This window comes from Microcoleus sp. B13-B6 (assembly GCF_036705405.1).
GTDB lineage: Bacteria > Cyanobacteriota > Cyanobacteriia > Cyanobacteriales > Microcoleaceae > Microcoleus.
Genome location: NZ_JAUBUJ010000008.1, coordinates 57,398 through 115,068, shown reverse-complemented (window position 1 = coordinate 115,068; position 57,671 = coordinate 57,398). Strand labels below are relative to the sequence as shown.

Genomic DNA, 57,671 nt, shown 5'->3' with positions numbered 1-57,671 from the left:
GGTGTAAACTTTCAAAGAATCAGGATTGCCGCCCTTAAGTTCCAAACCGTTAACCAAAGACACGATCGCGTCAGCCTTAGTCAAATTCAGATTCGGGCCGAACTTCAAGCCGGGAAACCCCGCCAAAAACCCCCCCCGATTTGCCCGTTCGATCGCACTTCTCGCCCAAAAAGTAGCAGAAACATCAATAAAATTTGTAGCCGGCACCCTGGGAATCGGACTAAACGCACTCACCAACAGCGCCGCATATTGAGCACGGTTTAAACTCTCATCAGGCCTAAAAGAACCGTCAGGAAAACCGGTAACTATATTCGCCGCAGCCAAAGCTTCAATAAACTTCTGTGCCCAATGTCCAGAAATATCACTGAACACCGCACCCCCGATATTCGGATTGCCGCCGCCCTTTCTCACCGCAGCTTGCACAGCTTTAAAAGCATTCACTTTCCCGTAACCAAACCAATCGCTGCGGCCGTTGTTAGGATCGTAATTTCCCATGCGATTGCCCAACTGGGGATCGGGATCGGGATCGACAATTTTCTCAGCAGTTTGTTCGAGAATTCCCCGCACTTCCCGCGCCGTCAAACGGGGGTTAGCCGAAAGTATCAACCCTGCAACGCCAGCGACTACTGGAGTGGCGCTGGAAGTACCGCCAAAAGTATCCGTATAGTCCCCCCAGTCGTAGCCCCGATCGCCCACTCGATCGGCAGTAAACACCCCCAAACCGGGCAAATACTGCGTCACCTCCGGCGGCGTGCTGATATATCCGGTTTCTGGCAACCAAGTTCCCGGCGGCGCGTTGTTGCTGGGGGCGCAAACCGAGATGCTGGTGCCCCAGTTGCTGTAAGCTGCTTTTTTGTTGAGGGAAGTGGAAGCGCTGACGGCAATTACGTCGGGGTGGACGGCAAATCCTGCCAGCCATCTAGTTTGACCCTCCACGACGTTGTTGGGCCAGCCTTTCTCGTTAACAGTACCGTTGACTGGGCGGTTGGCATTCCCCGCTGCGAACAGAATAACGCAGCCTCTGCCGCCCCGCCCTTGGGTTGCTGCTTTGGTGATAACGGCACTCTGCCGCAGGGAAAGGGGATAGTAAACTGCCGCAGGCCCCCAACTGCAAGAAATGACGGCGGCACCTTTTTCGATCGCCCAATTAAATATTTTTTCGACAGAATTGTCATCGAGAAAACCACTGGTACGGATGGGCATCAGGGCGCATCCGGGGGCGACGCCGACAATGCCTTTGCCGTTTTCTTCAGCAACGGCGACGCCGGCACAACTTGTGCCGTGGTTGTCTGAGTCGGCGACTGGCATCGGCGAAGTGTCGCCCTCTTTTAAATCGATGGCTGAGACGATTTTGCCTTGGCCTTGAAAATCTGGGTGGGTGATGTCAACTGCATCGTCGGCGATGGCAATTACGATCGATCGAACTCCGCGAGTCATGTTCCAAGCTGGTTCTGCATAAATTTGAGCACCGCCGACAAGTTCCTTGCCGCCTTTGTTGTTGAGATACCACTGTTTGGGATAAAGCGGATCGCGGGGCGTATAATGCTGCTGCGTCTCTACTAAAATGTTGGGTTCTGCTACGAGAACTTCTGGATATCTTGTCAGGCGGTTGGCAATTTTGATCGGGTTTTCTGTTGCTTGTTTTGTGACTTCGCAGACGAAAGTGTTGGGAATTCCTTCTACTGGCCGGACTATTTTTAAAGCTGCTGCATTGGCGATCGCAGTTCGCGATTGTTCGTCTACTTGTTCGCCAAATTGAATTGTAATTTGGTCTGTCAGGTAAAAGAATGTACTCGGATTGTTCGCGGGGCAATAGACGTGGCTGGCAAAAGCTACGGCATCGCTGGCGCGGGCTGCTTGCATTGCTGCTTCTAGGCTAGAGGGCGCAACGAGATATTCTTCGAGATTGCTTTGGCCGATGCGACGGGTGAATTTTGCCCCAGTTGTTGCAGTCCAATCGTTTGAGGTTGATGCTGTTGATGAGGGGCGGACTGTAAAGCGATCGTCCGCTTTTGACAGCAGCAATTCATCGCCGCCGCGCTGCAAAATCAGTGGGAGACTTTCATCGGGAACTCCGATACCTTGATAATTTTGTAAGGTATTTGCGGAAAGTTCGATCGGTTGTGTCATCAGAAATGCCTTTGTTTAATTTTAACCCAGTCTTACTATATTCTCGCTTAACAGGCAGGATGCCTGTTCCACAAAGACTGAATTTTCTTGTGGGGAGTAGGGTTGGGCTTCTAGCCCGCCCGTAAAAGGCTTATTAACAATGATTCAGCCAATCCCTCAAACTCACATCTTGCACCATTGTCAATAAGCCTTTTCTGAACAGGCAAGATGCCTGTTCCACAAGAAAATTTATCTTTTGTGGAACAGGCATCTTGCCTGTTAAGCGAGAATGGTGCAACATCTCAGTCAGATAAACACACCAGGATTAACATTAAAAAATTCTCCCAGCGCCTTAGCTTGGGCTTTGCTAATCGCCCGTTTACCATTAACCACCTCAGAGACTACTCCTTTGGAACCAATCACACCCACCAAATCGGCTTGTTTGAGTTCGCGAACTTCGATGAAATGCAATAGAACATCCCGGGGAGTCACTTCTGGATCTGGGTAATATTTTGATTCGTATTCTTCGATCAACAGCCCCCAGAGACTCAGTAAAGTTTCTTCTTCTACTGTTAATTCTTCTTTAGACATCAGAAAATCGACTTCTGCGAGGGCAAGATCATTATCTTCTTCGTTCAGGATTGGCTTAGGCTGAGATTTAGCCAGCAGTTGACCGTAAGCTGTTCTTTCAATTGCCATATTCATGGTGCGTTCGATTGTTGAATTAGATCGGGACTTACCCATCAAAACCATTGAAACCGGGTTTTCCACCATTTTTAAAGTCTCAAAGGCAGTATTTAGGTAAAAAAAACCCGGTTTCTGCGTCCCGGACTAGATTGCCGGGATCTGTCCAATCCCCCGCGATTTCCTTGTTCAATCCAAAATCTAAAATCCAAAATCTAAAATCCAAAATCGATCGCACCCTTTGACATTTCAACAAATTTGGTTTACACTTAGCCGGTTGCGATCGCCAATGGTAAGATCGGCTCAAGCTAAATATTTTTTTAAAGCGCACAGGCGCAAAGTAATTTCATGGTATACTCTGGAACTGTTTGTTGGCTTCGCTCCACTGCCCGGATTACGATCGGGGCGATCGCAGCTTTTACCCTATTGCAACCGATCCAAGTCCAAGCACAACAACCTTCTGGGCCAGAGAACCAACCCCAAGTCGAGCCCGCCGACGACCCCACAGACCCCAACAATCTTCGCCCTCTGACGCAAGACAGCAGTCTGCTGAGCGTCCCAGGAGGTCAGCGTTTGATGACAGAAGCCAGCAGTGCTATTTCCTCTCAGAATTACGCACTGGCTACTCAAAAACTCCAAGAATCCCGCCAAATTTTCAATCAACTGTCCAACTTCTACCAACAACTGGGTAGCAGTTTTGCCGGAATTGACATCCGATTGGCCGAAAGCCACCGCACCAAAGCTGTAGAAACAGCCCAAATGCGCGACGAAGCTACCTACCGGCTGGCGTTGGTACACCGGGCGCAAAATAAACCGGAACTGGCTGTGCCCCTGCTGATTCAGATTATTCGCTCGCAGCAGCCAACTCGCGACTTGGGCAAGAAAGCTTACCAGCAGTTACTGGAATTGGGTTTTGTGGATTCGCCCTTTCCCCGACCTGCCAGCAGTCAACCGAGCTCATCGACAAAATAGTTCCACTAAAATCTAAATTACAGCCGTTTATCACAGAAACCAATGGTTACACCGTCTCAAGTAGCAGAAATGATTAAGGCAGGGTTGCCCGACGCTAAAATACAAGTTGACGATTTGACCGGTGGCGGTGACCACTACCAGGCGAGAGTCGTCTCTGCAGCCTTTGAAGGAAAAAGCCGAGTACAGCAGCACCAAATGGTCTACGGCGCTCTCAAACAGGCAATGGCTAGTGAAGCTATCCACGCTTTGGGCTTGGAAACCTTAACTCCCGCAGAATGGGAAGCGAAAAGTCAAGTTGCTTAATTGTTGCTCGGCAATTGGGTATCACAAGTTTGTGCTTCTGTCAATAGTTGCTTGAAATACAACTGCTGCACTTACGCACAAAAACCAAAGAAACCGGGTTTTTTAACCGGAATCTATGGCTGTAACGAAAGATTTTCGTAAAAAACCCGATTTCTGCGTCAGTCAACGTTTAAAAATTTTCAAACAATATTAGGAGCTACCATGACTACAGCAGCACATGAAAGAATTGACGAGTTGGTTAAGCAAAACAAAATCATGGTGTTTATGAAGGGCAATAAGTTAATGCCCCAGTGTGGTTTTTCTAATACTGTGGTGCAAATTCTCAATACTTTGGGAGTGCCTTACGAAACTGTTGATGTTTTGGCAGACCAGGAAATTCGTCAAGGCGTTAAAGAGTATTCCAACTGGCCGACAATTCCCCAAGTTTATATCAACGGCGAGTTTATTGGTGGCTCGGATATTATGATCGAGATGTATCAAAAGGGCCAATTGCAAGAAGTTGTAGAAGTGGCTTTGGCTTCTTAAATTAGACAGAAAAAACATTTCCCCGACTTCTTAAAGAAGTCGGGGAAATAACAGCAATCGCGTTTTACGTTGAATTAAGTTAATTTACTTAATTATTCGTTACCAGGCAAAGCCTAGGAACGCAATGCAGTCGGCTAGGCATCGAATTTTTAGGCTCCCAAAGCGAGGCCGAGCCTGTGGACATCGGTTCCGAGGCTGAGCCGGGAACCAGTTAAAATTGCCAATTCCCAATTCCCAATTCCCAATTCCCAATTCCCACTTCCCAAATCATCAAGGGTTTATCAAACCGAATTTGCTATTTAATAGTAGTCTGATTCAGCCTGTGTCTGTGTCTGTGGCATTGCAAAATTGGAGGGGTCGTGAATGTAACGGGCTGCTTCTTCCTCTAGTCTGTGAATCAGATAGGGTTCCAAACTGTTGGAGTGCCGCAGGGCTGCTAAATAGCCGTCTAAGTAAAGCCGCAGGTCATCGAAGCGATAACCTCTATTCCACATTTCGACGAGGGCGTCGGTGAGTTTTTGGTAGTGCCGGATTGTTTGGGTGTCTTGTAGCATGGTATGAGCTTGAAATCCTTTGTGGTTTGTATAATGACGGCGGGATTTAGGAACGGCCTCGATTGATGCTGAGTGGCTCAGCTTGAGGCTATTTCTAAATAAAACTTTTTACCCTGCTCAACAGGCTACCCTCCATAAAAAATTTCACTCGTTGCAATGCAGTTGCTCGACTTTTTGCGCGCACCTAGATAATTCGCTGTGCGTTTAATGGAGTCGGGATGTGGCTGAATTTGACGGTCAAAGTGGCTGAGTGTTCCGGCTACCGAGCGAACGGTTGGAGGAATTCTAGTTTCACTTGCGCGATTTGTCAACCTCCTGGGAATGGGGGCTGGGTCGGGGGGATCGCTTTTGGCAGGCGGTTGGGGCATGGGATCGATCGGCTTTACACTGTCTTATTTTCATTGTAAGCTTACCGCCAGAATGATTTCACCTTTCTGCAGGCTGACCCTGCCAAATTAACCTAATCTTTAAAATTCGTACCCTAGATATGTCCGCTGCTTTAAACGCAGCTAATGCTTGAGTAGCGATGGTTACAAAAGCTTGACAAAAGCTCTGTTAACCTTGTAGCAATTAGTGATATGGGAAGCTCGCCTCTGTGGAATCTGCAAGTATTTCAATTGTTGAAGGGAATCCGCACCTGCGATCGCTCTTGGGCTGGCATCTACAGCAAGTCGGTCACTGGGTGCACCAGTCAGCGGATATCAGTCACGCTAGGGAAATATTTTTCAGCCGCCAGCCAACCCTAGTCATTCTGGATGCCCAATTGCCGGATGGGGACGGTTTGGAATTTTGCCATTGGCTGCAACAGCAGCAGCAGTCGCTGATTTTGATGCTGTCGGCGCGGAATTCGGAATCGGATATTGTTGAAGGTTTGAAGGCGGGGGCAGACGATTACCTGACTAAACCCTTTGGGATGCAAGAGTTTATGGCCAGGGTGGAAGCTCTGATGCGCCGCAACCGCACGATGCTACCGCCGGCGACGCTGGAGTGCGGGCTGCTGAAAATTGATTTGGTGCAGCGCCGAGTCAGGTTGTACGACGAACATATTGAGCTGACTCCCCAGGAATTTAGCCTGCTGTACGTGCTAGCTCAAGCTGGAGGAGTGCCGCTGTCGCGATCGGATTTGCTGCGTCGGGCCTGGCCTGATGCTATTGATAACCCCCGGACGATCGACACTCACGTACTCTCTCTGCGTAAAAAAATCGAAATCGACCCGCGACAGCCGAGCCTGATTCAAACTGTACGGAATGTCGGCTACCGACTGAATCTGGAGTTGTTGAATAATGCCAATCAACATTCACCCGTGCCCAGAGCGGTGCTTTCTTAGACTACGATCGGTCTATAAGTCTGATTTTATTTTGGGAATTGATTGGCGATCGCATCGGTTTTCGCCGCCATAATAAAGTCATTGCGATGCAGTCCAGAAATCTCGTGAGTCCACCAAGTAACGGTAACTTTTCCCCACTCGGTTAACAGTGCGGGGTGATGTCCTTCAGTTTCTGCTGCTTCGCCGACGCTGTTTGTAAAGGCGATCGCACTTTTGAAATCCGGGAATTCGTAGGTGCGTTCTATTTTGGGAATGCCATTTTTTTCGATCAAATTCCAGTCGGGAATTTGAGGTTTTAGCTGGACAATTTCGTAAGCTGTGAGGCGGGCAGAGTTTGGGCTGCCGGCGGCACAGCGTTCTTTTGCTAAAGGTTCCATAAATTGCTGTTTAGCGATCGGATTATCAAAGATATTATAGACATTTCTAATCTGAATTATTTTGAACGGCAACTGTCCTTTAGGATGGACATCTTGCACCATTTTCAATAAGCTTTTTATGGGCGGGTAGGAGGCCCAACCCCTACTCCCCACAAGAAATTCACTGGGAGCATCTCAATGAAAGCAGTCAAGCTAGAAATTGGAGTTAGGAGTCAGGAGTCAGGAGAAAAGAGTCAGAAGGAAGAAGTCAGGAGCAAGAAGAAGTGTTTTTACAAATATGAAATGCTCCCAATTCACTCTTTGTGGAACAGGCCGGAAAGCCTGTTCTTGAGAATGGTGCAAGGCAGACATTGCGATCGAAATCGTTCATAAAACAGATGAGCAATCATTTAAAATTTCTGGAAATTATCGTTCACCGTGGAATCGCTTAACCGATAATATCAGGAAGGGGCGGGTTGATTTGGCTATCTCGCTGATATTGTAAACGTTAGTGAACCCGCCCCTGCAAGTGCGATCGATCAACCGATAATTTTCTTAATCAAATCCAACTTACCTAAATAGGGAGCGTACCGCCATTTTAAGTCAAGTAAAAATGACTTTTGCAGCACGCTTTTTTGATGCGAAAAGGTGTCAAAACTTGCTTTTCCGTGATAGGTGCCGATGCCGCTGTCGCCAACTCCGCCAAAAGGTAAACTTGTTACTCCGACTTGCATAACCGTGTCGTTTATGCAAACTCCGCCGGAAGAAGTTTCCCGCAAAACTCGCTCTTGTTTCTCTTTATCCTTCGAGAACAAATACAAAGCTAGGGGTTTGGGACGGGCGTTGATTTGGGCGATCGCCTCCCCGAAATCATCATACTCCAAAACTGGCAAAATCGGCCCGAAAATCTCATCCTTCATCACAGGCGCATCCCAGGAAACCTTGTCGAGAACCGTCGGTGCAATATATTTATCTTCGGGGTTTGTTTGACCGCCGACGACAACTTCTCCGTCTTTGATAAATTCTGCCAAACGTCCTAAATGATGCTGATTGATAATTCGGGAATAGTCGGGACTTTTCTGCGGATCGTCGCCGTAAAATCCGTGAATTGCTGTTTTAATTGCCTGCATCAAATCGGGTTTAACTTTTTTATCAACTAACAGGTAATCTGGAGCGATACAAGTTTGACCGGCATTGATAAATTTGCCCCACGCAATGCGTTTAGCAGTGTATTCAACTTGAATATCTGAGTCTACAATGCAAGGAGTTTTGCCGCCTAATTCTAATGTGACAGGTGTCAGGTGTTTGGCGGCGGCTTCCATGACTATTTTACCGATTTTTGTGCCACCGGTAAAGAAGATGTGGTCGAATTTTTCGGCTAATAATTGTTGGCTGATTTCGACTCCTCCTTCGACGGCGGCTACGTAGGCGGGATCGAAGGTTTTGGTAATCATGTCGGCGACAACTGCCGACGTGTGCGAGGCGATTTCAGAAGGTTTGAGGATGGCACAGTTGCCGGCGGCGATCGCCCCGACCAAGGGTGATATCATTAGCTGAAATGGGTAATTCCAAGGCCCGATGATTAAAACTACGCCCAAAGGTTCTGGGTAAATGCGGGCAGATGCTGGGAATTGATCGATCGAAGTAGGCACTTTTTTCGGCTTTGCCCACGATTTAACATTTTTGATGGCATAATTAACTTCTGCGATCGCAGCAATTTCAAAGTAAGCCTCGTACTCCGGCCTGTTCAAATCAGCCTTGACAGCATCCACAATCCGTGATTGATTGGAAACGATCGCACTTTTAAGTTTTTTCAGTTGTTCGATCCGAAAATCCACATCTTTCGTTTTCCCAGTCGCAAAAAATTGCCGCTGCTGCTGGATAATATCGCTGACGCTGATTACCATTTTTTGTCCTCCATGTCTATAAATAAATGTTACAACAGGAAAACGGAAGTTGGGTAAAGTGCGATCGGTGTTAGATCCTCGACTTATTGAACAAGTCGGGGGTCTGGCCTTTACAAATCATTGAGAAATGCTATAAATTAGAAGCTAATAATTGTGGAAATGACAATGGAGTTCGCTTATGAAAATATCTAAGAACGATTTTTTTTTCTATTCCTGCTGGCTGCTTTGCTTGCTTGCAGTAGCAGGATGTACCTCTAAGCCCGAAAAGCAAGTTGTTATCTGCTCGAAAGACTTTACCGAACAAGCCATTCTCGCAGAAATTTTAGCACAGCACATCGAAGCTAAAACAGATATCAAAGTAGAACGAGAACTGAATCTCGGAGGTTCGCTTTGCCATGAATCCCTAACAGCAGGTAAAATCGACTTGTACGTCGAATACACAGGGACTGCTTACGCCAACCTGCTCAAACAGAAACCGATTTCTGACCCCAAAAAAGTCCTCGATTACCTCAAACAAGAATATCCCAAACAGTTTAAAGCAGAATGGACGGAACCGCTGGGATTTAATAACAGTTTTGCGATTATTGTGCGGGGAGACGATGCCAAAAAACTCAATTTACAAACTCTCTCGCAACTTGGGAAAGCTGCACCTAACCTCCGGGCTGGTTTCGGCCCCGAATTTAACGAGAGAGAAGATGGATTTCCCGGATTAGCTAAAACTTACGGGATTAAATTTCGAGAACAACCGAAGGAATTGCTGTTAGGATTGCTTTATCAAGCGTTGCAACAAAAAGAAGTAGATGTGATTGCTGGTAATACGACGGATGGTTTGATTCAAAGTTTAGGTTTAGTAGTTCTCAAAGATGACAAGAACTATTTCCCGCCCTACGAAGCAGTTCCGGTTGTGCGATCGCAAATTTTGGAAAAATACCCGGAATTGCGTCCAGTGTTCGCAGAATTGGGCGGGAAAATTTCCGAAGAAGATATGCGTAAACTAAACTATCAAGTTGACGGGAAACAGCAGGAAGCCGGACAAGTGGCGCGGGAGTTTTTGCAGCAAAAGTTGGGCGGTTCCCAGCCCGCACCTAGCGCAAAGTAATCGGCAGTTTCTCTCCTAAAAGTTCACTTTATATCCGTAGCAGCTTACTTAAAAGTTGGAATTATAAATTGGTAAGTATTGGGATTTCTACGGTTTCAGCAATTTTATGAGCTAGCTTTTTAAAGTCTAGGTAAACACTTTGCACGGCCTGGACGTGAGAACCAATTGCCCCATCCGCAGGTTTGAGGTGGAACATAGGTTTATGGGCTTCTTGAGCAAGCGGCATCAGACTCTGATTGTGTTTTAGCAAAGCTAAACAGTGAGGATCTTCAGCGATGGAAAGCGTGCTATTTTCCGATTCATTGAGCACAGCTTCCCGATAAATATTAGGAATCCGTGCAATCCATCGCTGATAAGCTTTCACTGGGCGGTCTAGCCGTACCGAGTGTTGCAGGACAATATAACCAACAGGTTGCATTTGACCTTGAGGAAGCTTTAAATCAGGGGCAGGATTTTTCTCTAATCTTTCTAGCCATTCTTGCCGCCAGCGTCTGAGAGTTGGGCCGAGATTTTTCAATCCTTGCAGTGAGAATAAATCCGGTGATAGAGGAACTACTACATAGTTAGCTGCAATCAAAGCGGCCCGGTTAATCGCTCCTAAATTCGGGCCGATGTCTGTCAAAACTACATCAGCTTGATGAACTGTTGCTGCTTCTTGCAAGAGTCGCCAAAAAGCAGAGATGACCCGAAAAGAACGCTCCTTGCGATCGGTGCACCCGGGCCATTCTGCTGAGAGCTCATCTTCAAATCCAGAGAGCAATAAATCTCCTACCAAGAGTCCCAATCTTTCTTCAATCTGCTCTACTTCTGGAGTAGCAATATCACCAATTCCTCTAATTAAAGGTTGTACGCAGCGAAAAACTGTGTTAGGTCGGTTATTGCCTTCCCACAATTCTTCTAAACGTTCTTCATCTAGAAAAGCAGCAGTCAGATTGGCTTGGGGGTCTAAATCTGCTGCTAGCACCCGCAGTCCTAAATTGCGATACATCCAGGCTAAATGATAGACTAGCGAAGTTTTACCGACGCCACCTTTATTATTGAAAAAAGCAATAATGGGTACTGTCACGGATGCCTCCTAATAATTACTAAAACATGAGCATCTTCGACAACAAACTCCGGTGGTGGGCTGCCATTTTTTTGCAGTGAATTGCGAGCTATGGCGATACCAATTCCAAACCTTTGTACATAACCAAGATTTTTTAAGGCTTCTGCTAAATTTGGATTTCGGTAGTCAGTGATTCCAGGCATACCAAAATTTTGCCGATTAACTTGTCCAAAGGGCCCGCCGGGGTTTTGAATTTCAATGCGATCGCTAAACCAGGTAATTCTTACTGGTGCATACGTCCCTTCATAGGTGCGGTGCAAGAGCGCATTTCTAGCAAGCTGTTGCAATGCTACTAACGGGTAATCTGGCTGCTGGATTTCCACTGACTGAGCGGTAATATCAGAAGCTACTGAGATATGAGATTGCAGTATTTCATCTAACACTCTCAGCATCATAGAAAGTGGCCCAGCAATTTCTTTCTGGTCTTTAATGGGGTCAGTTAGCTCAGTTCCCTCAATTCGCAAAAATTGAATATAAGCCCCAGGTATCAATTGCCGGGGGTCTTTTCCTACTACCAATATACCTAAATTTGTTGGCTGAATTGACGGTAAAGTGCTAATAAACCTTACTGATGCTAATTGGTGTTCGACGGTTCTTTGATTTTCTTCTAATATGTCAATAGGCAATGTTGAAGGTAGATATTCCTGTTGAAATAAAGTTAAATTTAAGTCATCTAGTGTCCCGGAAGGCAAAGATTGAATATCAAAAGGTAAATCTCTGGAACGCCGTTTTTCTGAGAGACGGCGCTCTTCTTCGGCTGTGGCAGTAGTGCGGCGGGGGCCCACCCGTACCCAGATTCGCCCGTCATAGCGGACAGGGGGTGCATCTGATGGTTCTACAATGACTGCTACTAACTCGCATCCCGCAAGCGTTCGCTTTTGCACGGTTATCGCGGGAAAAGGCAGTATATTTCCATCTGAACGCATATCCGAGAGGGTTAGTAAAAGTTGATCGGTGATGCTCAAATTGGCACAGCTTCCATCATCATTAACACCTATAAATAGTACCCCTGGCTGTTGGTAGTTTGGCAAGTCGTTGGCAAAAGCGCATATAGCCTGACGGAGTTTACCTTTATCAGATATTGAGGCCTTGCGCTCTACTCGATCGGATTCAATGTCTTTGAGGAGAGTTTCTAACTGACTGTCATCCATGCTTTAACTTATTTCTCGTAAATAATTCTTACTGCTTGGTAACAGCAGACTGCGGCTAGTTGGGGAATTGTTAAGAGTTTAAAGAGAAAAGTTTGTTTTCAATTACTACTTACCAATTTCCCGCACCAGCCGCTAAATTAAATTTCTAATTCCCTTCACTCAGCCTCCGCAAATTCAAAATATCGCTCATCTTTTTAATTTGCATACAAGTGCGCTCGAACTGTTGTTTATCCTGGATATCCATGCACAAGTCAATTAAGGCCGGCAATCCGGGGTAGGTTTTGACTTGAGCGCTGCGGACGTTCACTTGGTTGTCCTTCAAATGCGATAAAACATCATTGAGAACTCCCACTCGATCGAGGGCTTCAATTTGAATGTTAACCGGATAAGTGTTGGGCCGAGATTCATTGCGGTTGCTGGAATTCCAACTCACAGGAACCAAGCGATCCCCAGGCACGTTCTCAACATTTGAACATCCTTGTCGGTGAATCGAAATTCCGCGGGTGCGAGTCACAACTCCAATAATTGATTCCCCAGGAATCGGACAACAACAGCCGGATAAATGGTAGAGCAATCCCTCTACACCTGCGATCGGCGATTTGCTCGGAGACGAACTCGGTACTGGTTTCGGTGCCGTCGATGCAGGTATTAGCTGGGGCAATTCGTGGGTTCCTGCAGGAGCCGCTTCAATTTTTTGCTGCACTTTTACTAAATCTCGCAGTCGATTTACTACGAGATTTAGGGTGACTTCGCCGTACCCCAAACCGGCGATTAAATCTTCGACGCTGTGGTAGTTGCAGCGCTGAGCCACAGACTGCATGGGTTCAGATTTCAGCAAGGATTCTAAGCCGTTTTTACCTAATTCTTTTTCCAGCAATTCCCGCCCGCGAGCGAGATTTTCATCTCTGTGCGATCGCTTCAACCACTGGCGAATTCGGTTTTTTGCTCCGTTTGTCTTGACAAAATTCAGCCAGTCGGAACTCGGATGACCATTTTTTTGGGTCAAAATTTCTACAATATCCCCGTTCTTTAAAACCTTGTCTAGTGTTACCATTCGCCCGTTTACTCTGGCACCGGTGCAGTGATTGCCAATTTCTGTGTGAATGCGGTAAGCAAAATCTACGGGAGTTGATCCGCTATTGAGAGCAATCACGTCTCCGTTAGGAGTAAAAACGTAAATATCTTCGTCGAATAAGTTGTCCTTAATGCTTTGTAAATATTCGCGATCGTCTTTGAGGTCGCTTTGCCATTCAAGGAGTTGTCGCAGCCAAGTAAATTTTTCGTCGTCGCCGGTGACTTTTGTGTTAGAACCGCCAGTTTCTTTATATTTCCAGTGCGCGGCAATGCCGTATTCTGCAATGTGGTGCATTGCTACGGTGCGAATTTGCACTTCGATGGGGCGGCCGCTGGTTCCGATTACTCCGGTGTGCAAAGATTGGTAGCGGTTGGCTTTTGGTAAACCGATATAATCTTTAAAGCGGCCGGGAATTGGGCGGAAAGAATCGTGGACGATCGCCAAAGCCCGATAACAGTCATCATTGGTTTCTACTATGATCCGCACCGCCGCAATATCGTATACTTGCTTAAACCCTTTTTGGCGGCGCTGCATCTTCCCGTAAATCCCGTACAAATGTTTGGGACGGCCGCTAACTTCATAGCATTTAATGCCTAAATTGTCAAGCCTTTCTCGCAAACTATCTGTGACTTCTGCGAGTTGAGTTTCTCGATCGGCTCGCTTCTCGGCCACCAATTCCTGAATTTCGCGGTAAGCTTCGGGTTCCAGGTATTTAAACGCTAAATCTTCCAATTCCCACTTAAAGCGGCCAATACCCAAACGGTTTGCTAGGGGAGCAAAAATATCTCGGGTTTCTAGGGCAATACTGCGTTGCTTTTCTTCGGACAAATGCTCCAAAGTCCTCATGTTGTGCAGCCTGTCTGCCAGTTTGACCACAATGACGCGAATATCTTTAGCCATTGCTAGGAACATTCGGCGGAAATTTTCCGCAAGGCGCTCTGTTTTGCTGGAAAAATTAAACTTAGAAAGCTTGGTGACACCTTCAACCAACTGTCGCACTTCGGCGCCGAACCGCTGTTCTATTTCTTCGAGAGTAATATCTGTATCTTCAACAATGTCGTGGAGGAAGCCCGCGGCAATCATGACGTTGTTGCCGCCCATATACCGGAGTATTCCAGCGACAGCTACCGGATGGCAAATGTAAGGTTCTCCCGATTTGCGGTATTGTCCTTCGTGCAAGTCGCGGGCAAATTCAAAGGCCCGACAAATTAAGCTGTCGTCCGTGGAACAATTCGGGTTAGGGCCCCCATCAGGCTCCGATCGAGCATTCAGGCATTCTTGCAGCCAATCGGGAACTACAGCAGGATCGATCGAAGGAGAGGGAGTCAGAGTGTTCGCGTTCATGGGGTACACCTTTAAAACTTAGAAATACAAATGGTTAAAAGCCAGTTTTTGGTTGAATTGCCGAAATTATGTGTTTAGCTATACTAAACTACTTGAATGCCACAATTTGCAATTCAAAAAAATAGTCGATTTTTCTGTTAACTCTACCTATCTAATTCCGAGTCGCCCCCCCTCGGAGGTAGGAAAATATAGTGACACCACTGCCACCGCCGCAGTCTGTCGATCGGGGAAAATCGGGTAAAATAAGCATATTTTGGCGGTAGCCGTTGAGGTTGCGGGCGATCGGCATTTACCGGCAACGCTAAACTAAAAGCAGCAGCCAGAAGGGTAGAGTTAGGGCAGAAAATCAAAAAAAGTTCTCACAAAACAGGGAATAGCTCCAAAAACGCACAGCTTCCCTCCCTATGAGCAAACTTAAGTAAGTATCTACTTAGATTATAAATACAAATTTGTTTACAAAATCATGATATTGTCCGAAGACCGCCGCCAGTGCTACCAAGAATTACAGCAAGCGCTAGAACAACTACAAAGAACTGCTGCACAGGATAATCTGGATCGGGCCGCGCTGGCGATCGAATACAGAAAAGTGCAACAATTTTTCGGAAACCAAATTATGAGAGCCGAAAGCGATGACTTAGACGCCTCAGAAACACCCCCAGAGCAGTCCTATTTGACGGAAATTCACAAGCAACTGCGGTTATTGGGGACAGATGTCACGTTTTTGCAAGCGTCGCGCCAGCCAGCGACAGCAAAGGCGAGGCAAACTGGGGCGATCGCGCGGCTTAACACGCTAATTGGCTACTGTGGCGCGCTGCTGCAAAAAAATTCTGGTTCTTCAGGGCCCGCCCAGATACAGAATTAATAATTGAATTAACAGGGAATTAATAAGGCAAGGAGAAATAAAGCGGTGGAATGTCCAAAATGTAAACATCCCAATTTAGATGGCGGTACCTTAGCCGGTCGTATGTCCGTGCAGTGGTGTCCCAACTGTTACGGTATCTGGATTCCAGGCAGAGAATACGAAGCTTGGCAAAAAGAGCAAAGCCAGTGGTACAACAAATCCGACAAGCCTGATGCGACAGGGACTCTCGGCATAGAATTCACCCCCTCTGTCTACGACAGCAAAGCAGCGCTGTGTCCCGAAGACGGTCACTATCTGTCGCGGGCGAAAGTTCCTTTCAGCAGAGTGCCCTTTTACATAGAGCGCTGTATGTTGTGCGGAGGCATTTGGTGCGATAACGGCGAGTGGGACATTCTCGAAAGTCTGGGATTCCACACCGAGATTGACAAGATGTTTTCTGCGAATTGGCAAGCTAAGGCCCGCGTGCAAGAACTCGCCTCTCGGGAACGTCAAGTGCTGACTGAGAAGCTGGGGCCGGATATCGCCGGATATGTGTTGGAACTCGCGGAAGTTTTAGCAGACCATCCTCACGCAGATTGTGCCGCTACTTACATACTGCGGAGAGCTGAGTTGAAGCGAAGGGAAATTTAGTCAGTTGATGGTTGTCAGTTGTCAGTTGTTAGTTGTCAGTTGTCAGTTGTCAGTTATCAGTTGCTGGGTGAATGATGTACTAATAAAAGCTTTGTTTGTAGCTATTTTTATTTGTATTTACAAACAGCAGAGCAGTCTCTTGCCCATAACTAATAACTCTGAAACACTAAGAAGTAACAACTAACAGCCAGTATATTGACCATTAAATAACAAATAACAAATAACAACTGACCACTGACTACTGACAATCAAGCATCCAGGATACAAGCCCCCGAATTTATCTCGCGCAAGTTAATGCTTTAATTCTTTAATCTAAAATCCAAAATCTAAAATCTAAAATCGATTGACTAAGGACTAATGACTAATGACTAATGACTCTTCTCTATTTTCCGTTGACAATCTGCGAGTAGCTTATCCTCAGCGGCGAGGCCAATCCGGTTGGGCAGTTGACGGGGTTTCCCTGACGCTGAAACCGGGGGAAAAGCTCGGATTAGTTGGGGAGTCTGGGTGCGGTAAGTCAACTTTGGGAAGGGCGGCGATGCGGTTGCTGCCGGATTCAACGCTGATTGAGGGGCGAGTTAGTTTTGCTGGAGAGTCGGTGTTTGATATGAATGCTTCGCGGCTGAGACGGTTTCGGGGCGAAGCTGTAGCATTGATTTTTCAAGATCCGATGACTCGTCTCGATCCTTTGATGACTGTAGGAGAACATTGCATCGAGACTTTGCAAGCTCACCGACCGAATTTGGATCGCAAGCAAGCTAAGAAACGGGCGATCGAAACTCTGGAAGCTGTGAAAATTCCCGCGTCTCGTTGGTCGCAATTTCCCCACGAATTTAGTGGCGGAATGCGGCAAAGAGTAGCAATTGCTTTGGCTCTTTTGCTCGATCCCAAATTAATTGTGGCGGACGAACCGACTACAAGTTTGGACGTAACTGTAGCTGCTCAGATTTTGCAGGAATTAACCAGACTTTGTGAGGAACGGGGAACGGCTATTTTGTTGATTTCTCACGATTTGGCGATGGTGGCTGAGTATTGCGATCGCATTGCAGTGATGTACGGCGGTAAAGTTGTAGAAACCGGGCCGGTGCAAAACGTTTTTGAGAAGCCGCAGCACGAATATACTCGATCGCTCCTCAAAGCAGCTTTGCACATTCAAGCCGATTCTGACAAAGGGTTAGCATTCGAGGAAATCAGGACTGAAGCGGTTACTGCAAACTCAACAAATGCGCCTCTTTTGACCGTAACCAATTTGCAGCAACACTACAGTTTAGAAAGCAATTTATTAGATCAGTTGTTTTCCAGGAATCGCCAGGTAATAAAAGCCGTAGACGGCGTTAGTTTAGAGCTACAACGGGGAGAAATCCTAGGGCTCGTGGGGGAGTCCGGCTGCGGCAAAAGTACCTTGTCACGCACGATTTTGCAGCTAATTACCGCGACAGGTGGCAAAGTGGAATTTCAAGGAATAGATATAACTGCCCTGAACCGGGATGCTGTGAGGAAGCACCGCCGCGAAATGCAAATGATCTTTCAAGACCCCCACGCTTGTCTGAATCCGATGATGACTGTCGGGCAAAGTATTGCTGACCCTTTGTTTATTCACAAATTAGCTAATGGCAGCGAAGCGAAAAAACAAGTAATCCAAATGTTAGAGCGGGTGGGTTTAAGTCCTGGGGAGGATTTCTTTCGTCGCTATCCGGGGGAATTGTCAGGAGGACAACAGCAGCGAGTTTCGATCGCCCGCGCTTTGATTACTCGGCCGCAACTGATAATTTGCGACGAACCTGTGAGTATGCTGGATGCCAGCGTGCAGACTCAAGTTTTAGAGCTGATGTTGGAGTTGAAGCAGGAATTTAATTTGACTTATCTGTTTATTACGCACGATTTGTGGGTGGCGAGATTTTTTTGCGATCGTATCGCGGTAATGAATGCTGGAAAAATTGTTGAAATCGGTAAGACTAGGGATATTTTTACTAATCCGCAGCACCCTTATACTCAGCAATTATTGCAGGCAGCTCCATTACTGGCTCGAACTCAATAGAAAGGTCTAAAATTGGGGCGAACAGATACTAAAATTGGGGCGAACAGATATCAGCCACTAAAATCACTCACCGGCTTCTAGATGGATTTCGGAAATTTCCGGTTAAATTGGTTAAAGTTAAGGGATACTTTTCAAATCCTTCCACCGACACCAAGCACGATATGGCAGAATCTGACCTAGGCAGTTTTGCGGTGGCACCCGAAGCCTCATTCGCGATCGCAGAAGATGAAGACACCGAGATCGATCGTCCGACGGTAACTCGATCGTCAGCATACAACAACTGGTCTGCCGACGATCCAGTGGGAGCTTTGTTCAAGGAAATGGCTCGGTATCCTCTACTGACAGCAGCCGAAGAGGTGGAGTTGGCGCGCCGCGTTCAAGAATTGGTAGCCCTGGAGAAACTAGAACAGCGTTTGCAGCAGGAATTGGACAGAGTGCCGACAAAAGCTGAAATCGCTGCGGCTTTGGGGATAAGCGAAACTCAACTGCAACAGCTTCGCCACCAGTGTCAGTCGGCGAAACGGAAAATGATCAGCTCGAATTTGCGCTTGGTGGTTTCGATTGCCAAACGCTATCTTAATCGGGGCGTGCCTTTTCTCGATTTAATTCAGGAAGGAGCTTTGGGTTTAAATCGGGCAGCCGAAAAGTTCGATCCAGAGAAGGGTTACAAGTTTTCTACCTATGCCTATTGGTGGATTCGCCAAGGAATTACCCGGACAATTGCCAATCAAGGGCGGACGATTCGCTTGCCTGTTCACGTTGTCGAACAGTTAAATAAACTCAAAAAAGTTTATCGAGATTTGAAGCGTTCTCTTCAACGCAATCCAACTGAAACTGAACTTGCGAGAGAAATGCAAGTTACTTGCGAACAGCTTCGCTACCTCCAGCAAGTACGTCGGCAATCTTTGTCTCTCAACCACCGCATCGGCTCAGAAGAAAGTTCGGAACTTTTGGATGTTCTCGAAGATAACGCGACGCAATCTCCCGAAGCTCAGATGAATGAGATGATGATGCGCCAAGATATTTTGGAGGTGTTGGACAGTATTTTGACTGAGCGGGAAAAAGAGATTGTTGCTATGCGTTACGGTTTGCTGACCGGCGAACCTTACACTTTAGAAGAGGTCAGCAGTTTGTTCAATTTGTCCCGCGAACGAGTCCGTCAAATTCAAAATAAGGCAATGCGAAAGCTGCGCCGCCCTCAAGTGACGGAACGATTGAAGGGCTGGTTGAAATAAGCCAAAAACATTGAGTTGGCATTTTGAAAAATCTTAAAATTATTGTGGGGTGGCACTCCGAGGCCACCGTAAATATGCTTGTTCAAGGTGGAAAAGCTTAATTAAAGATTAAAAATTAAAAATGTCTTGATGTGGTATTTTTAATTGTTGATTGTCGCGTACTACTTACTTATTTATGTCTTCTGAGGTAATTTTGCGTCCAGCTACCCGCGCCGACGTGCCGGTGCTGTTTGATTTGATTAAAGCTTTAGCTGAGTACGAAAAATTATCTCATGCTGTTACTGGCAATGCCGTTGATTTGGAGCATCATTTGTTTGGCGATCGACCTTTTGTTGAAGCGATTTTAGCCGAGTGCGAGGGTCGAGTTGTGGGCTGGGCGCTATTTTTTTACAATTATTCTACTTTTTTGACTCAGCCGGGAATTTATTTGGAAGATTTGTTTGTGGTGCCTGAGTTTCGAGGGCGGGGAATTGGCAAGTCTTTGATAGTTTATTTAGCGCAGTTGGCAGTAGAAAGGGGCTGCGGGCGTTTAGAATGGAGCGTTTTGGATTGGAATGAATTGGCGATCGGATTTTACAAGGGTATCGGTGCTGATGTGATGCCCGACTGGCGGATTTGCCGGCTTGCGGGCGAGTCTTTGGCAAATTTGGCATCGAAGTAATTCAGGCGGGCTCGCGTGCCCAACCCCTACTCCCCACCCAAAATTCATCTGTTGTGGAACAGGCATCTTGCCTATGTGTGGAACAGGCATCTTGCCTGTTAGTTAGTGGAACAGGCATCTTGCGTAATTCAGGGCGGGCTAGGAGCAACGCCCCACCCAAAATTCATCTGTTGTGGAACAGGCATCTTGCCTGTGTTTGGAACGGCATCTTGCGTAATTCAGGGCGGGCTAGAAGCCCAACCCCTACTCCCCACAAAAAATTCATCTGTTGTGGAACAGGCATCTTGCCTGTGTGTGGAACAGGCATCTTGCGTAATTCAGGGCGGGCTAGAAGCCCAACCCCTACTCCCCACAAAAAATTCATCTGTTGTGGAACAGGCATCTTGCCTGTGTGTGGAACAGGCATCTTGCCTGTGTGTGGAACAGGCATCTTGCCTGTTAACCTAAAATGCCGCACTAGGGTTAATTAATACCTACCTACTTAATTGACAAAAATATAGGAAAATTTAGATAATAGTTAAGTTAATTGGGAGAGTAGATCGTGATTATTTGGGTAAACGAGCAAATCGATCCGTCGGGCATTCTTTATTCTTGTATTGCTTGTTGCGATGAGACTCAAGCGAAGGATTGCCACGAATCTTTTGAGAAGAATTTGACGGCCGAGCAAAAACAGCAGGGCTGGGTTGCTACCTTGCGGACTGTTAGTTCTTGGGATGAGGTGCCTGTTAATGCTTTGAAATTGAATTAATGAGTGCAAGTCATTAGCAGCTTTAGTGTCGCCGTATTTCCGTTAGAGCGAAACGGCAGGAAAACGTGGGACATCTGTTCGGAAAAGGCAAGATAACTCGATCGCACATTGGTCAAATTAACAGAAGTTTTCTGAAACAGAAGGCAAAAAGCTGCAAGCATTTGGGGCAGCCAGTCTGAGGATTGTGCCGTGGAAGGTGCGGGAATTTGGGCGGAAATTTTCGGGCCAGCAGTGCTGCGAACACGCTAGGACGAAAAAGCGTGCAAGTGCGATCCCCTTCGAGGGCTCCGCTAACGACAATTCGCATTTCTTAAACGGATTTTAGCATTACTATTAATAGATAGAGGCATTTCCAATTGTCTAGTTAAATTTTTATGATTGAAACCTTATTTCACGCTTATACGCCTCTAGTTATCTGGACGGGCTTAGGACTGCTGCTGTTTCGGTACATCCCAGTTGATTTTCCCAAGCTGCTGAGCCACTTTCTTTTCTGGATTGGGATACCGCTGCAAATTCTAGTTTTAGCCCGTCAGAGCGATTTTTCGGGTGCTGTGGGATTCACGCCGGCGATCGCCATATTCGTGTTATTTCTGAGTACGAGTTGTGCTTGGCTGACTTGGGTATTATTGCGTAGGCTGAGTGCGGCCCACATCCAAAAGCCCTATTTTCAGGGCAAAAATTCTCTGGTTAATTTATTCTTATTAAATTTTAATTCCCTGAAGCGATCGAGCCAAGGCAGTTTTCTCCTAGCTGCGATGTTAGGGAATACGGGCTTTGTGGGATTAGCAATCACCCCGTCTATCATCAGCACCGATAACAACAACTGGGCTGTCTTGTACAGCGTCACTAACAACGTTATTGGAACTTATTGTTTCGGTGTATTTATTGCTAGCTATTTCGGGAACTCCGAGCAAAAAAAACACTGGTGGACTCAGATCCGGGACGTGCTGACAGTTCCCGCCCTGTGGGCTTTTTTAATTGGTTTTTATACTAGAAACATCCCCCTGCCCGAAACAGTGGAATCGGGATTGCAGACTGCTGTTTGGGTGGTAATTGCCAGTGCTTTGGTGCTGGTTGGCATCCGGCTGAGGTCTATTAAGAAATGGGAAAGTTTTGAACTGGCGTTAATCCCGTCACTGTTAAAAGTGGTAATTGTGCCGGTGCTAATCGGATTGGGTGCTAGTTATTTCGGATTGAGCGGCGATCCGAGGTTCGTGTTGGTGTTGATGTCGGGAACGCCCACAGCTCTTTCGGTGCTGATTTTAGCAGAAGTCTACGAGCTCGATCGCGATTTGTTAGCTAGTAGCATCGCCATCACTTCTGTCGGTTTGCTGTTGATGCTTCCGCTGTGGTTAGCTGGGTTTAGTTGAAGTTGGGCGATCGCGTGGGAGTTAGAAACCGGGTTTCTTCACTAAATCGGGCGTGAGAATTCCAAGACGATCGCAGAAACCCGGTTTCTTGGATTTTGGGGCGCGTGGGAGTTAGAAACCGGGTTTCTTCTCAAAATCTCGGTAAGGATGCGTAAATTATCGCAGAAACCCGGTTTCTTGGAGTCTGTGGGGAGTCAGAAACCGGGTTTCTTTTCAAAATCTCGGTAAAGATGCGTAATTATCGCAGAAACCCGGTTTCTTGGATTTTGGATCGTGTTACTAAAACAGGAAACAAACCAAAAACTAATGATTGTTGCAAGGTTTTTGATAATTATTATAATATAGAAATAACTTCGAGGAGGTTATGGCATGACAAGCATATCCGACGAACAAACAGCTATCATCCGTACAGAAAGAGGACTGTCGATCGCAGGTACGCGCATCACCATCTACGACATCATGGACTATGTGACGGCTCAATATCCGCCTAAGTTTATCAAGGGATTGTTTGACCTTACAGAGGAACAAATTAACGCAGCTTTAGCTTATATTGAGGCAAATCGCGCTGATGTTGAAGCTGAGTATCAAATGGTGCTTAAGGAAGCTGAAGAATTGCGGCTGTATTATGAAGAAAAAAATCGCGATCTCATTGCCAGAATAGCCGCCATGCCACCAAAACCAGGAACCGAAGCTGCTTGGGAAAAACTTCGAGCGACTAAGGCCAAACTTGATGCTAAAGCATAATTTTTTTGATCGATCGTAATCTCAACGGACAGGCCATAATTTTGTTTGGCTCTATTGCTAATCAAGGTTGGCTTGATATCATCCCAATTCGTTTTGTCACCTTAAAGGAGATTGCTTTAATATGTTAACTAAATACATCCAAGCTGCTATGAAGCAAGCTAAGTATGAAATTTTCCCTGATGATGGGACTTTCTACGGAGAAATTCCTATCTGTGAGGGAGTCTATGCAAATGCTGTAAGTCTCGAAGCTTGTCGAGAAGAATTGCAAGAGGTATTGGAAGACTGGATTTTACTTAGTCTCACCCTGAAACTTCCTTTACCTGTCCTTGATAATATCGACCTTACAGTTACCAAGGAAGTTGCCTGATGCCTCCTTTAAAACCCGTCAAACGTCGAGACTTAATTTATTATCTGAAACAACTGGGATTTGACGGCCCCTATTCGGGAAAAAGGCATCAGTTCATGTTGAAAGATAACCTTCGCATTACCATCCCCAATCCTCATCAAGGTGATATCAGTGCCAACTTTTTAGCTAAGATTTTGCGACAGGCTAAAGTTGATATTAGTGATTGGGAGAACCTCTAAACTTGAGAGGGTTTTGTCAATTATATTAAATAAAACGATCGCGCTTCTTCTGCTACTGGAGATGGTAGGGGAGGGGCGAGCGCAATTTGATTACCAACAAAAGTAAGGTGTGTCACCTGCGATAATCGATCGTTTTGGTGAAAAATGGCAAGGTGACGCACCCTACTACTAAAAGACCTATTCTAAAGATGTCTTTGTTTTACTTCTTGACAAAAGCATAAAAACTCGTTAGGATAACTTTTTAGGTAAAAGTTTTATTTAAACCAACAAGGTACAAGAAAAACTCACCCAAAAGTTGGTGTTTTGGCATTTTACAAAAAAAGGAAACAACGACAATGACTATTATCCAAGACGGTGAGTTCAAAGGCGCTATTGTTGGAACCAACGGCAATGACGCAATTCAATAATCTGGAATCATTTTTGGTGTCCAAGGTAACGATACCCTTTCTGGCAATGGTGGTAACGATACCATTTACGCTGGCAAAGATAACGATATCTTGTATGGTGGTGGTGGAGATGATTTTCTCCGCGGCGATCAAGGTAACGATACAATTTACGGCGGTGAAGGTAACGATACCATCTACGGTGGCAAAGGTGACGATTTCATATTTGGTGGTGAAGGTATCAACATTCTTTACGGGAGTAATGGCAGCGATACTTTCAATGTCAAAGCAGGAGATCAACTTCCAGACTACAATCCTGCAGAAGGAGATGTTTTAATCGGTAACTTTTCTGTCGAAAACGGAGTTCTTCAAGCTATAACTACTCCAACTCCCACACCAAGCCCAACGCCTACTCCTACACCCGCTCCGGCTCCGACTCCCACCCCTACCCCTGTGATTCCAAGACAAGATAGCGTTGCTGCTTATTCTAATGGCAGTGAAGTAATAGGAGTAGGTCGCACAGCCCCTCGTAATTCCGAGCTTGCTTCAGAATCTGGATCTGATACTTTGACTGGCTCCGGTAGCAGTATACTTGTAGGCATTGCTGGAGATCCAGATTCATTTGCTGCCAACTTAAACTCGCGGTTAATAGGAGATGGCATCAAAAACTTTGGAACAGAAGATGAAATCCTTCTTCCTACGGTTCTCCAAGGTAAAATCCGAATTGTTCCTTCAACACGTGAGCCTAATGGATTTTTTGTCCAAGGAAACCAAAAAAATTACTTGTTTGTTTATAACAGTCAAAACAATTTAACTGCAACAACAATAGAACAAGCGATTAAATACATATAGCCTCGCCTTTCTTTCGTCATCTACTAAATGTGAAAACTCATCTTGTCTCTATTTGAGAAATAAATAGGAGCTAAAATGAAAAAACTCCCTATAGAAATCAATTTATAATTAAAAGCTTGTTTGAATGCCAGCAGTTGTTGTGTTTGGTTTTCTTAAGGGGGCTTTATTGTGTCTTGTAACTTCACCTGCATCAATCAGTTTATATAGTAGCACTTCTCAACTTCTACATCGATCGCATAAAAGCATTCACCGCATCATATTGATCCGCCATCCGCGAATAAAACTCGATCGATCGCAAATCCAACTCCGGCAAAGGTTCGCTCTTACTCACCAATTCATACCCCGTTGGACGCAAGCAATAAACCGAAATTACCCCATCCTCCCAAAACCAAACCTCCTGCACTCCCACCCGACGATAGATTTCCAGCGTATCAATTCCACCACTCGTCACTGTTATTTCGATCGCCAAATCTGGAACCGACTTGCGCGTACCCAAACAATAAGACTCATCTGGTTCCTTCCGTGCACCTAACTCCTTCATCCCGATAGTTGTACTGCCGCGCCCGTAGAAACGAATGTTCTTCGTCCGCATATAAATCTCTAAAAGCTGATCTAAAGTGTTTCTAGATTCTTCATGTTCCTCAGAAAAAGGAGCCATAATTTCTAAACACCCATCCAAATAAGTTAAATGCGCCCCAGTTTCCGCCAAATCTGCATCCAACTTTTCCAGAGTCTCCCATGTCACGTTTGAGAGGAAAGCCGCACCTGTACCCAATCCTGCTTTAGAAATTGCGACAACCATCTGACTTACCTTTTAGGATGCTTTTTTATATTAGCGAATATTAGCTAAAGTTTCAAATCAGATTGCTATAAAATTTCGCAGTACAATGAACAATAACTGCACGGAAACGGCTATGAATGAGACAATAACTGCTACAGGTCTGCCTCCTGCATTCCCCGACCATAACCAATTGCCAGACGAAGACGGTACATTTGTGAAAAATTTTCAGGAGCATCCCCAGAGCATCATTTTGACAGATTCGATCGGGCCTGTTGTAGAGCGACTGCATCCAGACGGACAATATGCGATCGGGCAAGATTGCGGCATTTACTGGCGAGAAACTGACCCGCCAGAGCGAGGTGCAGAAGCACCGGATTGGTTTTACGTGCCGAATGTACCCGCAACACTCGATGGTTTTCGCCGTTCTTATGTACTTTGGCGGGAACACATGGCTCCGTTCATCACAAATTTGGGTAGAAACCCCGTCCTTTTAGGACGGCTTTATATTAGAATGTAATTGGTCAACGACCCACCCGAGACGATGGATCAAACAGCCTATACGAGCGAAGTTCAGCCCGAGGTGCTGGCGGCGAAGCAAAATCGGTAGACCGGGATGCATAGGATAGGGCAATGGAAGTCTAACCCTAGAATCAAACCTACGAAGAATTCCGTTTGGTATTCGACACGTAAAAACCGCAGGGCTTGCGGGGTTAGTCTGTGGAGCGAACATAAGACCAAAACTCTTTGAGGGTGGAGGCAGTTGCGAAGAAGCAGAAACTTAAGTCGCGAGGCTTAAGAATCACCGTACCTTCAGGTCGGTGAGTATGTCAATGCTTTAGAATTTGCTAGCGGTAATGGAGAGGAAGAGCGCGATTCCCTTCGGGATAGCTTCGCTTCACGTACTCCGCTTTCTGTGGCGGCCGACGGTACAACAACTAAACCCGGTAAGTTTTGGGTGTACGAGAGAATTATCCGCATCCCTTACTACGGTATTTATGAAATGAGAACTGGCAATTTAGAAGTCTATCACCTGATAGATTTTGGGTATCGAAGGATGGAGCCAAACGAACGCGGTCACTATCCGATTCCTGTACTAGATGTAGAATTGGGACTGTGGCAGGGAAGCTATCAAAATCAAGAACTGCTTTGGCTGCGGTGGTGGGATTCGCAGGGGAATTTGCTGTTAACTGGCTCCGAACAAGTTGAAATTGAGCGGGCTCGAACCGAGAAAGAACGAGAAAGAGCCGAACAAGCAGAGCGAAAAGTTACCCAGTTAGCGGAGCGACTGCGAGCAATGGGAATCGATCCCGATGCTGAGGATTGATATCAAAGTCCCAAAACTATCTCTGTAGCGCGAGCATCCCGCACCTAATCTTTTATAATCACAAAAAACAAAGCTGATGGAAACTAAACCACCTCTACCGCCCTTTACGTTGGAAACGGCTAAAGCCAAAGTTCAAGCTGCTGAAGATGCCTGGAATACCCGCGATCCAGAACGAGTAGCCTTAGCTTATACGGAAGATTCTCAGTGGCGAAACCGTGCCGAATTCTTCAGCGGACGGGAACAAATCAAGGCTTTTTTAAGACGAAAATGGGGAAAGGAACTAGATTACCGTTTAAAGAAAGAACTGTGGAGTTTTACAGAAAATCGGATTTCTGTTCGATTTGAGTATGAGTGGCACGATGATTCTGGCTACTGGTATCGCGCCTATGGTAATGAACAGTGGGAATTTGCAGAAAATGGGTTAATGCGAAGACGTGAAGCTAGCATTAATGATGTTCCGATTCAAGAATCTGAACGGAAGTTTCGATAAGATTTATCGGTGAGTTGTTAGAGGCATTAATAAGGGGGGACTTGCGGGCGGTGAATTTGACTTTTGCAAGAACTCTAGAGAAGTTTATAGAGCATCTGCGATCGTGTAGAATCTTAAAAAACAATTTTAATGGAGTTTTGTTGCAAATGAAATTTTTGGCGATCGAAACACTAATTGTTAGTTCTCTCCTTCTGTCAAACTCATCATTGTCATCTGCTCAAAGTAATCCACAAGGGTCTACAATTCTACCCACAGGAGCTTACTACGCTCAAGGAACAATGTTCAATAACTCCCGTAGAGAGATTGCACATCAAAACAATAGAATCTGCATCAAGATCGTTGATGGCCCTGCAAATCCCTACAAAGGAGTCGAATCTATCACAATTAGCAGCGTGTCTGTTGAAAATGGGAAATACTATATTGATGCAACTGGCACAGAGCTAGTATTAAAAAACAATGGAAAAGCATTCTCTGGCGACATTCGCGGTACATGGGAGTATAGAGGTATCTCGCCCGATCGAAGGAGTCAACCCATACAAGCTCAAAAAATGGCAGAGTGTGTAGCGGCTCAAGGACGATATGTGGAGAAGATGGAAGGAATATCAATTTCAGGAATCGATTTTCCCAAGCATTAACCACGATCGAGATGGGTGGGGGCGCAACCAAAAGGCGATATGTTGGATGCAGTAATGGGTAATCGGAGTAAGGTGCGCGGCGCGCACCTTATACCAATTTTTTATGAGGTTGCATAGAATCCGATCCCCCCTAGCCAAGAGGGCGGGCACGGGGAGTAGGGGTCGCACCGCCCCTACTAAGGGGGGGACAAGATTCTTCTCAAAGTCAACCCCTACTCCCCAACAATCAGGGGGAGTAGGGGGTATGCGAGGGGGATCGAGATATGTGCAACTTCACATTAAATTGGTATTACATCATTAGGTTATTCGTCCCAGACTGTATCCTCAATCGGTAAGCAAACTCGGAGAAGTCAGCACAAAGACATCCCTGGTTCCCACTCCTTCAGATTCCGGTTTAATCGGCGTAGTAAAGTGGAAAAACTCGTGGTCGTTAACTAACAGCAATTCTCCCGGATGCAGAATTTTATTAAAAACAGGCTTCTCTCTTTTAGCCAAGTACAAATGCGTTTCCCCGCCTACAATATTAGTTCTGTCCACCGAGAAAATTCCGATAAAGTCAGTACCGTCTTGGTGAATGCCTTCCGGTGCGGGGTTGCCGAAATTGTTTGGTGAACAAGTCGTCCTGATTTGATGGATGCCGATTTCAGCTTCCGGGTGAATTTTGCAGGAATCGAAAAAAGCAAAAATCATCTGTTTGAAATTATCGAGGGCAATTAGTCGATCGTCCAATTCGGCAAATTCCCGCCTGATATCACCCACTAGCGGATTGTATGTTTTGCTTTGAAACAAATAGCCGTGAGGTAACTTAACTAACTCATTTCCGTTGACTGCAAACCGCGATAATCTTCTCGAACGATACTTACCTTTCACATACGGATCGACAGGCATATCGTCAAAAAATTCCTTGAAACCTTCTAGCTTAATCGAGTTTACTTTTTTGAAAGTAAACATGAAAGCATAATCCAAATGAATGGATTCTAATACGGTTTTCATAGATTTTACTCCCTGAAGCCTTGCTCCCCTCCCTAATTTTGCCGGGAGGAGGTGTATGCTTCTACTCTAGCGCAGGTTTTTTGTATGTGTCGTAAAAGACACTACAAAAATTGCAAAGATATCGTAAAGCTTGCAAGATGAATCCGGGGCTGGTTCTTCTTTTAATCCAAAATCCCCAATCTAAAATCTAAAATCTAAAATCTAAAATCTAAAATCGATTGACTGCTTTCACCAGCGACTGACAGGCCCGCAGGAAAACGGCAACATCGACCCCAAGTGCGACGTACTGAACGCCAGCATCAATCCACTGCTGGGCGATTTCGGGGTTTTCGGCAAAAGTACCGGCGGCTTTGCCTGCTTTGCGGATGGTTTGCACTGCCTCCTGCATCATGTCGATGACGCGGGGATCGCGGACTTGGCCGGGAATGCCGATCGACTGCGACAGATCGTAAGGCCCCAGAAAAATCACGTCAACCTCTGGCACAGTAACAATTTCTGCCAGGTTGTCGATGCCAGCTTTGCCTTCGACATGAATCACAACTAAGGATTCTTCGTTGAGTTTGTCGGTGATATTTGTACCTGCGGCGGTGTAAAGTCCCGCCCGCGTAGCGAAGGAAAGGCCTCGCGTGCCCAGAGGACTGTATTTAGCGCTTTTGACAGCGGTTTCGGCATCGATTTTGCTTTCAATTTGAGGTACTTGAACGCCTGCACTGCCGATGTCGAGAGCTCGTTGAATTTGCGGCCCGTCGTTTTTGCGGACGCGAATAATCGGTGCAATTCCAGTGCAGTCGGCGGCGCGACACAAATCTTCAGCAGCAAGCGGGTTCAGGGGCCCGTGTTCCATATCGATAACCGCAAAGTCGAATCCAGCGTGACCGCATATTTCTATGAATGCGGGATAAGCGCAGTTCATAAATAAACCGAGGACTGTTTCGCCTTGTTTAATTTTTTGTTTCAGTTGGTTTTGACGCATGGGTAATCCCGGAAAATTGAGTTTTTTTTAGCGCAGATGAAGCCAGATTGCTTTTAATAATACAGCTAAAATATTGTCGTAATGAATTACTTTAGGTTAACAGAATAGACAAAAATTTTGTAGCTGCTTTTGCTTCTCTCTTAAAGGGAATCAAGCACAAAAGCCAGCCAACAATAAACATTCCTAAGATTGGTAAAAATATGGCTCCCACGGATGGTTCTACTAACCAAGCAAATAAAGCAAACATTCCAATACTGCCAGTTGTCCACAGCCAAAGAATCAGAAGTCCTATAACTGTTTTATGTAAACTCATCCTAATTTTGATGGAACAACCGAATTGTTGAGTATGTATATCTCCTTGTATAATTGGGAACAATAAATGTCTCCCGATGATGATGCGATTGATTTTGAAGGTTTTGCCAGAAATCGTTCCTTCATAGGGTTTCGCAGGTGGCGGCCCAAAGGGTATAATTATTCTAAAAACTTTTGGAGGAGTAACAACTTCGTCCAACCTGCGTAAAACTTCCGAATAAGTCAAACTGGTGGTAATTGTTAAACTCTCAAAAGGAATAAATAACCTAAAAAATTTGACTATTTTGAGCATAATGTTCATCCGGCTGTTCAATAGTTGTTGCTGGTATTAATGCCTCTTCTCTAAAAAAGTTTTCCCTGACAACACCGCGAAATACCAGTATACTGCAAAATAAACATTTAGATGGGATGAGTGTTTTTCGCGCTATGTCAAAATTAATTCCACAATCTCCGATGAAACTTCGACAGTATCTATTTTGGCTCAAAGGTCGATCGATCCTTAGCCTCACCCTCGGCATAATTTCCGCGATTGGGAACATTTCGCCAGTATTTGCCGCACCGGGTCGCAATCCAGACAATGCAGAAACTTGCGACATTCTAGTAGCAGGCGGCGGGCTTGCAGGCGCTGCTACCGCTTACGAAGGTTTGCTGGCAGGGCGCACAGTTTGTCTCACTGAAATTACTGACTGGGTAGGCGGTCAAATTTCCTCCCAGGGAACTTCCGCACTCGATGAAAGAGATACTCAGCGATCGCTCTTATTTTACCCCCGTGGCTACCTAGAATTGCGGGAGCGGATCAAGGAACATTACGGCCGGCTAAATCCCGGAGGCTGTTGGGTTAGCTATTCGTGTTTCATGCCCTACGACGGTCACAAAATTCTATTTAACATCTTGCAGGATGCCGCTAGAAAAGGCAAAGGCACGCTGAAATGGTTTCCCAATACAGTTATTAAAGAACTAGCAATTACTCCTGCTGTGGCGGGGAATACGGTTGGTGGTCAACAAATTAAAAGTGCGATCGCCATTCAACACAAACCCGCCCCCAACACCCCGCCAATCAACACCGAAACTCTTTCTCAGACTATCGAAGATGCCTATCGCTACGAAAATTCTCCGCGATTTAACAAAACTATTATTCGGTTTATTCCTAAAGCATCTGGAACCCCCCCTAACCCCAGAAGGGGGGGGAATTCCACAAGTTCCTCCCTTTCTGGCAGTAGGGGGGGTGCTGATTGGTACGTTGTAGATGCCACTGAAACAGGCGAATTGATCGGACTTGCCGATGTTCCCTACCGCCTCGGAATTGACCCGCGTTCCCCTCTCGAACCTTCCTCAGCCAGCCCCACCGGCGACCCTTACTGCACTCAAGGTTTTACCTACACCTTTGCGATGGAAGCAACGAAGGAACCGCAGCAGCATCAAGTCCCGTCTTTTTATCAACAATACGCTCCTTACTACAGTTACGAATTGCAGAGATTGGCGAGCTTTCCCTTAGTTTTCAGCTACCGCCAAATCAGGAGCATGAGACCGGATCAAAAGCGACCTTCCGACCCGAAGCAATACCCGATTTATCCGGGGGATATTTCGATGCAAAACTGGACTTGGGGCAATGACTATCGTCCCGGCAATTCTCAAGATAATTTAATTTACACTCGCGAGCAGTTGCAAGAGTCCGGTCAACTGCAACCGGGGGGATGGATGGGCGGTTTGCGAACGGAAACTTTGCGAAGAGGAGAGGAAAATGCCAAAGGATTTTTCTACTGGCTGGTAACAGGAACTACTGACTCGCAGCTAGGAGAGGGAGTCAAAAAGCCTAATCCAAACAATCGTTTTTTGAGCGGTTTGGATTCGCCGATGGGGACGGTGCACGGACTTTCTAAATATCCTTATATGCGGGAGGGCCGGCGTATTATTGGGCGGCCGAGTTTCAATCAGCCTCAAGGTTTTACGGTGTGGGAAGTTGATATGTCTCGCACTGACTTTACGGCTGATTTTTATCGCGAGAATTTGTCGGAGGAAGAGTATCGGAAGTTGTGGTTGGCTGTGGGTGGTTTGAATGCGCCGGCTTTGGCTGTGGGAAGTCAATCTGTTGAGGATACAAAATCGCGATCGCGCGCTACGATTTATCCTGATTCTGTGGGTATCGGTCATTATGCGATCGACTTTCACCCCTGCATGACTAACAGTCCGCCGGAAGCACCGGGAAATACCGAACGGGAAGGCACTCGCAAAGGTCAAGGGCAAGCTTATCCCTTCCAAATTCCGCTGCGGGCAATGATTCCTCAGAAAATTGACAATATGTTAGTGGCGGGTAAAAGTATTGCTGTTAGTCACACAGCGGCCGCTGCTTATCGAGTGCATTCTTTTGAATGGTCTGCCGGTGTGGCGGCGGGAGTTACGGCTGCTTTTTCCCTAGAAAAGGGGATTCTACCTTATGAATTAGTGGACGAATTGCCGTCCCGCGAGCCAAACTTGGAAGTGTTGCAGTTGCGGTTGCAACAAAATGCTAATCCGATCGCCTTTCCGGGTACTTCTATTTTCAATAGTTCGTGGCAAAATTGGAAATAATCGCACTTGGTAATCTGTAGCGCCGGCATCCTGCCCGCCCTACAATAAAATTCACTCTTTGTGGCACAGGGTGGAACAGGCTTTCGGGCCTGTTCCTGACACCCGACAATTAACTCGTTACCAAGAAGAGCCTGCTAACCCGTATAAAATAACCAGTCACAAAATAGCTGATAAACAGCAATTTGTCATCTATCTTTCAATAGAAGCAATCAGACACTGCTTTAGTTGGATAATATCAATAATCTCAAAAATCTTCCCCCCTTCCCCTTCAAACTCGTCAAAGGTAACGGTCATGTCAACTGCACAGATAACAAGCCCCAATTCCAATAATGGTTATGCCAAACAGTTACTCAGAACCTTAGTGGCCGTCAAAAAAGGGGACTTTTCAGTTCGGATGCCCATAGACCAGACCGGTCTAGCGGGGAAAATTGCTGACGAACTTAACGAAATTATCGAACTCAATGAGAGAATGGCGGCCGAACTCGATCGCATCGGCACAGTTGTCGGTAAAGAAGGCAAAATCGCCCAGCGGGCGACGATCGGCAGCGCCGAGGGGTCATGGGCAGCTAGCGTCAACTCTGTCAATACCCTAATTACAGATTTAGTGCAACCAACCTCTGAAACCGCCAGAGTAATTCGCGCCGTAGCAAAAGGAGATTTATCGCAAACCATCGCCCTAGAAATAGAAGACAGACCCCTCAAAGGAGAATTCCTCCAAACAGCGCAAATTGTTAACACAATGGTAGACCAGTTGAGCTCCTTTGCGTCGGAAGTAACGCGGGTAGCTAGGGAAGTGGGAACCGAAGGGAAATTAGGCGTGCAAGCTGAAGTTAAAGGAGTTGCCGGAACTTGGAAAGATTTAACGGATTCAGTTAACTCGATGGCGGGGAATTTAACAGCCCAAGTCCGTAACATTGCTGACGTGACAACCGCTGTGGCAAATGGCGATTTATCCAAAAAAATTACAGTAGATGTTAAAGGGGAAATTCTCGAACTGAAAAACACGATTAACATCATGGTGGATCAGTTGAGTTCCTTCGCATCGGAAGTAACCAGAGTTGCTAGGGAAGTAGGAACGGAAGGGAAATTAGGGGTGCAAGCTGAAGTGCGGGGAGTTGCCGGAACCTGGAAAGATTTAACGGATTCAGTTAACTCAATGGCCGGCAATCTTACCGCACAAGTACGGAACATTGCGGAAGTGACGACGGCTGTGGCAAATGGTGACTTATCTAAAAAAATTACAGTAGATGTTAAAGGTGAAATTCTGGAGTTAAAAAACACTATTAACATCATGGTGGATCAGTTAAATTCCTTCGCATCTGAAGTAACGCGGGTGGCGAGAGAAGTAGGTTCCGAAGGCAAACTTGGCGGTCAAGCAGAAGTTAAAGGAGTTGCCGGAACTTGGAAGGATTTAACGGATAGCGTTAACTTCATGGCAGGCAGTTTGACAGCACAAGTGCGGAACATCGCTGAAGTGACAACCGCTGTGGCAAAGGGCGATTTATCTAAGAAAATTACAGTAGATGTTAAAGGGGAAATTCTCGAACTCAAAAACACCGTCAACACGATGGTTGACCAGTTAAATTCCTTCGCATCTGAAGTAACCAGGGTGGCTAGGGAAGTGGGAACGGAAGGGAAATTAGGCGTACAAGCAGAAGTGCAGGAAGTTGCAGGAACTTGGAAAGATTTAACGGATTCAGTTAACTCAATGGCCGGCAATTTAACAGCACAAGTCCGCAACATTGCTGAGGTGACGACGGCTGTGGCTAACGGTGACTTATCTAAAAAAATTACGGTACAGGTTAAAGGCGAAATTTTAGAACTGAAAAACACCATTAACGTGATGGTGGATCAGCTTAATTCCTTCGCATCTGAAGTAACCAGGGTTGCTAGGGAAGTGGGTTCGGAAGGTAAACTCGGCGGTCAAGCCGATGTCCGAGGCGTAGCAGGAACTTGGAAGGATTTAACGGATTCAGTTAATTTTATGGCGGGTAGTTTGACAGAGCAAGTACGGAATATTGCTGCTGTTACGACGGCTGTGGCTAATGGCGACTTGTCGAAGAAAATTACTGTAGATGTTAAAGGTGAAATTCTGGAGTTAAAAAACACCGTCAACACGATGGTGGATCAATTAAATTCCTTCGCTTCGGAAGTAACCAGGGTTGCTAGGGAAGTGGGAACCGAAGGGAAATTAGGCGTGCAAGCTGAAGTTAAAGGAGTTGCCGGAACCTGGAAAGATTTAACGGATTCAGTTAACTCGATGGCGGGTAATTTAACAGCCCAAGTCCGTAACATTGCGGAAGTGACAACGGCTGTGGCAAATGGCGACTTGTCTAAGAAAATTACAGTAGATGTTAAAGGGGAAATTCTCGAACTGAAAAACACGATTAACATCATGGTGGATCAGTTGAGTTCCTTCGCATCTGAAGTAACCAGAGTTGCTAGGGAAGTGGGAACGGAAGGTAAATTAGGTGTGCAAGCTTATGTGCGGGGTGTAGGGGGAACTTGGAAAGATTTAACTGATAATGTTAACTTGATGGCGGGGAATTTGACGGCACAGGTGCGGAATATTGCGGAAGTGACGAAAGCGGTGGCAAATGGGGATTTATCCAAGAAAATTACCGTTGATGTCAAAGGCGAAATTCTTGAACTGAAAGACACTATTAACGTGATGGTGGATCAGCTTAATTCCTTCGCTTCTGAGGTAACGCGGGTGGCGCGGGAGGTGGGAACTGAGGGTAAATTGGGCGGTCAAGCTGAGGTGAAAGGAGTTGCGGGAACGTGGAAGGATTTAACTGACAATGTAAACTCGATGGCGGGCAATTTGACCGCGCAAGTGCGGGGTATTGCTAAAGTTGTGACGGCGGTGGCGAATGGTGATTTGAAGCGAAAATTAATGCTGGAAGCTAAGGGAGAAATTGCGACTCTGGCAGATACGATTAACGAGATGATTGATACGCTGGCGACGTTTGCCGATCAAGTTACTACAGTGGCGCGGGAAGTGGGAATTGAAGGGAAATTGGGCGGTCAGGCGAAGGTTCCGGGTGCGGCGGGGACGTGGCGAGATTTGACGGATAATGTGAATGAATTGGCGGCGAATTTGACTACTCAACTGCGGGCGATCGCCGAAGTGGCAATTGCTGTTACCAGAGGCGATTTAACGAGGTCAATTTCCGTCGCCACTGAAGGAGAAGTTGCCATTGTTAAGGACAACATTAACCAGATGATTGCCAATCTCCGGGAGACGACGCAGAAGAATACTGAGCAAGATTGGCTGAAAACAAACCTCGCTAAGTTCACTCGAATGCTACAAGGTCAGCGGGATTTAGAAACTGTTTCTAAACTAATTCTCTCAGAATTGACGCCGCTGGTTTCGGCTCAGCATGGCGTATTCTTTATGATGGAAGCTGTGGAACACGATCCGTTTCTCAAACTGTTAAGTACCTACGCATACCGCGAACGCAAACAGTTAGGAAACCGATTCCATTTAGGCGAAGGTTTGGTAGGACAGTGCGCCCTGGAAAAGGAACGAATCCTGTTGACTGAGGTGCCGGAAAACTACGTTAAAATTGGATCGGGACTGGGAGAATCTACGCCGTTGAATGTCGTGGTTTTACCCGTACTCTTTGAGGGACAAGTGACGGCAGTAATCGAGTTAGCTTCGTTCCGGCGATTCAGCGAAATACACTTGACATTTCTCGACCAACTTACAGAAAGTATTGCCATTGTCTTAAATACAATTGCGGCGAGTATGCGGACGGAAGAGTTGCTGAAACAGTCGCAGTCTTTGGCAGAAGAGTTGCAAACTCAGCAAAAGGAACTAACGGAAACTAACAAGCGTCTCGAACAACAAGCGCAGTCGCTCCGCGCATCTGAGGAACTGTTGAAGAGTCAGCAGGAAGAGTTGCAACAAACGAATGAAGAATTAGAAGAACAAGCTGAATTGCTAGCGCTGCAAAATAAGGAAGTTGAGCGGAAAAACCGAGATATCGAACAGGCGAGGGGGTTGTTGGAAGAAAGAGCGGAACAGTTGGCTCTAACTTCTAAGTATAAGTCGGAGTTTCTGGCAAATATGTCTCACGAGTTGCGAACTCCGCTGAATTCGCTGTTGATTCTCGCTCGATTGCTTTCTGACAATACTGAAGGCAATTTGACTCTGAAGCAAGTTGAATACACGCGCACAATTTACTCGGCGGGAAATGATTTGCTGGGGCTGATTAATGACATCTTGGATCTCGCTAAGATTGAATCAGGCACGATGTCAGTGGAAATTGAGCAAGTGTTGTTTACGGACTTGCGAGATCATTTGGATCGAACTTTCCGCCAAATCGCCCAGGATAAGAAGTTGAGTTTTCAATTAGAGCTTGAGGCTGGGTTGCCAAAAGGTCTCTATACTGATGCTAAACGGCTGCAACAAGTTTTGAAGAATCTTCTCTCTAATGCGTTTAAGTTTACAGAACGGGGCGAGGTGAAATTGCGTGTCGAAGTAGCGCGGGCAGGGTGGAATTTAGAAATAGAAAGTTTAACGAGTTCCCCTACTGTTTTGGCTTTCTCAGTTAGCGATACGGGGATTGGGATTTCTGCTGAAAAACACAGGGTTATTTTTGAGGCTTTCCAACAAGCTGATGGTAGCACTAGCCGCAAATACGGGGGCACGGGTTTGGGTTTGTCAATTAGTAGAGAAATCGCTAATCTGTTAGGCGGAGAAATTAAATTGACAAGTCGCCCTGGTGAGGGTAGTAAGTTCACGCTTTATCTGCCGCAAACTTACCAAGAATCGCGAATAATGAAGGATACGGGATCGGGAAGGGGCAAGCAAACGGCTCAATTGCCGGCTGCTATTTCTTCCGCAGTTCCTGCGCCGAATTTCCACTTGCCGATCGCCCCTTATCCATCACCGATTATCGCTGATGACCGAGAAAATATTGAGAGTGACGATCGCGTGCTGTTGATTGTCGAGGATGATGTAAACTTCGCTCGGATTCTGTTGGATATGGCGCAGGAACAGGGTTTTAAAGGTTTGGTGGCTTTGCGGAGCGATATCGGTTTGGCGATGGCGCGAGAGTTCAAGCCAACTGCGATTATGCTGGATCTAAATTTGCCTGTGATGGATGGCTGGACAGTCCTCGATCGCTTGAAGCACGACCCAAGTACGCGCCACATTCCGGTTCACATTGTATCAGTTGAAGAAGGGCGGCAGCGCAGTTTGCAGTTAGGGGCGATCGCCTATTTGCAAAAACCTGTTAGCAGCGAAGCTTTGAGCAAAGCTTTGGCTGATATTAAGGGTTTTGTCGATCGGCGAGTCAAGAATCTGCTAGTCGTGGAAGACGACGAAACGCAGCGTCTGGGCATTGTGGATTTAATCGGCAATCACGATGTTTGTACAACGGCTGTGGGGAGTGGTGCAGAGGCGCTAGCAACTTTAAGATCGGGGCATTTTGACTGCGTTGTACTCGATTTGGGACTGCCAGATATGACTGGTTTTGAACTGATCGAGCAAATCAAGCAAGATGCAATTTTAAAAAGTCTGCCGATTATTATTTATACGGGCAAAGACTTGACGAAAGCCGAAGAAACTCAACTCAAGCGCATGGCGGAAACAATCATTGTTAAAGATGTGCGATCGCCGGAACGTTTGTTAGATGAAACAGCTTTGTTTTTGCACCGAGTCCAAGCAAATTTGCCGGAACCGAAGCGCCAAATGCTAGAGCAATTGTATCAAACAGATTCGACGCTCGCGGGCAAAACAGTCTTGATTGTTGACGACGATATGCGGAATATTTTCGCCCTCACGAGTATGTTGGAGCGCCATAAAATGCAAATTGAGTATGCTGAGAATGGCAGAGAGGGCATTGCTAAATTGCAAAATACGCCTGACATAAATATTGTGTTGATGGACGTGATGATGCCAGAGATGGACGGTTACGAAACAATGCAAGCAATTCGTAAAATGCCTCAATTTGCTTCCTTGCCAATGATTGCTCTTACTGCGAAAGCTATGAAGGGCGATCGGGAAAAATGTATCGAAGCTGGTGCGTCTGACTATATTACCAAACCTGTTGATACGGAACAGTTGCTCTCGCTGCTGCGTGTCTGGCTTTATCGATAATGAAGTCAGTTGTCAGTTGGCAGTTGACTGTTGGCAGTTGTCAGTTGGCAGTTGTCAGTTGGCAGTTGTCAGTTGGCAGTTGTCAGTTGGCAGTTGGCAGTTGTCAGTTGGCAGTTGTCATTAGTCATTAGTCAACAGTCATTAGTCAGCAGTCAGCAGTCAGCAGTTAACAGTGAACAGTCAACAGTCAACAGTGAACAGTCAACAGTTAACAGTCAACAGTCAACAGTGAACAGTCAACAGTGAACAGTCAACAATGCCCAATAACCAATTACCAATTACAAATGTCCGAAAGCCATGAACTTGAAACAATCGAAATTCAACTCTTACTAGAGGGAATGTTTCGCTATTACGGATTTGATTTTCGCAATTATGCTCTTGCCTCTCTCAAGCGCCGTATTTGGAACACTATTCGCTCGGAACGGCTCACCACTGTGTCTGCACTTCAGGAAAAGGTACTTCACAATCCTGCTTACCTAGACCGTTTACTGCTGGACATTTCTGTCAATGTAACGGCGATGTTTCGCGATCCCAGCTTTTACATTAGTTTCAGAAATAAAGTGGTGCCGCTGCTGCGTACTTATCCTTTTATTCGGATTTGGCACGCTGGATGTTCAACGGGAGAAGAAGTCTATTCTATGGCAATCTTGCTGCAAGAAGAAGGACTGTATGACCGTTGTCGGATTTACGCTACGGACATGAATGAATTAGTTTTGAAAACCGCAAAAACAGGGATATTCCGGCTGAAACAAATGCAAGAATATACGCAACTCTACCACCAAGCGGGGGGCACGAAAGCGTTTTCTGAGTATTACACTGCTGCCTATGAAAATGCGATTTTTCGGTCTTCACTTAAAGATAATATTGTCTTTGCTCACCACAACCTAGCAACGGATAATTCTTTTAATGAATTCAATGTTATTTTATGCCGTAATGTGATGATTTATTTCAATTCACACCTCCAAGAGCGGGTACACAAGCTTTTTTATGAGAGCCTGGGAATGTTTGGGGTTTTAGGACTAGGACATCAGGAGTCTCTGACTTTTACACCTTATGAAAAATACTATGAACCAATTGAAAGTAGTGATAAAATCTACCGAAGAGTTAAATAAAAAAAATTTTGAAATAGTGGTTGTTGGCACGTCTTTAGGAGGGCTAGAGGCTCTGACTGTGCTGCTGGCAGATTTGCCACCAACCTTTCCTTTGCCTGTAGTTATTGTCCAACACCGCCATAAGAGTTCTCAGAATAGGCTTACTTATTTTTTACAAAAGCAAAGCTCTCTCCAAATCACAGAGGCAGAAGACAAAGAGCCGATCGCACCGGGACGGGTTTACTTGGCTCCTGCTGACTATCACTTGCTAATAGAATCGCCCTCTGAGGAGGAGTTTAGCCTGCATGAAAACGACTTTACAGAATGGGGGGGCGTGGCAGTGGAGTCAACCCATAATTCAAAATCCCCAATCCCCAATGGCGGAGCTCCTACATTTGCACTATCAACTGAGGGTCCTGTCTCCTACGCGCGACCCTCAATCGATGTGCTGTTTGAGTCTGCTGCGGATGCCTTTGGGGAGAAAGCGATCGGCATAATTTTAACGGGAGCTAATTCGGATGGCAGTAAAGGGCTGGCAAAAATTAAAGCTGAGGGAGGATTGACATTTGTGGAGGAACCGGCTTCGGCCCTATGCGCGACCATGCCAGCGTCGGCGATCGCAAATGTTGAAGTAGACTGGATTTTACCCCTCTCTAAAATCGCTCCCTGTTTAGTCAACTTGCTAAGAATTAAAGATTAAAAAATTTATGAATCTGCAGTCCCCCCATCGAGTAAATGTCCTTTTAGTTGACGATCGCCCAGAAAATTTGGTAGCTCTAGAAGCTATCCTCAACAGCCCCTCTTATCATCTAGTACAAGCTAATTCGGGCGCGGAGGCTCTGAGATGTCTGCTTAATGAAGATTTTGCGGTAATTTTGCTTGATGTGCAGATGCCGGGAATGGATGGATTTGAGACAGCAACATTGATTCGCTCTAGAGATCGATCGCGATCGACTCCGATTATTTTTATCACAGCATTCAGCAGTAATGACACCCACGTGTTTAAAGGTTATTCTCTGGGTGCGGTGGATTACCTGTTCAAACCCTTAGAACCGGAAATATTGACCTCGAAGGTGCAGGTATTTGTGGAATTGTTCCAAAAAACAGTCGAGGTGAAACAGCAAGCAACACAGTTAGCTGCGGTTAATAGTGAACTAAGTAAAAGTGAAGAGCGGTTTCGCACTTTGTGTGCTTGTTCGCCACTGGGAATTTACTTAGCTGACGTTGAAGGCCGCTGTACTTACATCAATCCCCGTTGTCAAGCGATTTGCGGGTTAACTTTGGAGGAAAGTTTGGTAGAGGTTTGGCAGCGGGAAGTTCATCCAGAAGATCGCGATCGCGTAGTAGCAGATTGGTTAGCTTGGATTAAAGAAAGCCAGGAATATTCTAACGAGTTTCGATTAGCTGGGAGCGAAAATGTGCGTTGGATTCACGTGCAGTCGTCGCCAATGTTTTCGGATTTTGGAAAACTGATCGGTCACGTGGGTACGGTTAGAGATGTCACAGACCGCAAGCAAGCAGAGGAAGAACGCGGCAGACTAATCCGCGAACAAGTGGCGCGGCAAGAAGCGGAGAGAGCTAACCAGATGAAGGATGAATTTCTCGCTATTCTCTCTCACGAACTCCGTACTCCTTTAAATGCAATTCTCGGCTGGTCTAGGCTGCTTCGTACCAAAACATTTGACCAAGACACTATTGAGAAAGCCCTAGAAACAATTGAGCGCAATGCTAAATCTCAAGCGCAACTCATTGAAGATATTTTAGATGTTTCGCGGATTCTGCGGGGCAAACTAAATTTAAATAAGCATCCGATTCGGTTGGAATCTGCGATTAAGCTAGCAATAGATTCTTTGCAGCCGCTGACTGAGGAAAAATCAATAGTCATAGAATTAACGTGCAGTCCCAATGTAGGTGAAGTTATCGGCGATCCCGATCGCTTGCAGCAAATTGTGTGGAATTTGCTGTCAAATGCCATTAAGTTTAGTCCGCAAGAGGGTAAAGTAGAGGTGCGGTTAGAGTCAGTTGGAGATGAGGCTCACATTCAGATAATTGATAGCGGCATTGGTATCGCTCCTGATTTTTTGCCTTATGTTTTCGATCGCTTCCGCCAAGCTGATAGCAGCACAACTAGGTCTTACGGGGGTTTGGGACTGGGATTGGCGATCGTCCGTCACTTGGTGGAACAGCACGGCGGTAAGGTGTATGCAGAGAATAATCCGGGTGAGGGTGCGAAATTTACGGTGGCTTTACCTGTGGCACAGAGGAACGCCCTCGCTGCTGACGATGATTGGTCGCCACTCAATGACGCGACAGAGGTTCTCCCCACTCTGGCTAATTTGCAATTGCTGGTGGTGGATGATGACGATGACACGCGGGAGTTTTTGATTGCTTTACTCGAAGACGAAGGAGCTATGGTGCGATCGGCATCATCGGTGGCCGGGGCTCTAGCTGCACTGGAGAGTTATTGGCCGGATGTGCTGCTGAGCGACATTGGAATGCCGGAAGCAGACGGCTATGAGTTGATGGCGCGGGTGAGAGAAATGGAAGTGCTCAGGGGTGGAAAGATGCCTGCGATCGCTCTGACGGCCTACGCGAGAGAGGAAGAGCGCAAACAAGCGCTGGAAGCGGGTTTTCAGATGCACTTATCTAAACCAGTTGACATAAGTAAGTTAATTGCCGCAATTGCTAACCTCACAGGAATCCTCGGAAATCCCGATCCAACTCAAATCTTGCAGGATGCTCAAGAACAGGCAAGATGCCTGTTCCACAAAGATTAGATTTTATTGTGGGGAGTAGGGGTTGGGCAGGAGAGCCCGTCCGTGAAGGCTGATTGACAATAGTGCTATTCGGTGATTTCCAAGGGAATCGGCGGTTAAAACCGCTTTGTTGACCCCCAATCCCGTGCTGATTACTGAGAAAAATATTAAGCTAGCTAAAAGGAAACGCGATCGACAGTTCGGAACAAGACACCCGTTTTTTCACAAAAAACTGGATATTTGCCGTTTTTTTGCTTCAACCTGCCGTCAAAGTACAAAATTACCCGCCAATCAATTCATGAATATTTTTAGCAGTCTGCTTTCTAGCCCAACTCAAGCACCCCAAGTCAAAAAACAGCGTCGAGGCATTGAAATTAAGTCGGAACGCGAAATCGAAATTATGCGGCAAGCAGCAAAAATCGTTGCAACGGTACTCAAAGAAATTTCCCAAATGGTGAAACCGGGAATGACTACTGCTGATTTGGATGCTTATGCCGAAAAACGTATCCGTGCTATGGGGGCAACTCCGAGTTTTAAAGGCTATCACGGTTTCCCTGGATCGATTTGCTCTAGCATTAATAACGAAGTTGTTCACGGCATCCCCAGTCCCAAAAAAGTAATTCGGGCAGGAGATGTTCTCAAGGTAGATACTGGGGCATATTATCAAGGTTTTCACGGCGATTCTTGCATCACGATCGCAGTTGTGGAAGTGACTCCCGAATCGGCAAAATTAATCCGAGTCGCAGAAGAAGCTCTCTACAAAGGCATCGAACAAGTGAAGGCTGGAGCCTATTTGCTCGATCTGGCGGGTGCGATCGAAGATCATGTCAAAAGCAACGGTTTTAACATCGTTGAGGAGTTTACCGGCCACGGTGTCGGGCGAAATTTGCACGAGGAACCGTCGGTTTTCAATTTCCGCACGCGGGAAATGCCGAACGTGAAATTGCGAGCCGGCATGACATTGGCGATCGAACCGATTCTGAATGCGGGTTCTAAGTACACTCGGACGCTTTCTGACAAGTGGACTGCTGTAACCGTTGACAATGCTATGTCTGCTCAGTTTGAGCATACTGTGTTGGTGACAGAAACTGGCTATGAAATTTTGACCGATCGTTCAAAAGTTTAAGGGGAAAAAAAGACAATAGTTTTGAGTTTTGAGCTAAAGTTTTTATTCTGTAGGTTGGGTTGAGCGATGGCGAAACCCAACACCTTATTTAAAATGAAGATTTGGGTTTCGTTCCTCAACCCAACCTACAATATTTACACTATTAAGAAGGTAACAGAGATGTCAGCACGATTATTATTGGTAGACGATGAACCGGGCTTGCGGGAAGCAGTACAAGCTTATTTGGAAGATAGCGATTTTGCGGTTGAGGTTGCCAGTAATGCTCGGGATGGGTGGGAACTCTTGCAGCAGACTAATCCCGATTTGGTGATTTCAGACATTATGATGCCCCAGGTGGACGGTTATCAATTTCTCAAGCAAGTGCGGGAAGATCCTCGCTATAAGGCTTTGCCGGTGGTGTTTTTGACGGCTAAGGGGATGACGAGCGATCGCATTCAAGGCTATCAAGCAGGCTGCGATGCTTATCTTTCTAAGCCCTTCGATCCCGACGAATTAGTAGCAATAGTAACGAATTTGCTCGCCCGCCGCGCGGCTGCTAAGGAGACGAGCGAAAGTGCTGAAAGTCCAGATATTGCTGCTTTGACAAGCCAAATGGCGAGAATTGAGTCTTTGCTGAGTGGGCGGAGTTCGATCGCCCAAAGTCCTTCGCCGATTAAAATTGATTTGACTCCGCGAGAACAAAGTGTTTTGGATTTGGTTGCTCAAGGTTTGATGAATAAGGAAATTGCCCGCCGCTTGGAAACTAGCGTGCGTAATGTGGAAAAGTACGTCAGCCGTTTGTTTAGCAAGACGGGTACTAACAGCCGTACTGAGTTGGTTCGCTTCGCTCTCGAACACGGCTTGACGAAATAGGGGCCCTCTCGACTTGGCTGGAGGCTCTCCCTCGGCCATCGGCGTTACCAGGTTCTTCCTGGTAACGATAATTATGAAAAAACTTAGAAATGTTAAGATATAAGTATTGACAGGTATCCGGTGGCTGTGGTATGTCACATCAGCTTGCTGGTGGCAGCGCGGGGGTGCGAAAACTGGTGTGCGAAAACTGGTGTGCGATCGAACTTCTCACCCACTTTGCTTTGACTCTGAGATGAACACTCGCAAAGGCTGGGGAATTACTTAACGGGAAAACCTGACTGTTTAAGAGTTTTCACGTAGTAAATACAAAGGCAAACACTTGACCGGATATGCTCCGTTAAGCAAACTTGCCACGAAGAGTCACAGATCACGTTATATCCTATGGAAAAGCAAGCGACTATTAATTAATGAATCTGCTCAAAAACGGATACTTGCGAACTACAGGGGTGGTAAGTATCCCACAATTTTAGACCCTAGTTAAAGCTCTCAGATTCATCTGTGGAGTAAATCTAAAACCTAAAATCTAAAATCGACTGACAGCGCTCTAAAGTAGCCGCAGAAGTTGAATGTATAGCAGCACCAAAGTTGAGTTTATATCAGGAGGATACCATGAGGAAAATCACGGCGCGACAAACAATAAGTGCCATAGTAGCACTGCCGATCGTACTAATAGCCAATACAACTCAAGCTTTTGCCACTGATACCAGTCAGAAAATAGATCCAATTAAGAAAGTTTCGGATTTTGGCGATGAGCTAGATTTTGATATTGGGCCACCAACAACCATCAGCATTGAAGAAAGCGAGGATTGGGATGAACCTGAATTTACAGCTACTTTAGATATGGAGATTAGTAAATTTATGACAAAAAATCTTCAAGCTGTAATTGATGAGCCGCCGCCGATAGTTTATCTCAGTGCGGCCAGGGGCCAGTCAACCCGGGAATGCCGGATTTCTGGGATATGCGAATAACTGAATCGGATTTGTGCGATTTGGGCGATGGCTGGGAGTCCCGCAAACAAAGACTCATTTGCTGGGTAGAATTAAAGCAATTATCAAGATTTCAGTAAAATTTGGTTGATTTTGCTGGGAATATGCGAATAACAGAGTATGTATTTTTTTGGGTATGCTTTAATGCGATCGGCTAAAATAATAAGTATGCAGGCTGAAAGCAACTTAACTAATTGATAGTTCCCAGTGATGGGAAATCGCCGAAAAGGGCAAAAATAAAATTAATCATGTGATTCTTCGCTGTGATTGGCAAACGTAAAAACTGGTAAAAGTAAACTTAGTTAGAGCAACCGCCAAAACGGTTAGGAAGTTCTTAATTGCACTTTCCCCCTGCGATCGATTCCTTCCATCCGTTACACCCGTTACATCCGTTAAATAATCCGTTGCCGAACTTCCATCCGTTACATCCGTTAAATAATCCGTTGCCGAACTTCCTTTTTTCGGCAGTTGACAGCACCTATCCTGAGAAAGTTTTTCAAAAAATAATTATGATTAATTCGCACTGCCAGCAAGACACCGCAGCACAACAAAACAAAAGTTCGCTGCAAACTCTCACCCGGACTCTGAGAATGTCTCAGGGGCAATTTTCGCTGATTTTGGTACGGTGCAATTACAGCGCTATGAGAGAAAAAATTGTACGGCAATTGCGGGAGGAGTCTGATATCGAGATTCGAGAAATTGTCCTCCCGCCATCTGTCAAAACTCTTTACACGACGATAGAAACCAAACTTTCCTGCAGCCATCCGGCAGCTTTAATGGTGTTTGGCTTGGAATCGGTAAGTGCGATCGATCGACTGCTGACTTCTACCAACTACGTGAGGGAAGAATTTCGGAATAATTTTCCCTTCCCGGTGGTGCTGTGGGTGACAGACAAAATCTTAAAAAAACTGATTCGGTTAGTAACAGATATCGAAACGTGGACGACAAGTGTTGAATTTGTGATTGGCCCCGACGACTTGGTGGATTTCCTGGGCAAAAGTGCCGATCGCATTTTTTCCAACATTTTAGAAAGTGGCAATTGGCGTTTAACTAATTCTGCCATTCTCGGAGCCAATTCTTTGAGTGAACTAGAGTCGGCTAGCCAAGACTTGCAAACTTGCAACATGAGGTTAGAACCAGCTATTGAAGCGAGTTTGCAATTTATTCGCGGTAGGCACGAATATGCTTGTCACCGCATCCATGAAGCTATTGAATTGTATCAAAAAAGTCTCAATTTTTGGAAGCATCAAGTAGCATTTATTGGGCCAAAAACACAATTTAGCGATTTGTTATTTACCGTTCACCCTGCACCGATGTTAGAGGGAATTCTGCTATTCCACATCGGTCTTTGCTACCGCTTCCAAGCAGAAAAACACCGCAGCGGCAACCGTCCTTACTGGACGGAAGCTAAGAATTATTTTCAGGAATGTATTGATGTTTTAGAACGCGCGGGGCGGCCGGATGCCGTTGGTATATTCATCAATCAACTTGGCGAAGTATTGCAGCATTTAGAAGATTGGGATGCACTCTGGAATTTAGCTATCAAAGCTCGGAGGTTACATGAAAATATGGAAAATTCAGCAGTTAATTTGGCTCAAGATTACGGTTTTTTGGCAAGAGTAGCCTTAGAGCAAAAGAACTGGCAAGGGGCGAAAGAATGGGCTTTAGTGGCTCTAGACGTTCTCAACTCAAATTTAGAAGGGACTGGACAGGGCACGCCTGTAAAGTCGCAGCATCTAGGCTTGTATCTGTTAATTTTAGCAGAGGCCCAGAGTCAGTTGGGTGAGGTACAGGAGGCGATCGCGCATTTAGAGCTTGCTCGCTCGGAAACCGAAGCGTGCTACAACCCGCAACTGTATTTGCGGGTTTTAGAAATGCTGCGATCGCTCTATTTTCAGCGGGGAGAATATCTCGAAGCATTTCAAATTAAGCAAGATTATCGAGCGGTGGAACACACGTATCGGTTCCGAGCTTTTATTGGAGCCGGAAAGTTGCAGCCGCACAGAGAAGCGGTTAATTCCGTCGCCGAAACTGTTGCCGACGCTGCTACTATTGCTGACGAAATTACTGCTTCCGGCAGAGAACAAGACCTCAACCGCTTGATATATAGGATGAACAATACCCCAGACAAACTGACAGTAATTTACGGTCAGTCTGGAGTTGGCAAAAGTTCAATTGTCACCGGGGGATTAGTACCAGCTCTCAAACAAAAAAAAATAGAAAGGCGGACTGTTTTGCCGATCGTGCTGCAAGTTTACAACAACTGGCCGCGGGAATTGACCAGACAGTTATCTGCTGGGAAAGCTGAAATATTCGAGCCGGAACTTTCCGAAGCAGTACCGGAAACTGCTCCGGTAGATTTTCCAGTAGAAGCAGGCGCAGTTCAAGAAAATCTTATTTCGGGATTTAACGACGACTTGGCTGGGAATAATGAGGAGAGAAGGGAGCAGTCACAGCCAGTAGAATTAATTAGAGAACCACAGGCGAACGAATACGAAAAAATTATCAAAGAGCTGGAAATAAATTCAGAACATCTAGTGACGGTTCTGATATTTGACCAATTTGAAGAATTCTTTTTCGTGTGGAAAGAGCCAGCCCAAAGGCAGAGATTTTTTGATTTTTTGCGGGAATGCTTGAAAATAAAATATTTAAAAGTCGTCCTGTGTTTGCGGGAAGATTACCTGCACTATTTGCTGGAATTTTCCCGACCAAAAAACCCGACTGGATTCGTTAACAATGATATTTTAGAGGACATTCTCAGCAAAAATATTCTGTTTTATTTGGGCAATTTTTCGCTGGTCGATGCGCGATCGGTAATTCGCACTTTAACTGAGCGAGCGCAGTTTTACTTAGAACCGGAGCTGATCGAAGAATTAGTCAATGATTTAGCTGGAGAATTGGGAGAAGTCCGCCCGATCGAACTACAACTTGTCGGCGCTCAACTGCAACAAGAGAACATTAGAACTTTAGCTCAATATCAGGAACTAGGCAACAATCCGCAACAAAAATTAGTCGAAAGGTTTCTCGAAGAAGTCATCAAAGATTGCGGCCCGGAAAATGAAGTAGCGGCGCGCCGAGTTTTGTATTTGCTCACAGATGAAGATGAGATCCGTCCCCTAAAAACCCGCGCCGAATTAGCCTCTAATTTAGCGACATTTGCCGAAGCTGACAAATTAGATTTAGTCTTAGAACTGTTAGTAAACTCTGGTTTAGTTTTTCGATGGACGGAACTGCCTGCAGAGCTTTATCAGCTCGTTCACGACTATCTAGTTAGTTTCATCCGCCAGCAGCAAGAATTAGATAAAAAGGCAGAATTTGAGGAACTGCGAAAGCAAAACCAAATTAACCGAGATGAAATTGAACAAATTCGCAAAGACAGAGAGCAAGATGCTTTGCTGTCGGAAGCTAGAGAGAAACAGCACGAAGCGGAAGCTCAACTTTACCAATCTCGGAGATGGCAATTGCGGGCGGCGGTTCTAGGAGTGCTTGTACTCGCAGGTGTTTCGGGGATGGCATTCGAGCAAGCAAAATTAGCAGAAAGCGCGCGGCAAGAAGCAGAAAGAAGTCGGACTGACGCCCTAAATTCGGCCTCGGAATCTTTAGTGATTTCTAATGAAAAAAATCAATTAGGAGTGTTGGAAAATAGTATCAAAATTGGTCGTGATTCTCTGAAAAGTACAGCGCTTCCTGTAGACACTAAAACTAAAATTGCAGAAAGACTCAGACAAGCAGTTTCCGGGGTGCAAGAACGCAACCGTTTCGAGCAGCACAGCAAGTTTGTTTTGGATGTGAGTGTCAGCCCCGACGGCAATTCCGTTGCTTCGGCAAGTGCTGATAAAACGGTTAAATTGTGGACCAAAGAAGGTAAGTTATTAAAAACTTTCAATCACCCGGATAGCGTGACGAGTGTTAGTTTTAGTCCTGATGGGAAAACGATCGCTACTGGTTGTGCCGATCGTACAATTAGAATTTGGCAAGTAGATAACGACAAAAGTGCGATAGGCATTTTATCCGGCCACCGCGATATCGTCACCAGCGTCAGTTTCAGTCCCGACGGCAAAACCCTAGCTTCCGCCAGTCACGACAACACCGTCAAAATCTGGAACCTTGCGAACAAAAAATTGCTGCAAACCTTAACCGGACACAAAGACTGGGTACTCGGCGTCAGTTTCAGTCCCGACGGCCAAACAATTGCCTCCGCAAGTGTTGACAAAACTGTCAAACTTTGGAACCGAGAAAGTAAAACGCAGAAATTTAGAATTAATCCCAAAACATTAACCAAACATTCTGACATTGTTTACAGCATTAAGTTCAGCCCAAACAGTCAAGAACTCGTCTCGGCAAGTGCCGACACCACAGCCAAAGTTTGGAACCGAAACGGTGAGGAAATCAGAACTCTCAAAGGACACAACGATGAAGTTGTCAGCGCAAGTTTCAGTCGCGACGGCAAAAAAATTGTCACCGGCAGTGCAGACGATACGGTGAAAGTTTGGAGTCGCAGCGGCACTTTGCTCAACACTTTTCGAGGACATCAAGACGACGTAAGAGCCGTAAGTTTCAGCGGCGACGGCACTATTGCTTCCGCAAGTAAAGACAAAATAGTGAAAATTTGGAAACCGGACAGCACTCCGCTGAATAAGATTTTATCTGGACACGGAGACTGGGTTTACAAAGTCAGTTTTAGTGCTGACAGCAAAACAATTGCTTCTGCTAGCGGGGACAAAACAGTGAGACTTTGGCGCACTGACGGCAGTTTATTCAAAACCTTAGAAGGTCACAATGATTCTGTTACCTGGGTGAGCATTTCGCCTGATGATAAAACTGTTGCTTCTGCCAGCGATGACAAAACCGTGAAAGTCTGGAATTTAAACGGCAAACTGTTAGATACTCTCAGCCACAGTGGCATTGTTAGAAGCGTGAGTTTTAGTCCAGACGGAAAGATAATTGCCGCCGCTAGTGCCGATCGCAAATTGTACATCTGGCGCTGGAACGGTTCTAAAGCAACTTTGTTGACCAAACTCGATCACAGCAATCCAGTAATTAGTGTTAGCTTCAGTCCCGACGGCAAAACTATTGCTACTGCTACTGCTGCTGAGGACAAGGCAAGCGGGAAGAAAAAGGCTTTTGAAATTACGGGAGAAAAGAGAGTTTACCTGTGGCAATTTAACGGTTCGTCGGCGAAAATTATGAAAACTCTCGACCACGAGGACAGCGTTAAAAATGTGAGTTTTAGTCCCGACGGTAAGACTATTGCTGCTGCTTGCGCTGACAAAAAAGTTTACTTGTGGGAGTTTGATGGAAAGGTGGCGAATTTAACTGAAAAACTCGACCACAGCGATACTGTAGAAAGCGTGAGTTTTAGTCCCGACGGCAAGTTGATTGCGGCGGCGAGTGGGGGAAATACTGTTAAGCTGTGGGATTTTGACGGCAAGAAGGCGCTGCTATCGAAGACTTTGGAATCGAGCGATCGCGTGTTGAGCGTTACTTTTAGTTCGGACAGCAAAACTCTGGCTTTTGCTAGCAGGGATAGAAGTGTAATTTTGTGGCCTGTGGAGAATTTGCAACTGAATAATATCATTGCTCGGAGTTGCGAATGGTTGGGAGATTATTTGCAGAATGACCCGAATGTTGCTGAGGGCGATCGACTGCTTTGTCTTGGATTTGGGAAGCAAGCCCTAAATAAGGGGAAGCGGTGAAATTGACAGCGGTAAGTTGCGGGCTGCACACCCTACATAATTATATTTTGCTAATTCTCATCAACATAATTTTATGGAAAAATTCTGTATATGTCTCGGCGGTGCGCTACTCGCTGACAAATTAAAGTTTTTGTCGGTGCATCAACTGTGAGTCCAATACGGTAGTCACCAACACGAATTTTATATTTATCTGGATAACCTTTCATTTTTTCCAGATATCCTAATGCAAAGGGATTGTCTGATTCTAAGAATTGAAAAACTATAGGTTCTATCCTACTTCTAATTTCAGCAGGTAAAGCAGCTAGTTCTTTGAGGAACCGATTTGTATATTCAACTTGCCACATTATTTTGTTTGATTGAGTTATAATACTTTAGTGCTTGTTCTTTTGATAATCTCTCATCACCTTCAGTTTCTTCTATAAGTTTAGCCAGACCATAGTTTTCCAAAATCTCCTCGATTTTCTCAAATTGTTCAAGGGGGATTTGAACAGCAATCGGCTGCTGATTTTCGTCGATTACATAACTTTTATGTATTTCTAGCATTTTGTAGTGTTTATATATGAGTATATGAATTATTATAATAGATACATTTTTTTTGTCAATAGGCCATCCCGTCTGCCTGTCGAGTTGCTCAACCGATAGGTTAAACAAATCTATCTACTGGCTAATTGTGTTGGCAGTAAAATTGCGCTAGAATTCGACTGACAAGCTTAACCTTTTTGGCAATTCCCCACAGAATTAACCAGCAATTAAAATCCGAGGTAAACCACATGGATGTCAACTCCCCAAATGTCCAACCAATCCCGCCATTCAACGAGACAAACGAGGAAACACCAGAGATAGGTGGCGGTTTACCCGTAATTGAATATTGGGCCGAACATACATTGTCCCCGGAAGGGCCGAAACTTTGGAAAACTTTGCTGCACAAAAGTGCTTGTTTGTCCTGTTCTTGGGGCACTGGCGGGCAGAAAGGAGGTTTTACGAATGAAGAGGGCGAAAAACTTCAGCGGTGCATGAAAAGCGTCGAAGCAATCTCCGCTGAAATCAAGCCTGCTATCTCAACTCAATTTTTTGAACAGCAGAGTATTGCACAACTTCAGCAATTAACTTCAATGGAAGCCGATAGGTTGGGAAGGCTGAGTTTTCCCATGATTTTGCGGGCTGGTTCATCTCATTACGATCGCATTTCTTGGCAAGAAGTTTATCAAATTGCGGAAGCTGCCTTTCGCAAAACCCCCGAACGAGTGGCATCTTACAGTTCCGGTCGCTCTTCCAACGAAGCGGCTTTTCTGCTGCAATTGATGATGCGGGCGATGGGTTCCAATAACTTAGCAGATTGTTCCGATCTCTGCCACGCTCCCTCGACAATCGGGTTAAGCGAAATGTTTGCCACCCGCACCTCGTTAGTGAGTCTAGAAAACTTGAAGGAAGCAGATTGCGTCGTGCTCGCGGGCAGCAATTCTTCCTACAACCATCCCCGTTTGATGAACGAATTGATTAAAATTCGCGACAAAGGCGGTAAAATAATTGTAATCAATCCGGTGATGGAAATCGGGTTAGTCAAGTTTGGTTCTCCCGCATTTCCTGTCAAATCGCTCATCCCCGGTTCCGATATTTCCTCGCTATACTTGCAACCAATTCCCGGCAGCGATACGGCGCTATTTGTCGGCATTCAAAAATCTGTCATCGAACAAGGATTGCTGGACGAAAGCTATTTGCAAGCTCATACAGAAGGTTGGGAATCAGTAGTACAGCACGCCCGCGAAACCGATTGGGAAACTATTACTAAAACCTGCGGAGTTTCCCAAGCCGAAATTGAGGCTGCAGCCAGAATTATTGGCACGTCCCAGCGAGTTGTATTCGGTTGGGCGATGGGAATTACCCAACAGGATAACGGTGTAGATAACGTTTTCAGCATTGCCAATACTGCCTTAATGACAGGAAATGTCGGCAAAGAAGGGGCGGGATTAATGCCAGTGAGAGGACACTCAAACGTCCAAGGATTCGGCTCTATGGGCGTCACTGTGAAGCTGAAAAAAGAAATTCAACAAGCTTTAGAAAAGTTATTGAATCGTCCCCTCAGTCCTGTTAAGGGCTACGACACTCGATCGCTCATTGAAGCAGCAGAAGCAGGCAAAGTCGATACGCTGATATGTCTGGGCGGCAACTTGTATGGGGCGAATCCAGATTCAACGCAGGCAAAACAGGCTTTAAGCAATGTTGAAACCGTTATCTACCTCGCAACCAAACCGAATTTAGGGCATTTTCACGGATTGGCAAAGCACAATACAATTGTGATCCCCGTCCTGAATCGCTTTGAAAACCCCCACAAAACAACGGTGGAATCTGGGAATAACTTTGTGCGTTTAAATGATGAGGGCGAAACTCATCTCCAGAATTCGGATTTGATTCCTGAAGTGTATTTTTTGACGGAATTAGCCAGCAGGATTCACGGCGATTTTCCTGTTGATTGGCGCCAACTTCAAGACACAAAATACGTTCGCCAATTGATTGCTAAAACTATTCCGGGCTATGAAAAGATGGCGACAATTGATGAAACACAAGAGGAATTTACCATCAGCGGTCGCATTTTTACAGAACCTAAATTCCCTACAGAGTCTGGGAAAGCTAAGATGTTTGTCACGCCTTTACCTAAGCTGAAATTACCGGAAGCGAAAGAGTTTGGAGTATCGGAATCAACACAGGGTATTGTTGTGGCATTGATGACGGGACGCAGCTATTCTCAGCACAATACTGTGGTTTACAAAATTGATGACAAATACCGGGGAATGCCGCACCGCAACTGCATTTTGATGAATCGCGCGGATGCAGAAAGCGCTGGTTTGCAAGAACATCAGCGGGTTACGGTGCAGGGAAATGTGGGGAAAATGGAAAATGTCGAGGTGATTTACGGGGCGGTTCGTGAGGGTGCTGCTTTGATGTTTTATCCTGAAGTTAATGTGATTTTTCACCCGGAGATTGAAAAGCGATCTGGCACGCCTGCTTACAAGCGCGTACCTGCTTTTGTTTATGCAGAAAGGTAAAAACCGAATACTAGAGATACCTGCTTTCTTCAAGAATTGGGGGAGGTAAACAACGTACTTGAACTAATTAAAAAATCAGATTGCCCGATCGAACTTACCGCTATTCCCGGTAACAGCGCCAAGACTTGTCCGGTGCTGCCGATCCGAATTTCAGTATCGTTGCCTGAAGGTACGATCGACAGTTGGTCGAATCTCAAACCATCAACTAACACTAACCAATCCACACCATCAGCAAAATCAACAATCGTATCCGTACCCCCATCCGGCTCCAACACAATGCCATCGACACCGACACCGGTGATAATAGTATCGTTTGCCCGACCGCCCCGCAGCAAATCCCCCCCGCCCCCGCCAATTAACAAGTCCATGCCTTTGTCGCCGTAAATATAGTCACCGCCTTCGCCACCGTCCAAACTATCGCTTTGCCGCCCCCCACTAATCGTGTCGATCCCCGCACTGCCTAGAATACTGTTAGCTAATTCATTTCCAAGTACCTGGTCATTTCCGGGCGAACCTACCAGATTTTCGATATCCGCGCCAAAAGCAATGTACGTGCCAAAGGTTTCAGTTGTATAAAGCCGATCGAGATCACTACCTAGCGCCACCTGCGAAGTTTGTAGATAGTAGCTCTGATCTCCCAGAGCGCTCTTTGCCGTGAGCGGCTTACCCTGATTCATGTTCAAAGAATAAACGTTGTTGGCAGGCAGTGCCGAAAAGTCCAAAGTATCGCTGCTGCCGCCGCCGTCCCAGATAGTTTGAACGGTATTGAAATTAGTGCTGTCGAATTTGTAAACATTATTGTCACCGTTAAAGTCGCTGCGGGTGCCGTAAAGATACTGCAATGCCCGGATGTCATAAGGCATCAAACTCCGGGGATTTTTGTTACGGGAGGTGCTAGATATGGATAATTGGGGATTGTAGGACATGATCGTATTTCTGGTGTTGTCCTTGTCAAACGGAAGATACGGAGGCTGTCCGGGGTTGTCTATTCGATCGCTGCTGAAGCTGTAGTTGCCAGGGTGCTTCAAACCCATCGCGTGAGCGATTTCGTGAATTAAAGTCGAGTGGCCGTAACTGCCGGGCTCTGAGGAAAAAGCTCTTGCCGGATCGTTTTCATGGATTTTTTGGAGGTGGATGGCGCCACCGCGCAATAAATTATCTGGATCATAAGCGTAGGCATAGCCCTCAGCACCCACCCCATCAGAAAACATAATTCTGATGTTGCTTTGGGCCGAGTCTGGAACTTCTACAAAGTTGAGCGGCAAGACTGTGGCATAATTGTCCTGCAAGATTTGGCGGACATTCTGTTTGATGCGATCGTTAACTTCCTCAATATTGGTTTCGTTTCTAGATGCAAAATAACTGGCCGCGCTGTCAGCAGTCACAAAACTGTAGGTGATGGTGCCGCCGGGAGCGACGTTCCATTTGGCTGGCTGTCCGGGGTTTGCTCTACTTCTTGTCAGCAGAGCATCGATCTCGTTAGAGTTGCTGAAGGCGGAAGCTTGAGCGGCCGATCGTTCGGCGCCCGAATCTGAGGTTTGAGCGCCGCTGCTACAGATCGGGCAGCTATGTTGTGAAGCACCTTGCAACAAATCTGAATTGTTATTAGTTAAATCACTCAGAGTGTAAACAGACATGAGGTTCCTTCCAATTGGAGGCAAGAGGATGTTGATTAATATTATTAAATAAACAGATATGAAAGTCAACTCATAAAATTCATGACTTTGACTTCATAAAAATCATATTTATCAATAAATGTTACCAACAAACGATCGGTTGTCACGAATGATTTGAGCTTGCTGCTATTAACTCTTAATTTGCAAAGCTCTACCCCGCCAAGTCCATCCCCAGCCGGTTTCTGTTTTAATCGCAGAGGCGATCGCCATCGCCGCCACGAACGCACCTCCGAAACCTCCCAACCACCAGTATTTCGTCGGACATTCAGAAATCTCGGCACCCAAGCGGCGCAAAGTGTAATGCTGCCAAATTACGATTACGGATAAACAGATAGTTAACCAGGTAATTGGCAATTGGTAATTGGTAATTGGTAATTGGTAATTGGTGATTGTCAGAATTTCTGCGAAGTCCCCGTTTGCCAGCAAAATAGCTAATGCCAACCACGGCATCGGATAAAGAAAAAACATAATTGCAGCCATGTAAACCATCATGCCCCAACTGCGGTTAGCGCCGAGATACAAATTCTTTGTCCAGCCTTCCCACAATGCGTTCCAAGACCGATACATCCGCACGGATGCCAAATTTGACCCGGAATAAAGTCCGAGCTTTAAACTTGCACGTTTGATGCGTCTAGCTAATTCCACATCTTCCACAATTTCGCTTGCAACTGCTTCGTGACCACCGATTTTTTCGTAGCCCGATCGCCTAAATAACATGAACGGGCCACCCGCAAAAGCGCTGTCTGTTTTCGAGGGGTCGTTGACGGCGGTGAAGTCGAAGCAAACTGCTAAGTGATTGAACATTATCGGCTGCACTAACCACTCGGCAAAACACTCACAAACCAGCGCTGGCATACAGGTGAACAAGTCTATTTTCTCGGTTTCGGCTGTGGCGATAGCGGTTTCGATCGCCCCTGGTTTGAGTCGCACGTCGGCATCGATAAATAAGAAGAAGTCTCCGGTTGCTGTTTGAACAGCTTGGGCGCAGGCCCAGTTTTTGCCCGCCCAATATTGGTTGGTTGGTCGCGGCTGGCCTGCTAATATTTTAAGCCGGGGGTCGTTGAGATGCTGTTGCAGGGTTTGCCCGATCGCCTTGGTGTCGTCTGTCGATCGATCGTCTACAATTAAAACCTCTAAGTTGTCCACAGACAGCGGTGTACTCTCCAAAATGGCGATCGCGCAATCCCGAATATTCTCTGCCTCGTTGTATGCTGGTACGATTACCGAAACTTTAGGGAACTGTGCGGCGGAGTCCGGTGAGGGCCTCGCGGAACTTCTGTCGGTTCGAGGCGCATTTTTGACCGATCGGCGCAAATTCTTAGTGTAAGCTGTACTTACAATCAGAGAAAAAATTAGCAGGGTTAACAATATCAAAGCGAACTGACCTCAAAATTTCGGTACAGGATTTGTCTCCCTAAATATTAAAAAATATTAAAACAAAAAGCTAGTCGATCGCCCGAAAAGTTATTTTGACCGAAAGCATCCAGGATACAAGCCCCCGGATTCATCTCGCGCAAGTCAATGCTTCAATCTAAAATCTAAAATCTAAAATCTAAAATCGATTGACCGAAAGCATCCAGGATACAAGCCCCCGGATTCATCTCGCGCAAGTCAATGCTTCAATCTAAAATCTAAAATC

General features: G+C 45.9%; 50 protein-coding genes and 1 pseudogene (1 of these 51 cut by a window edge). 34 read left to right on the top strand and 17 right to left on the bottom strand.

The genetic code is table 11. The features are described 5' to 3' along the window. Nucleotides 1-2,130, bottom strand: partial view of a S8 family serine peptidase gene (locus QUB35_RS05890; RefSeq protein WP_333140238.1) — the 5' portion only. The gene continues 198 nt to the left of window position 1, outside the view; the window shows 2,130 of its 2,328 coding nt (coding positions 1-2,130); its start codon is at nt 2,128-2,130; the stop codon falls past the left edge of the window. A 285-nt stretch (nt 2,131-2,415) separates the two neighbouring features. Next, the gene (locus QUB35_RS05885; protein ID WP_333140236.1) at nt 2,416-2,814 is read right to left on the bottom strand and encodes a transcriptional regulator; all 399 of its coding nucleotides are present in this window, start codon (nt 2,812-2,814) and stop codon (nt 2,416-2,418) included. Nucleotides 2,815-3,141: 327 nt separating this feature from the next. On the opposite strand from QUB35_RS05885, the gene QUB35_RS05880 reads away from it, so the two are divergent. The 3 genes from QUB35_RS05880 (at nt 3,142) to grxD (ending at nt 4,593) form a co-directional block, all read left to right on the top strand. Then, nucleotides 3,142-3,765, top strand: a complete 624-nt coding sequence (locus tag QUB35_RS05880; RefSeq protein WP_333140235.1) for a hypothetical protein — start codon at nt 3,142-3,144, stop codon at nt 3,763-3,765. A gap of 42 nt (nt 3,766-3,807) precedes the next feature. Next, nucleotides 3,808-4,068 carry a BolA family transcriptional regulator gene (locus tag QUB35_RS05875; protein ID WP_333042760.1) on the top strand — a complete coding sequence of 87 codons (261 nt, stop codon included), beginning with the start codon at nt 3,808-3,810 and terminating at the stop codon, nt 4,066-4,068. A 201-nt stretch (nt 4,069-4,269) separates the two neighbouring features. Continuing rightward, a complete protein-coding gene (gene grxD, locus QUB35_RS05870; RefSeq protein ID WP_333140233.1) occupies nt 4,270-4,593 on the top strand; it encodes a Grx4 family monothiol glutaredoxin in 324 nt (107 codons plus the stop codon). A gap of 299 nt (nt 4,594-4,892) precedes the next feature. On the opposite strand, the gene QUB35_RS05865 is transcribed toward grxD, so the two are convergent. Then, nucleotides 4,893-5,147 (bottom strand): DUF6761 family protein, encoded by a 255-nt coding sequence (locus QUB35_RS05865; RefSeq protein ID WP_333101986.1) that lies wholly within the window; start codon nt 5,145-5,147, stop codon nt 4,893-4,895. Nucleotides 5,148-5,742: 595 nt separating this feature from the next. Between QUB35_RS05865 and QUB35_RS05860 the strand changes: the two genes are divergently transcribed. Continuing rightward, complete coding sequence (locus QUB35_RS05860) at nt 5,743-6,474, top strand: response regulator transcription factor (protein ID WP_333140230.1); 732 nt, start codon at nt 5,743-5,745, stop codon at nt 6,472-6,474. A gap of 26 nt (nt 6,475-6,500) precedes the next feature. Here the strand turns inward: QUB35_RS05860 and QUB35_RS05855 are convergent, their stop codons facing one another. Further along, nucleotides 6,501-6,953, bottom strand: a complete 453-nt coding sequence (locus tag QUB35_RS05855; RefSeq protein WP_333140229.1) for a 4a-hydroxytetrahydrobiopterin dehydratase — start codon at nt 6,951-6,953, stop codon at nt 6,501-6,503. Between the two features lie 75 nt (nt 6,954-7,028). Here QUB35_RS05855 and QUB35_RS05850 point away from each other — a divergent pair, with 75 nt between their 5' ends. Beyond that, nucleotides 7,029-7,223 (top strand): hypothetical protein, encoded by a 195-nt coding sequence (locus tag QUB35_RS05850; RefSeq protein WP_333140227.1) that lies wholly within the window; start codon nt 7,029-7,031, stop codon nt 7,221-7,223. A gap of 146 nt (nt 7,224-7,369) precedes the next feature. On the opposite strand, the gene QUB35_RS05845 is transcribed toward QUB35_RS05850, so the two are convergent. Further along, a complete protein-coding gene (locus QUB35_RS05845; RefSeq protein ID WP_333140225.1) occupies nt 7,370-8,737 on the bottom strand; it encodes an aldehyde dehydrogenase in 1,368 nt (455 codons plus the stop codon). Between the two features lie 178 nt (nt 8,738-8,915). Between QUB35_RS05845 and QUB35_RS05840 the strand changes: the two genes are divergently transcribed. Beyond that, nucleotides 8,916-9,836 carry a glycine betaine ABC transporter substrate-binding protein gene (locus tag QUB35_RS05840; protein WP_333140223.1) on the top strand — a complete coding sequence of 307 codons (921 nt, stop codon included), beginning with the start codon at nt 8,916-8,918 and terminating at the stop codon, nt 9,834-9,836. 61 nt (nt 9,837-9,897) lie between these two features. On the opposite strand, the gene QUB35_RS05835 is transcribed toward QUB35_RS05840, so the two are convergent. The 4 genes from QUB35_RS05835 to QUB35_RS05820 all read right to left on the bottom strand — a co-directional run bounded on the left by QUB35_RS05835 (nt 9,898) and on the right by QUB35_RS05820 (nt 14,800). Beyond that, entirely contained in the window at nt 9,898-10,902 is a 1,005-nt protein-coding gene (locus QUB35_RS05835) for an AAA family ATPase (protein ID WP_333140221.1), read from the bottom strand. Then, nucleotides 10,899-12,092: an ATP-binding protein gene (locus QUB35_RS05830; protein ID WP_333140219.1), complete on the bottom strand. Its 1,194-nt coding sequence runs from the start codon at nt 12,090-12,092 to the stop codon at nt 10,899-10,901. The genes QUB35_RS05835 and QUB35_RS05830 overlap by 4 nt, the downstream gene beginning before the upstream one ends. Nucleotides 12,093-12,237: 145 nt before the next feature. Further along, nucleotides 12,238-14,511, bottom strand: a complete 2,274-nt coding sequence (locus QUB35_RS05825; protein ID WP_333140217.1) for a bifunctional (p)ppGpp synthetase/guanosine-3',5'-bis(diphosphate) 3'-pyrophosphohydrolase — start codon at nt 14,509-14,511, stop codon at nt 12,238-12,240. 151 nt (nt 14,512-14,662) lie between these two features. Beyond that, the gene (locus QUB35_RS05820) at nt 14,663-14,800 is read right to left on the bottom strand and encodes a hypothetical protein (protein WP_333140215.1); all 138 of its coding nucleotides are present in this window, start codon (nt 14,798-14,800) and stop codon (nt 14,663-14,665) included. A gap of 174 nt (nt 14,801-14,974) precedes the next feature. On the opposite strand from QUB35_RS05820, the gene patD reads away from it, so the two are divergent. The 12 genes from patD to QUB35_RS05760 all read left to right on the top strand — a co-directional run bounded on the left by patD (nt 14,975) and on the right by QUB35_RS05760 (nt 24,619). Continuing rightward, nucleotides 14,975-15,373, top strand: a complete 399-nt coding sequence (gene patD / locus QUB35_RS05815; protein ID WP_333140213.1) for a heterocyst frequency control protein PatD — start codon at nt 14,975-14,977, stop codon at nt 15,371-15,373. A 45-nt stretch (nt 15,374-15,418) separates the two neighbouring features. Beyond that, nucleotides 15,419-16,003 (top strand): zf-TFIIB domain-containing protein, encoded by a 585-nt coding sequence (locus tag QUB35_RS05810; RefSeq protein ID WP_333140211.1) that lies wholly within the window; start codon nt 15,419-15,421, stop codon nt 16,001-16,003. 364 nt (nt 16,004-16,367) lie between these two features. Next, entirely contained in the window at nt 16,368-18,041 is a 1,674-nt protein-coding gene (locus tag QUB35_RS05805; protein ID WP_333140209.1) for an ABC transporter ATP-binding protein, read from the top strand. A gap of 161 nt (nt 18,042-18,202) precedes the next feature. Continuing rightward, a complete protein-coding gene (locus QUB35_RS05800) occupies nt 18,203-19,276 on the top strand; it encodes an RNA polymerase sigma factor, RpoD/SigA family (protein WP_333140207.1) in 1,074 nt (357 codons plus the stop codon). Nucleotides 19,277-19,451: 175 nt separating this feature from the next. Then, a complete protein-coding gene (locus QUB35_RS05795; protein WP_333140205.1) occupies nt 19,452-19,937 on the top strand; it encodes a GNAT family N-acetyltransferase in 486 nt (161 codons plus the stop codon). Nucleotides 19,938-20,123: 186 nt separating this feature from the next. Then, complete coding sequence (locus tag QUB35_RS05790; RefSeq protein ID WP_333140203.1) at nt 20,124-20,384, top strand: hypothetical protein; 261 nt, start codon at nt 20,124-20,126, stop codon at nt 20,382-20,384. 94 nt (nt 20,385-20,478) lie between these two features. Then, the gene (locus tag QUB35_RS05785) at nt 20,479-20,685 is read left to right on the top strand and encodes a glycogen debranching protein (protein WP_333038077.1); all 207 of its coding nucleotides are present in this window, start codon (nt 20,479-20,481) and stop codon (nt 20,683-20,685) included. Nucleotides 20,686-21,059: 374 nt separating this feature from the next. Next, the gene (locus tag QUB35_RS05780) at nt 21,060-22,055 is read left to right on the top strand and encodes an AEC family transporter (protein ID WP_333140201.1); all 996 of its coding nucleotides are present in this window, start codon (nt 21,060-21,062) and stop codon (nt 22,053-22,055) included. Nucleotides 22,056-22,424: 369 nt separating this feature from the next. Beyond that, complete coding sequence (locus QUB35_RS05775) at nt 22,425-22,799, top strand: DUF433 domain-containing protein (RefSeq protein WP_333140199.1); 375 nt, start codon at nt 22,425-22,427, stop codon at nt 22,797-22,799. Nucleotides 22,800-22,920: 121 nt separating this feature from the next. Continuing rightward, complete coding sequence (locus tag QUB35_RS05770; RefSeq protein ID WP_015178899.1) at nt 22,921-23,166, top strand: type II toxin-antitoxin system HicB family antitoxin; 246 nt, start codon at nt 22,921-22,923, stop codon at nt 23,164-23,166. Beyond that, nucleotides 23,166-23,384, top strand: a complete 219-nt coding sequence (locus QUB35_RS05765) for a type II toxin-antitoxin system HicA family toxin (protein ID WP_333102003.1) — start codon at nt 23,166-23,168, stop codon at nt 23,382-23,384. Before QUB35_RS05770 ends, QUB35_RS05765 begins: the two co-directional genes overlap by 1 nt. 413 nt (nt 23,385-23,797) lie before the next feature. Next, complete coding sequence (locus QUB35_RS05760; protein ID WP_333140265.1) at nt 23,798-24,619, top strand: calcium-binding protein; 822 nt, start codon at nt 23,798-23,800, stop codon at nt 24,617-24,619. A 223-nt stretch (nt 24,620-24,842) separates the two neighbouring features. Here the strand turns inward: QUB35_RS05760 and QUB35_RS05755 are convergent, their stop codons facing one another. Then, nucleotides 24,843-25,421 carry a Uma2 family endonuclease gene (locus QUB35_RS05755; protein ID WP_333140196.1) on the bottom strand — a complete coding sequence of 193 codons (579 nt, stop codon included), beginning with the start codon at nt 25,419-25,421 and terminating at the stop codon, nt 24,843-24,845. Between the two features lie 85 nt (nt 25,422-25,506). On the opposite strand from QUB35_RS05755, the gene QUB35_RS05750 reads away from it, so the two are divergent. The 4 genes and pseudogenes from QUB35_RS05750 (at nt 25,507) to QUB35_RS05735 (ending at nt 27,849) form a co-directional block, all read left to right on the top strand. Further along, entirely contained in the window at nt 25,507-25,917 is a 411-nt protein-coding gene (locus QUB35_RS05750; RefSeq protein WP_445252110.1) for a hypothetical protein, read from the top strand. 315 nt (nt 25,918-26,232) lie between these two features. Continuing rightward, nucleotides 26,233-26,724, top strand: a pseudogene (locus QUB35_RS05745) (Uma2 family endonuclease); the annotation flags it as partial. A 76-nt stretch (nt 26,725-26,800) separates the two neighbouring features. Then, a complete protein-coding gene (locus QUB35_RS05740) occupies nt 26,801-27,214 on the top strand; it encodes a nuclear transport factor 2 family protein (RefSeq protein WP_333140194.1) in 414 nt (137 codons plus the stop codon). Nucleotides 27,215-27,492: 278 nt separating this feature from the next. Continuing rightward, nucleotides 27,493-27,849: a hypothetical protein gene (locus QUB35_RS05735; protein ID WP_333140193.1), complete on the top strand. Its 357-nt coding sequence runs from the start codon at nt 27,493-27,495 to the stop codon at nt 27,847-27,849. Nucleotides 27,850-28,173: 324 nt separating this feature from the next. Here the strand turns inward: QUB35_RS05735 and QUB35_RS05730 are convergent, their stop codons facing one another. From QUB35_RS05730 to QUB35_RS05720, 3 genes are all read right to left on the bottom strand, one after another. Continuing rightward, on the bottom strand, nt 28,174-28,842 hold the full coding sequence (locus tag QUB35_RS05730; RefSeq protein WP_333140191.1) for a 2OG-Fe dioxygenase family protein: 669 nt from the start codon (nt 28,840-28,842) through the stop codon (nt 28,174-28,176). 208 nt (nt 28,843-29,050) lie between these two features. Then, on the bottom strand, nt 29,051-29,815 hold the full coding sequence (locus QUB35_RS05725) for an aldolase/citrate lyase family protein (RefSeq protein WP_333140189.1): 765 nt from the start codon (nt 29,813-29,815) through the stop codon (nt 29,051-29,053). Nucleotides 29,816-29,906: 91 nt separating this feature from the next. Then, entirely contained in the window at nt 29,907-30,419 is a 513-nt protein-coding gene (locus tag QUB35_RS05720) for a hypothetical protein (protein ID WP_333140187.1), read from the bottom strand. Between the two features lie 161 nt (nt 30,420-30,580). Between QUB35_RS05720 and QUB35_RS05715 the strand changes: the two genes are divergently transcribed. From QUB35_RS05715 to QUB35_RS05665, 11 genes are all read left to right on the top strand, one after another. Continuing rightward, a complete protein-coding gene (locus QUB35_RS05715) occupies nt 30,581-32,695 on the top strand; it encodes an FAD-dependent oxidoreductase (RefSeq protein WP_333140185.1) in 2,115 nt (704 codons plus the stop codon). A gap of 292 nt (nt 32,696-32,987) precedes the next feature. Further along, nucleotides 32,988-38,804: a HAMP domain-containing protein gene (locus QUB35_RS05710; RefSeq protein ID WP_333140183.1), complete on the top strand. Its 5,817-nt coding sequence runs from the start codon at nt 32,988-32,990 to the stop codon at nt 38,802-38,804. Nucleotides 38,805-38,834: 30 nt separating this feature from the next. After that, nucleotides 38,835-39,050, top strand: a complete 216-nt coding sequence (locus tag QUB35_RS05705) for a hypothetical protein (protein WP_333140181.1) — start codon at nt 38,835-38,837, stop codon at nt 39,048-39,050. Nucleotides 39,051-39,088: 38 nt separating this feature from the next. Beyond that, nucleotides 39,089-39,916: a protein-glutamate O-methyltransferase CheR gene (locus QUB35_RS05700; protein WP_333140179.1), complete on the top strand. Its 828-nt coding sequence runs from the start codon at nt 39,089-39,091 to the stop codon at nt 39,914-39,916. Next, on the top strand, nt 39,870-40,595 hold the full coding sequence (locus QUB35_RS05695; protein WP_333140177.1) for a chemotaxis protein CheB: 726 nt from the start codon (nt 39,870-39,872) through the stop codon (nt 40,593-40,595). The genes QUB35_RS05700 and QUB35_RS05695 overlap by 47 nt, the downstream gene beginning before the upstream one ends. Before the next feature lie 7 nt (nt 40,596-40,602). After that, nucleotides 40,603-42,672 carry a response regulator gene (locus QUB35_RS05690; RefSeq protein WP_333140175.1) on the top strand — a complete coding sequence of 690 codons (2,070 nt, stop codon included), beginning with the start codon at nt 40,603-40,605 and terminating at the stop codon, nt 42,670-42,672. Between the two features lie 277 nt (nt 42,673-42,949). Continuing rightward, entirely contained in the window at nt 42,950-43,777 is an 828-nt protein-coding gene (map, locus tag QUB35_RS05685; RefSeq protein WP_333052584.1) for a type I methionyl aminopeptidase, read from the top strand. Between the two features lie 159 nt (nt 43,778-43,936). Beyond that, entirely contained in the window at nt 43,937-44,629 is a 693-nt protein-coding gene (locus QUB35_RS05680; protein ID WP_333140172.1) for a response regulator transcription factor, read from the top strand. 106 nt (nt 44,630-44,735) lie between these two features. Continuing rightward, nucleotides 44,736-44,894, top strand: coding sequence for a hypothetical protein (locus tag QUB35_RS05675; protein ID WP_333140170.1), 159 nt, complete (start codon nt 44,736-44,738; stop codon nt 44,892-44,894). A gap of 344 nt (nt 44,895-45,238) precedes the next feature. Further along, nucleotides 45,239-45,598 carry a hypothetical protein gene (locus tag QUB35_RS05670; RefSeq protein WP_333140168.1) on the top strand — a complete coding sequence of 120 codons (360 nt, stop codon included), beginning with the start codon at nt 45,239-45,241 and terminating at the stop codon, nt 45,596-45,598. Nucleotides 45,599-46,125: 527 nt separating this feature from the next. Beyond that, on the top strand, nt 46,126-51,312 hold the full coding sequence (locus QUB35_RS05665) for an nSTAND1 domain-containing NTPase (RefSeq protein WP_333140166.1): 5,187 nt from the start codon (nt 46,126-46,128) through the stop codon (nt 51,310-51,312). Between the two features lie 71 nt (nt 51,313-51,383). On the opposite strand, the gene QUB35_RS05660 is transcribed toward QUB35_RS05665, so the two are convergent. Both QUB35_RS05660 and QUB35_RS05655 read right to left on the bottom strand, forming a co-directional pair. Further along, the gene (locus QUB35_RS05660) at nt 51,384-51,656 is read right to left on the bottom strand and encodes a type II toxin-antitoxin system RelE family toxin (RefSeq protein WP_332980082.1); all 273 of its coding nucleotides are present in this window, start codon (nt 51,654-51,656) and stop codon (nt 51,384-51,386) included. Further along, a complete protein-coding gene (locus QUB35_RS05655; protein WP_333140163.1) occupies nt 51,643-51,855 on the bottom strand; it encodes a hypothetical protein in 213 nt (70 codons plus the stop codon). Before QUB35_RS05655 ends, QUB35_RS05660 begins: the two co-directional genes overlap by 14 nt. Nucleotides 51,856-52,082: 227 nt before the next feature. Between QUB35_RS05655 and QUB35_RS05650 the strand changes: the two genes are divergently transcribed. Next, the gene (locus QUB35_RS05650) at nt 52,083-54,356 is read left to right on the top strand and encodes an FdhF/YdeP family oxidoreductase (RefSeq protein ID WP_333140161.1); all 2,274 of its coding nucleotides are present in this window, start codon (nt 52,083-52,085) and stop codon (nt 54,354-54,356) included. Between the two features lie 29 nt (nt 54,357-54,385). Here the strand turns inward: QUB35_RS05650 and QUB35_RS05645 are convergent, their stop codons facing one another. Both QUB35_RS05645 and QUB35_RS05640 read right to left on the bottom strand, forming a co-directional pair. Further along, entirely contained in the window at nt 54,386-55,993 is a 1,608-nt protein-coding gene (locus QUB35_RS05645) for a M10 family metallopeptidase (protein ID WP_333140159.1), read from the bottom strand. A 168-nt stretch (nt 55,994-56,161) separates the two neighbouring features. After that, nucleotides 56,162-57,406: a glycosyltransferase family 2 protein gene (locus QUB35_RS05640; protein ID WP_333140157.1), complete on the bottom strand. Its 1,245-nt coding sequence runs from the start codon at nt 57,404-57,406 to the stop codon at nt 56,162-56,164. Nucleotides 57,407-57,671: the final 265 nt, after the last annotated feature.

Coding starts and splice junctions, on each gene's coding strand:
- QUB35_RS05885 (WP_333140236.1), bottom strand. CDS start 2,814: ATGAATATGGCAATTGAAAGAACAGCTTACGGTCAACTGCTGGCTAAA.
- QUB35_RS05880 (WP_333140235.1), top strand. CDS start 3,142: ATGGTATACTCTGGAACTGTTTGTTGGCTTCGCTCCACTGCCCGGATT.
- QUB35_RS05875 (WP_333042760.1), top strand. CDS start 3,808: ATGGTTACACCGTCTCAAGTAGCAGAAATGATTAAGGCAGGGTTGCCC.
- grxD (WP_333140233.1), top strand. CDS start 4,270: ATGACTACAGCAGCACATGAAAGAATTGACGAGTTGGTTAAGCAAAAC.
- QUB35_RS05865 (WP_333101986.1), bottom strand. CDS start 5,147: ATGCTACAAGACACCCAAACAATCCGGCACTACCAAAAACTCACCGAC.
- QUB35_RS05855 (WP_333140229.1), bottom strand. CDS start 6,953: ATGGTGCAAGATGTCCATCCTAAAGGACAGTTGCCGTTCAAAATAATT.
- QUB35_RS05850 (WP_333140227.1), top strand. CDS start 7,029: ATGAAAGCAGTCAAGCTAGAAATTGGAGTTAGGAGTCAGGAGTCAGGA.
- QUB35_RS05845 (WP_333140225.1), bottom strand. CDS start 8,737: ATGGTAATCAGCGTCAGCGATATTATCCAGCAGCAGCGGCAATTTTTT.
- QUB35_RS05840 (WP_333140223.1), top strand. CDS start 8,916: ATGAAAATATCTAAGAACGATTTTTTTTTCTATTCCTGCTGGCTGCTT.
- QUB35_RS05830 (WP_333140219.1), bottom strand. CDS start 12,092: ATGGATGACAGTCAGTTAGAAACTCTCCTCAAAGACATTGAATCCGAT.
- QUB35_RS05825 (WP_333140217.1), bottom strand. CDS start 14,511: ATGAACGCGAACACTCTGACTCCCTCTCCTTCGATCGATCCTGCTGTA.
- QUB35_RS05820 (WP_333140215.1), bottom strand. CDS start 14,800: ATGCCGATCGCCCGCAACCTCAACGGCTACCGCCAAAATATGCTTATT.
- patD (WP_333140213.1), top strand. CDS start 14,975: ATGATATTGTCCGAAGACCGCCGCCAGTGCTACCAAGAATTACAGCAA.
- QUB35_RS05805 (WP_333140209.1), top strand. CDS start 16,368: ATGACTAATGACTCTTCTCTATTTTCCGTTGACAATCTGCGAGTAGCT.
- QUB35_RS05800 (WP_333140207.1), top strand. CDS start 18,203: ATGGCAGAATCTGACCTAGGCAGTTTTGCGGTGGCACCCGAAGCCTCA.
- QUB35_RS05795 (WP_333140205.1), top strand. CDS start 19,452: ATGTCTTCTGAGGTAATTTTGCGTCCAGCTACCCGCGCCGACGTGCCG.
- QUB35_RS05780 (WP_333140201.1), top strand. CDS start 21,060: ATGATTGAAACCTTATTTCACGCTTATACGCCTCTAGTTATCTGGACG.
- QUB35_RS05775 (WP_333140199.1), top strand. CDS start 22,425: ATGACAAGCATATCCGACGAACAAACAGCTATCATCCGTACAGAAAGA.
- QUB35_RS05770 (WP_015178899.1), top strand. CDS start 22,921: ATGTTAACTAAATACATCCAAGCTGCTATGAAGCAAGCTAAGTATGAA.
- QUB35_RS05765 (WP_333102003.1), top strand. CDS start 23,166: ATGCCTCCTTTAAAACCCGTCAAACGTCGAGACTTAATTTATTATCTG.
- QUB35_RS05755 (WP_333140196.1), bottom strand. CDS start 25,421: ATGGTTGTCGCAATTTCTAAAGCAGGATTGGGTACAGGTGCGGCTTTC.
- QUB35_RS05750 (WP_445252110.1), top strand. CDS start 25,507: ATGAACAATAACTGCACGGAAACGGCTATGAATGAGACAATAACTGCT.
- QUB35_RS05740 (WP_333140194.1), top strand. CDS start 26,801: ATGGAAACTAAACCACCTCTACCGCCCTTTACGTTGGAAACGGCTAAA.
- QUB35_RS05735 (WP_333140193.1), top strand. CDS start 27,493: ATGTTCAATAACTCCCGTAGAGAGATTGCACATCAAAACAATAGAATC.
- QUB35_RS05730 (WP_333140191.1), bottom strand. CDS start 28,842: ATGAAAACCGTATTAGAATCCATTCATTTGGATTATGCTTTCATGTTT.
- QUB35_RS05725 (WP_333140189.1), bottom strand. CDS start 29,815: ATGCGTCAAAACCAACTGAAACAAAAAATTAAACAAGGCGAAACAGTC.
- QUB35_RS05720 (WP_333140187.1), bottom strand. CDS start 30,419: ATGCTCAAAATAGTCAAATTTTTTAGGTTATTTATTCCTTTTGAGAGT.
- QUB35_RS05715 (WP_333140185.1), top strand. CDS start 30,581: ATGAAACTTCGACAGTATCTATTTTGGCTCAAAGGTCGATCGATCCTT.
- QUB35_RS05710 (WP_333140183.1), top strand. CDS start 32,988: ATGTCAACTGCACAGATAACAAGCCCCAATTCCAATAATGGTTATGCC.
- QUB35_RS05700 (WP_333140179.1), top strand. CDS start 39,089: ATGTCCGAAAGCCATGAACTTGAAACAATCGAAATTCAACTCTTACTA.
- QUB35_RS05695 (WP_333140177.1), top strand. CDS start 39,870: ATGAACCAATTGAAAGTAGTGATAAAATCTACCGAAGAGTTAAATAAA.
- QUB35_RS05690 (WP_333140175.1), top strand. CDS start 40,603: ATGAATCTGCAGTCCCCCCATCGAGTAAATGTCCTTTTAGTTGACGAT.
- map (WP_333052584.1), top strand. CDS start 42,950: ATGAATATTTTTAGCAGTCTGCTTTCTAGCCCAACTCAAGCACCCCAA.
- QUB35_RS05680 (WP_333140172.1), top strand. CDS start 43,937: ATGTCAGCACGATTATTATTGGTAGACGATGAACCGGGCTTGCGGGAA.
- QUB35_RS05670 (WP_333140168.1), top strand. CDS start 45,239: ATGAGGAAAATCACGGCGCGACAAACAATAAGTGCCATAGTAGCACTG.
- QUB35_RS05665 (WP_333140166.1), top strand. CDS start 46,126: ATGATTAATTCGCACTGCCAGCAAGACACCGCAGCACAACAAAACAAA.
- QUB35_RS05660 (WP_332980082.1), bottom strand. CDS start 51,656: ATGTGGCAAGTTGAATATACAAATCGGTTCCTCAAAGAACTAGCTGCT.
- QUB35_RS05655 (WP_333140163.1), bottom strand. CDS start 51,855: ATGCTAGAAATACATAAAAGTTATGTAATCGACGAAAATCAGCAGCCG.
- QUB35_RS05650 (WP_333140161.1), top strand. CDS start 52,083: ATGGATGTCAACTCCCCAAATGTCCAACCAATCCCGCCATTCAACGAG.
- QUB35_RS05645 (WP_333140159.1), bottom strand. CDS start 55,993: ATGTCTGTTTACACTCTGAGTGATTTAACTAATAACAATTCAGATTTG.